This window comes from Arthrobacter sorbitolis (assembly GCF_054510995.1).
In genome coordinates, this window is record NZ_JBTNDM010000001.1 from 510144 (window position 1) to 567814 (window position 57671).

48 protein-coding genes and 1 pseudogene (2 of these 49 cut by a window edge) are annotated in these 57671 nt (G+C 67.6%); 15 read left to right on the forward strand and 34 right to left on the reverse strand.

Annotation, left to right across the window (positions count from 1 at the left end; all coding sequences use genetic code 11):
- A protein-coding gene (locus ACX80K_RS02505; RefSeq protein ID WP_459270286.1) for a Na+/H+ antiporter crosses the window boundary here: on the reverse strand, nucleotides 1–1281 show its 5' portion. The gene continues 381 nt to the left of window position 1, outside the view; the window shows 1281 of its 1662 coding nt (coding positions 1–1281); it begins with the start codon at nucleotides 1279–1281; its stop codon lies beyond the left edge, outside the window.
- A gap of 78 nt (nucleotides 1282–1359) precedes the next feature.
- Nucleotides 1360–1755: a nuclear transport factor 2 family protein gene (locus ACX80K_RS02510; RefSeq protein WP_459270287.1), complete on the reverse strand. Its 396-nt coding sequence runs from the start codon at nucleotides 1753–1755 to the stop codon at nucleotides 1360–1362.
- 288 nt (nucleotides 1756–2043) lie between these two features.
- Between ACX80K_RS02510 and ACX80K_RS02515 the strand changes: the two genes are divergently transcribed.
- The 3 genes from ACX80K_RS02515 (at nucleotide 2044) to ACX80K_RS02525 (ending at nucleotide 4559) form a co-directional block, all read left to right on the forward strand.
- The gene (locus tag ACX80K_RS02515) at nucleotides 2044–2928 is read left to right on the forward strand and encodes an aldo/keto reductase (protein WP_459270288.1); all 885 of its coding nucleotides are present in this window, start codon (nucleotides 2044–2046) and stop codon (nucleotides 2926–2928) included.
- A 42-nt stretch (nucleotides 2929–2970) separates the two neighbouring features.
- Nucleotides 2971–3987, forward strand: coding sequence for an aldo/keto reductase (locus ACX80K_RS02520; RefSeq protein WP_459270289.1), 1017 nt, complete (start codon nucleotides 2971–2973; stop codon nucleotides 3985–3987).
- 119 nt (nucleotides 3988–4106) lie between these two features.
- A complete protein-coding gene (locus ACX80K_RS02525; RefSeq protein ID WP_459270290.1) occupies nucleotides 4107–4559 on the forward strand; it encodes a hypothetical protein in 453 nt (150 codons plus the stop codon).
- 239 nt (nucleotides 4560–4798) lie between these two features.
- On the opposite strand, the gene ACX80K_RS02530 is transcribed toward ACX80K_RS02525, so the two are convergent.
- Nucleotides 4799–6013 carry an FHA domain-containing protein gene (locus ACX80K_RS02530; protein ID WP_459270291.1) on the reverse strand — a complete coding sequence of 405 codons (1215 nt, stop codon included), beginning with the start codon at nucleotides 6011–6013 and terminating at the stop codon, nucleotides 4799–4801.
- A gap of 379 nt (nucleotides 6014–6392) precedes the next feature.
- Between ACX80K_RS02530 and ACX80K_RS02535 the strand changes: the two genes are divergently transcribed.
- From ACX80K_RS02535 to ACX80K_RS02560, 6 genes are all read left to right on the forward strand, one after another.
- A complete protein-coding gene (locus ACX80K_RS02535; protein WP_459270292.1) occupies nucleotides 6393–8132 on the forward strand; it encodes a GDSL-type esterase/lipase family protein in 1740 nt (579 codons plus the stop codon).
- A gap of 52 nt (nucleotides 8133–8184) precedes the next feature.
- A complete protein-coding gene (locus ACX80K_RS02540) occupies nucleotides 8185–8451 on the forward strand; it encodes a hypothetical protein (RefSeq protein ID WP_459270293.1) in 267 nt (88 codons plus the stop codon).
- Nucleotides 8452–8619: 168 nt separating this feature from the next.
- Entirely contained in the window at nucleotides 8620–9942 is a 1323-nt protein-coding gene (locus tag ACX80K_RS02545) for a hypothetical protein (protein ID WP_459270294.1), read from the forward strand.
- 6 nt (nucleotides 9943–9948) lie between these two features.
- Complete coding sequence (locus tag ACX80K_RS02550) at nucleotides 9949–11391, forward strand: hypothetical protein (protein ID WP_459270295.1); 1443 nt, start codon at nucleotides 9949–9951, stop codon at nucleotides 11389–11391.
- Nucleotides 11388–12707 carry a CHAT domain-containing protein gene (locus tag ACX80K_RS02555; RefSeq protein WP_459270296.1) on the forward strand — a complete coding sequence of 440 codons (1320 nt, stop codon included), beginning with the start codon at nucleotides 11388–11390 and terminating at the stop codon, nucleotides 12705–12707. Before ACX80K_RS02550 ends, ACX80K_RS02555 begins: the two co-directional genes overlap by 4 nt.
- The gene (locus tag ACX80K_RS02560; RefSeq protein WP_459270297.1) at nucleotides 12704–14119 is read left to right on the forward strand and encodes a hypothetical protein; all 1416 of its coding nucleotides are present in this window, start codon (nucleotides 12704–12706) and stop codon (nucleotides 14117–14119) included. The genes ACX80K_RS02555 and ACX80K_RS02560 overlap by 4 nt, the downstream gene beginning before the upstream one ends.
- An 84-nt stretch (nucleotides 14120–14203) precedes the next feature.
- Here the strand turns inward: ACX80K_RS02560 and ACX80K_RS02565 are convergent, their stop codons facing one another.
- The 12 genes and pseudogenes from ACX80K_RS02565 to ACX80K_RS02620 all read right to left on the reverse strand — a co-directional run bounded on the left by ACX80K_RS02565 (nucleotide 14204) and on the right by ACX80K_RS02620 (nucleotide 25146).
- On the reverse strand, nucleotides 14204–14665 hold the full coding sequence (locus ACX80K_RS02565; protein WP_459270298.1) for a DUF4913 domain-containing protein: 462 nt from the start codon (nucleotides 14663–14665) through the stop codon (nucleotides 14204–14206).
- A complete protein-coding gene (locus ACX80K_RS02570; RefSeq protein ID WP_459270299.1) occupies nucleotides 14616–16469 on the reverse strand; it encodes a type IV secretory system conjugative DNA transfer family protein in 1854 nt (617 codons plus the stop codon). The genes ACX80K_RS02565 and ACX80K_RS02570 overlap by 50 nt, the downstream gene beginning before the upstream one ends.
- Nucleotides 16466–16753 (reverse strand): hypothetical protein, encoded by a 288-nt coding sequence (locus ACX80K_RS02575; RefSeq protein ID WP_459270300.1) that lies wholly within the window; start codon nucleotides 16751–16753, stop codon nucleotides 16466–16468. The genes ACX80K_RS02570 and ACX80K_RS02575 overlap by 4 nt, the downstream gene beginning before the upstream one ends.
- Before the next feature lie 51 nt (nucleotides 16754–16804).
- Entirely contained in the window at nucleotides 16805–16975 is a 171-nt protein-coding gene (locus ACX80K_RS02580) for a hypothetical protein (protein WP_459270301.1), read from the reverse strand.
- Between the two features lie 100 nt (nucleotides 16976–17075).
- Entirely contained in the window at nucleotides 17076–17471 is a 396-nt protein-coding gene (locus ACX80K_RS02585) for a DUF4913 domain-containing protein (protein WP_459270302.1), read from the reverse strand.
- The gene (locus tag ACX80K_RS02590) at nucleotides 17468–19156 is read right to left on the reverse strand and encodes a type IV secretory system conjugative DNA transfer family protein (protein ID WP_459270303.1); all 1689 of its coding nucleotides are present in this window, start codon (nucleotides 19154–19156) and stop codon (nucleotides 17468–17470) included. Before ACX80K_RS02590 ends, ACX80K_RS02585 begins: the two co-directional genes overlap by 4 nt.
- Entirely contained in the window at nucleotides 19153–20694 is a 1542-nt protein-coding gene (locus ACX80K_RS02595; RefSeq protein ID WP_459270304.1) for a hypothetical protein, read from the reverse strand. Before ACX80K_RS02595 ends, ACX80K_RS02590 begins: the two co-directional genes overlap by 4 nt.
- Nucleotides 20694–20909 carry a hypothetical protein gene (locus tag ACX80K_RS02600; protein WP_459270305.1) on the reverse strand — a complete coding sequence of 72 codons (216 nt, stop codon included), beginning with the start codon at nucleotides 20907–20909 and terminating at the stop codon, nucleotides 20694–20696. Before ACX80K_RS02600 ends, ACX80K_RS02595 begins: the two co-directional genes overlap by 1 nt.
- A gap of 12 nt (nucleotides 20910–20921) precedes the next feature.
- Nucleotides 20922–22052 (reverse strand): annotated as a pseudogene (locus ACX80K_RS02605) (SCO6880 family protein).
- Nucleotides 22053–22325: 273 nt separating this feature from the next.
- Nucleotides 22326–22760, reverse strand: a complete 435-nt coding sequence (lepB, locus tag ACX80K_RS02610; protein WP_459270306.1) for a signal peptidase I — start codon at nucleotides 22758–22760, stop codon at nucleotides 22326–22328.
- A gap of 107 nt (nucleotides 22761–22867) precedes the next feature.
- Entirely contained in the window at nucleotides 22868–24478 is a 1611-nt protein-coding gene (locus tag ACX80K_RS02615) for a multicopper oxidase family protein (protein WP_459270307.1), read from the reverse strand.
- Nucleotides 24479–24603: 125 nt separating this feature from the next.
- Entirely contained in the window at nucleotides 24604–25146 is a 543-nt protein-coding gene (locus tag ACX80K_RS02620) for a hypothetical protein (RefSeq protein WP_459270308.1), read from the reverse strand.
- A 185-nt stretch (nucleotides 25147–25331) separates the two neighbouring features.
- Between ACX80K_RS02620 and ACX80K_RS02625 the strand changes: the two genes are divergently transcribed.
- Nucleotides 25332–27620, forward strand: coding sequence for a fibronectin type III domain-containing protein (locus tag ACX80K_RS02625; protein ID WP_459270309.1), 2289 nt, complete (start codon nucleotides 25332–25334; stop codon nucleotides 27618–27620).
- 699 nt (nucleotides 27621–28319) lie between these two features.
- Here ACX80K_RS02625 and ACX80K_RS02630 read toward each other — a convergent pair.
- The 3 genes from ACX80K_RS02630 to ACX80K_RS02640 form a co-directional block, all read right to left on the reverse strand.
- Nucleotides 28320–29753 carry a sensor histidine kinase gene (locus ACX80K_RS02630; RefSeq protein WP_459270310.1) on the reverse strand — a complete coding sequence of 478 codons (1434 nt, stop codon included), beginning with the start codon at nucleotides 29751–29753 and terminating at the stop codon, nucleotides 28320–28322.
- A 14-nt stretch (nucleotides 29754–29767) separates the two neighbouring features.
- The gene (locus ACX80K_RS02635) at nucleotides 29768–31189 is read right to left on the reverse strand and encodes a BTAD domain-containing putative transcriptional regulator (RefSeq protein ID WP_459270311.1); all 1422 of its coding nucleotides are present in this window, start codon (nucleotides 31187–31189) and stop codon (nucleotides 29768–29770) included.
- Between the two features lie 243 nt (nucleotides 31190–31432).
- Nucleotides 31433–33820 (reverse strand): ATP-binding cassette domain-containing protein, encoded by a 2388-nt coding sequence (locus tag ACX80K_RS02640; protein ID WP_459270312.1) that lies wholly within the window; start codon nucleotides 33818–33820, stop codon nucleotides 31433–31435.
- Nucleotides 33821–33985: 165 nt separating this feature from the next.
- On the opposite strand from ACX80K_RS02640, the gene ACX80K_RS02645 reads away from it, so the two are divergent.
- A complete protein-coding gene (locus tag ACX80K_RS02645) occupies nucleotides 33986–34642 on the forward strand; it encodes a peptide deformylase (protein WP_459270313.1) in 657 nt (218 codons plus the stop codon).
- Between the two features lie 24 nt (nucleotides 34643–34666).
- On the opposite strand, the gene ACX80K_RS02650 is transcribed toward ACX80K_RS02645, so the two are convergent.
- Nucleotides 34667–36709, reverse strand: coding sequence for a S9 family peptidase (locus ACX80K_RS02650; RefSeq protein ID WP_459270314.1), 2043 nt, complete (start codon nucleotides 36707–36709; stop codon nucleotides 34667–34669).
- Nucleotides 36710–36778: 69 nt separating this feature from the next.
- Between ACX80K_RS02650 and ACX80K_RS02655 the strand changes: the two genes are divergently transcribed.
- The 4 genes from ACX80K_RS02655 to ACX80K_RS02670 all read left to right on the forward strand — a co-directional run bounded on the left by ACX80K_RS02655 (nucleotide 36779) and on the right by ACX80K_RS02670 (nucleotide 39926).
- Complete coding sequence (locus ACX80K_RS02655; protein WP_459270315.1) at nucleotides 36779–37678, forward strand: putative RNA methyltransferase; 900 nt, start codon at nucleotides 36779–36781, stop codon at nucleotides 37676–37678.
- 104 nt (nucleotides 37679–37782) lie between these two features.
- The gene (locus tag ACX80K_RS02660; protein WP_459270316.1) at nucleotides 37783–38268 is read left to right on the forward strand and encodes an NfeD family protein; all 486 of its coding nucleotides are present in this window, start codon (nucleotides 37783–37785) and stop codon (nucleotides 38266–38268) included.
- Between the two features lie 76 nt (nucleotides 38269–38344).
- Nucleotides 38345–39277: an SPFH domain-containing protein gene (locus ACX80K_RS02665; RefSeq protein ID WP_459270317.1), complete on the forward strand. Its 933-nt coding sequence runs from the start codon at nucleotides 38345–38347 to the stop codon at nucleotides 39275–39277.
- Between the two features lie 301 nt (nucleotides 39278–39578).
- Nucleotides 39579–39926, forward strand: coding sequence for an RNA polymerase-binding protein RbpA (locus ACX80K_RS02670; RefSeq protein WP_104179673.1), 348 nt, complete (start codon nucleotides 39579–39581; stop codon nucleotides 39924–39926).
- A 100-nt stretch (nucleotides 39927–40026) separates the two neighbouring features.
- On the opposite strand, the gene ACX80K_RS02675 is transcribed toward ACX80K_RS02670, so the two are convergent.
- The 15 genes from ACX80K_RS02675 to arc form a co-directional block, all read right to left on the reverse strand.
- The gene (locus ACX80K_RS02675) at nucleotides 40027–40752 is read right to left on the reverse strand and encodes a polyprenol monophosphomannose synthase (RefSeq protein ID WP_459270318.1); all 726 of its coding nucleotides are present in this window, start codon (nucleotides 40750–40752) and stop codon (nucleotides 40027–40029) included.
- 388 nt (nucleotides 40753–41140) lie between these two features.
- Nucleotides 41141–42838, reverse strand: coding sequence for an amidohydrolase (locus ACX80K_RS02680; RefSeq protein WP_459270319.1), 1698 nt, complete (start codon nucleotides 42836–42838; stop codon nucleotides 41141–41143).
- Between the two features lie 48 nt (nucleotides 42839–42886).
- Nucleotides 42887–45709 (reverse strand): DEAD/DEAH box helicase, encoded by a 2823-nt coding sequence (locus tag ACX80K_RS02685; protein ID WP_459270320.1) that lies wholly within the window; start codon nucleotides 45707–45709, stop codon nucleotides 42887–42889.
- Nucleotides 45710–45833: 124 nt separating this feature from the next.
- Nucleotides 45834–46619 (reverse strand): twin-arginine translocase subunit TatC, encoded by a 786-nt coding sequence (gene tatC, locus ACX80K_RS02690; RefSeq protein WP_459270671.1) that lies wholly within the window; start codon nucleotides 46617–46619, stop codon nucleotides 45834–45836.
- A 68-nt stretch (nucleotides 46620–46687) separates the two neighbouring features.
- Nucleotides 46688–47077: a Sec-independent protein translocase subunit TatA gene (gene tatA / locus ACX80K_RS02695; RefSeq protein ID WP_459270321.1), complete on the reverse strand. Its 390-nt coding sequence runs from the start codon at nucleotides 47075–47077 to the stop codon at nucleotides 46688–46690.
- 37 nt (nucleotides 47078–47114) lie between these two features.
- Nucleotides 47115–47465, reverse strand: coding sequence for a hypothetical protein (locus ACX80K_RS02700; protein ID WP_459270322.1), 351 nt, complete (start codon nucleotides 47463–47465; stop codon nucleotides 47115–47117).
- Between the two features lie 9 nt (nucleotides 47466–47474).
- Nucleotides 47475–49463 (reverse strand): helix-turn-helix transcriptional regulator, encoded by a 1989-nt coding sequence (locus tag ACX80K_RS02705; protein ID WP_459270323.1) that lies wholly within the window; start codon nucleotides 49461–49463, stop codon nucleotides 47475–47477.
- A 97-nt stretch (nucleotides 49464–49560) separates the two neighbouring features.
- The gene (locus tag ACX80K_RS02710) at nucleotides 49561–49956 is read right to left on the reverse strand and encodes an FKBP-type peptidyl-prolyl cis-trans isomerase (protein ID WP_459270324.1); all 396 of its coding nucleotides are present in this window, start codon (nucleotides 49954–49956) and stop codon (nucleotides 49561–49563) included.
- Nucleotides 49957–50009: 53 nt separating this feature from the next.
- On the reverse strand, nucleotides 50010–50972 hold the full coding sequence (locus ACX80K_RS02715) for an FKBP-type peptidyl-prolyl cis-trans isomerase (RefSeq protein ID WP_459270325.1): 963 nt from the start codon (nucleotides 50970–50972) through the stop codon (nucleotides 50010–50012).
- Between the two features lie 166 nt (nucleotides 50973–51138).
- Nucleotides 51139–52500, reverse strand: a complete 1362-nt coding sequence (gene pafA, locus ACX80K_RS02720) for a Pup--protein ligase (protein ID WP_459270326.1) — start codon at nucleotides 52498–52500, stop codon at nucleotides 51139–51141.
- Nucleotides 52500–53249: a proteasome subunit alpha gene (gene prcA / locus ACX80K_RS02725; RefSeq protein ID WP_459270327.1), complete on the reverse strand. Its 750-nt coding sequence runs from the start codon at nucleotides 53247–53249 to the stop codon at nucleotides 52500–52502. The genes pafA and prcA overlap by 1 nt, the downstream gene beginning before the upstream one ends.
- A gap of 3 nt (nucleotides 53250–53252) precedes the next feature.
- Nucleotides 53253–54080 carry a proteasome subunit beta gene (prcB, locus tag ACX80K_RS02730; protein WP_459270328.1) on the reverse strand — a complete coding sequence of 276 codons (828 nt, stop codon included), beginning with the start codon at nucleotides 54078–54080 and terminating at the stop codon, nucleotides 53253–53255.
- Between the two features lie 3 nt (nucleotides 54081–54083).
- Nucleotides 54084–54287, reverse strand: coding sequence for a ubiquitin-like protein Pup (locus ACX80K_RS02735; RefSeq protein ID WP_459270329.1), 204 nt, complete (start codon nucleotides 54285–54287; stop codon nucleotides 54084–54086).
- A gap of 44 nt (nucleotides 54288–54331) precedes the next feature.
- On the reverse strand, nucleotides 54332–55897 hold the full coding sequence (dop, locus tag ACX80K_RS02740) for a depupylase/deamidase Dop (protein ID WP_459270672.1): 1566 nt from the start codon (nucleotides 55895–55897) through the stop codon (nucleotides 54332–54334).
- 77 nt (nucleotides 55898–55974) lie between these two features.
- A protein-coding gene (arc, locus tag ACX80K_RS02745) for a proteasome ATPase (RefSeq protein WP_459270330.1) crosses the window boundary here: on the reverse strand, nucleotides 55975–57671 show its 3' portion. 61 nt of this gene lie beyond the right edge of the window; the window shows 1697 of its 1758 coding nt (coding positions 62–1758); the start codon falls outside the window, past its right edge; the stop codon is at nucleotides 55975–55977.

Here is a 57671-nt window from a genome sequence, read left to right on the forward strand (position 1 = left end):
GGACAGGGCTGCTTCGTTGAGCGCCTTTTCGGTCAGCCGCACCTCGTCCTCCGAGGTGTCGGCCGGCAGGTGAGCCCAGCGGACGATCCTCGGCAACAACGGACCCTGCACGAGCAGAGTCAGGACGATCACCCCTGCGGTGATGAACACGATGTCCTCACGGCCGGGCAGAGCCTGCCCGTTGTCGGCAGTTAGTGGGACGGACAGGGCGATCGCCAGGGACACGGCCCCGCGGAACCCTGCGACGGCGCTGACGACGCGCGCCCGGTAGCTCATTCGCCGGGTCTGCTGTGAGGGGCGACGGTCCAGGGCCCTGATGATCGCGACCATGAGGGACTGGAAGGTGAAGCGGACGACGAGCAGGGTCAGCCACACGGCGACCGTCGTGAGCAGGAGCCTGCCGATCTCACCGGCGTCAATGTCATGGGCGACGGCCTGGACCTGCAATCCAATGAGGACGAACAGCGCCCCATTGAGCAGGAATGAGCCCAGTGGCCACGTCGACTCGGTCTGCCGCCGGGATGCCGCAGTACTCACACGTGCCGAGGCGAACGAGACGATCAGACCGGCGACGACGACAGCGAGGACCCCCGAGGCGTGGATCACCTCCGCGGCCAGGAACGCAGCGAACGGGGTGATCAGCAGGGCGACGTTCGTCAGGAGAGCATCGTTGAGTCGGCGCATCACCAGATAGGCGATGCCCGCCACGACGGCGCCTGCTACCGCTCCCCCGACGTAGGACTGGAGCACGAGTCCCGTGATGGCCAGCGGGGTGTAGCTTCCTCCGACACTGATGCCGACCGCGATCCCGTACAGGACCAGGGCGGTGCCGTCGTTGGTGAGGCTTTCGGCCTTGAGCAGCATGAAGTTGCGGTGTGGGAGCATCCGGCCGAGGGCTGCGACCGCTGTGGCGTCCGGTGGGGCGAGGGCCGCGCCGAGGATGAGGGCCGCGTTCCACGGGAGACCGAGCAGGTGGGCGATACCCGCGACACCGAACGCGGTGGCCACGACCATCAGCGTGCTCATCAGCACGATGCCCCGGAAGTCCCGGCGGACAGAGCGCAGCGACGTGGTGAGGCTCTCCCAGAACAGCATCACCGGCAGGAAGATCAGCAGCACCGTCTCAGGGGGCAGCTCGATCTCCTGGAGTTCCGGCTCGAAACCGAGGATCAGGCCGAACACGAGCAGCAGCAGAGGCGTCGCGACGCGCAACCGTGGCGCCAGGACGGCGCCGGCAAGGATCGCGACGCCGAGCAGGACGACGATTTCAAGGCCGTGCATCAGGTGCTCCTTCGGGTCCGGATTCATGCCTGCCTGCAGGCCTGTATCTGAGGGTGTGGTTGTGGCGGCTGCGGACGGTCACCATGTGGACGCAACTGTCCGGGAGAACACCCAGTCGTCGCCGGAGGGCTCGAACCAGCTGCGCAGCTGCAGCCGCCAGGTGCCCCGCCCACCCCAGATAGTGGCGTCGGTCAGGGTGCGCGCCGTCAGAACAGGAGCTCCGTTCTGGTCGTCCGCCGGGGTGTCGATATCGAGCTCCACGGTGACGATGTCGTGGTAGCGCATCTGCCCTGTGCTGATGTCGTCCAGCCATTCGGTCTTGGGTTGGAGGTACCCGGTCATGTGCGTCAGGGAGTAGTCCCCTGCCAGGAGCTCCCCGAGCTGGTGGCTGTCCTGGCCCATCATGGCCTCACACATATCGTTATGCAGGCGACGGACAATCCGGTTCAGGGATTCCGGGTCGGTGGTGGGCACAGCAACTCCTAGGCAGTCACGACGCCGCGGGGATGAGCGTCCTTCACCTACAGCGTGAAGGAATCAGCAGGTGACAGAAAGATCCCGTTGAACCCGGTATTGCCAGTACCCCTGACCGCGCAGATGCGCCTCCCCCGAACGTTCGACCCCGATCACATCGCCGGCCGCGACACCGGTATGTGTTCATGGTCTGCCGCTCTGCCTTTATGGAAGCCGACGGGGGCACTGCCGAGACAGGACCTGATAGTGCCTGTTTGTCGCCCGGCGCCGCACGTAGCGTCGAGTGACATGAGCATCTCATCACTGACCCTGAATAACGGAACCGAGCTCCCGGCCCTGGGTTTCGGTGTCTTTCAGTCACCACCCGAGGAGACGGCCGCGGCCGTCACCGAAGCCCTGAAGGTCGGCTACCGCCACATCGACACCGCTGCCGCTTACGGAAATGAGCGCGAAGTCGGTGAAGCCATCTGTGCGTCCGGTCTCGGCCGCGACGAGCTGTTCATCGAGACGAAGGTCTGGATCAGCGACTACGGCTACGAGGAGACGCTGCACGCCTTCGACAAGTCGGCCGGCAAGCTCGGAGTGGACCAGCTGGACCTGTTCATCCTGCACCAGCCGCTCCCCACCGAGTTCCGGAAGACCCTCGCCGCATACAAAGCCCTTGAGAAGCTCTACGCCGACGGGCGGGTCCGTGCGATCGGGGTCAGCAACTTCATGCCGGAGCACCTTCAGCATCTGCTGAATGTCGCCGACATCGTTCCGGCCGTGAATCAGATCGAATTGCACCCCTACTTCCAGCAGCAGGACCTGCAGAACCTTGGAGCCGAGCACGGGATTGTCAGCCAGGCCTGGTCCCCGATCGGTGGCATCACGTTCTACTACGAGGGCGAGGGCGGCAGCACCCTCGAGGACCGCACCATTGTGGGCATCGCCGAAACCCACGGGAAAACGCCAGCGCAGGTCATGCTGCGCTGGCATGTCCAGGAGGGCAGGTCCGCGATCCCGAAGTCCGTGAAGCCGCACCGCATCGCGGAGAACTTCGACATCTTCGACTTCGAGCTCACAACCGATGACATCGCAGGACTCCGCGCGCTCGACAAGGGTGTGCGTCGCGGACCCGAACCGGTGACCCTCACCCTCGAGTCCTACGGTTTCCCCATCCCCGAAGCATGAATCAGTCGCTCTTTTCCCCCTGCCAGATAAGGAGCACCAATCATGGAGTACCGCACGCTAGGACGCACCGGAGTATCCGTCAGCCCTCTCTGCCTGGGCACGATGATGTTCGGTCCCTGGGGCAACGCCGACGAGGAGGACTCGATCCGCATCATCCACAGGGCTTTGGACGCAGGCATCAACTTCGTCGACACCGCCGACGTCTATTCCGAGGGCGAATCCGAACGCATCGTCGGGAAGGCCCTGAAAGGCCGGCGCGACGACGTCGTGCTCGCCACCAAGTTCTTCATGCCCATGGGCGAGGACCTCAACCACCGCGGTGGATCCCGCCGATGGATCATGCAGGAGGTCGAGGCGTCCCTGCGCCGGCTGCAGACCGACCACATCGACCTGTACCAGGTGCACCGGCCCAGCCCCGACATGGACGTCGAGGAAACTCTCGGCGCGCTCAGCGACCTCGTCCACCAGGGCAAGATCCGCTACATCGGCTCGTCGTCCTACTCGGCGAGCAAGATCGTCGAGGCGCAGTGGACTGCCCGCGAACGCAACCTCCAGCGATTCGTCACCGAACAGCCCCCGTATTCGATTCTCGTGCGTGGCATCGAGGAGGACGTCCTTCCCACGATCCAGCGGCACGGCATGGGCAGCCTCACCTACAGCCCACTCTCCGGTGGATGGCTCTCGGGTCGGTGGCGAAAGGGCGAGGATTCCTCCCCCACCTCCAGTGCCCGCCCGAGCGCCCGGTTCGATATGACGAGCCCAGCGAACCAGCGCAAACTTGACGCCGTCGAGAACCTGATCACGCTGGCCGACGAGGCGGACCTGACACTGATCGAACTGGCCCTCGCGTTCGTCATCCGGCACCCGGGCGTCACGTCGGCAATTGTCGGGCCACGCACCATGGAACAGCTCGAGTCCCAATTGCCTGCCGCTTCCGCGACTCTGACCAGCGACATCCTCGACCGGATCGACGAGATCGTGCCGCCGGGAGTGACCATCAACCCCGCCGACAACAGCTACGGCGCCGCCGAGCTCGCCGTCACCGCACGCCGGCGGTAATGCCACCGCCTCTGCTCTAGAGCTGCGGTCAGGTGCTGGGTGGGCAAAGCCCCGTCCTTTCTCCCAGCACCTGACCACAACAGCCCTGACTCATCCCCTACCTATCAGGAGACCGACACATGCCGTCGAAGAAGGTCTTGCGCGGAGCAGGTACGGTCCTCATCGCACTGAGCGTCAGCGCCTGCTCCCCCGCAACCCAAACCACTGACACGACATCACCCGCCGAGCCAACACCAAGGGCTCCCGACGCCTCGGCGTCACCACCAGCTACTGCCGCCACAGAATTCCGTGACGGCGAGTACACCGCAACCGGCTGGTACGGGTCAGCTCCCTCGCACCACGACGTCACGCTCACCATTGACGACAACACCATCACCGCCGTGGAAACCACCACGCCTGCCGAGAACGAAACGTCCCTCGGCTACCAGCAACGCTTCGCCGCAGCCCTACCCGGCGTCGTGATCGGCCGGAACATCGCCGACCTCACCGTCGACCGGGTCGCCGGATCAAGCGGATGCTCCGAAGGTTTCACCGACGCCCTCAACCAGATCAGGGAACAAGCGGCCCTATAGCCAATCCTTCGCGCATACCATCAGGTTGTCTGACGGACGGCAAACACCGGCTCCTCTGCAGCTCGAGTAGTGGCAACCGAACAGTGGTATGGCGACAACCCCAGATATAACCGCCCACATTCGATGGGTCATCCACCTGTGAGCGGGTGGAGCCCGAAGGACAGAACTCAAAGCCGTCCGCTTATGGATAAACCGCCCGTCGGGCACTTATTCGCGACGGCTGCGGACGTAATCGGAGGTTATCGGTGATTGGAGGTGCTGCCCGTGGGCGAGGCGGCCAACGACTTCAGCGGAATGTCCGGAACCGTGATCGATCCTGGTCCGTCGAAGCCCATGACGAAGACGTGAATGAAGTTGAGAGACACAGTCGTTGCGCTTTGCGGCAGTTGGTTCTCGAAATTAATGGTTCCCTTGCGGACTCCCGCGGGAGGAATTTCGGGCTGCCAGCTGCTGCGGGAAGGATCGGCTTCGAAGGTGGTCCCATCCGGGGCGGTGAGTGTGGTGTTGTGGAACAGGTGAAGGGCTATCGGGCTGCTGGTGCCGTTGTCTACACGTATCTCCACTCGCGTGTAGTGAGGCGTGCTCTTCACGCCAAGGACTGTCACTTTCACTCCTTGTACCTCCGTAACCACCTGGCTTTCCAACCGCTGGACGCCATCTTCGTTTCCGGAAAAATAGCCGACGGCGTTGCTCACCGCGGCGGTGACCAACCAGCCACCGCCGCCGAGGAGAAGCGAAGTGACCAGGAGGGTGACGGCCAGCGGCCTGCGTGGTGCCGGCGGGCGGTGCGGGTGGTCCTGCCGACTGGTCGGTTGTAAATTGCCGCCTTTGCGGTAATAGCCCATCGTTTCTGTCACAAGCGCAACCACCAGGGTTACGACGGGAGTGACGAACCACGCCCAGGTTGGAGTAAGCTGTGTCAGGAACGTCGTCAACGTGTTGCCGAGAAGACCTATAAGGTTAATGCCGGTGGCGAACAACAGTGTTGTTCCAAGACGTTCTTTAGGACGTACGGTTGGCAGGGCGGGCTTCTGCCCGCCGCCCTCCCCGCCCCTGACAGATCTCTTGGAAGAACCAGCGGAGCCCTGTCCTCCTGACGTATATCCCGCCGAGAACTGTCCACTCGGCTTGAATTCACCATCGGCGTTCCGTGCCAGGAAGCGTAGCCGGACCTCACCAAACTGCACCAGGTCACCGCCCGCCAGCTCCATGGGCGAAGTGACCGGGCGCCCGTTGACCCAGCTTCCGTTGCGCGATGCCCGATCGGCAAGAATCGTACGCCCATCAAGCGATGTCACCTCGGCGTGACTGCGGCTCACCCCGGGAGCAGCCAGCCGGATGCCAGCGCCTTCTTCACTACCAATCGTGGCCTTGCCATGTGGGATGACAATCCGTGTCCCCAGTGCGTCGCCGTTCACGACGACGAATTCATTCCCGTAAATCGGTTCGCTCATGACTTCCCCGCCCACGTGCTAAGGAGCCGCTGGCCCCAACCGGAGAGCACCCGTTCGGCCTGCAACTGCCCCGCCGGTAGTCAAGGATGAACGTACGGCCAGTCTCCTCTCGTCAAAGCCGCCGGACAAGGCTAGATGCGGGGATCACATGCTCCCGGGATTCCCTTCGGTTCCCGGAGGATCAGCTCGTGCGCCGGTGCGTGTGATTCTGGGCGCCCACTCGGTGGCGAATTTGGGGTCCGTGAGGGAAACCCGGGCTGTCTGCCAGTGCGTTGACCGTGAGCGTAAGCCGTCCATCGACGTCGCCCCCATGAATCCTTGACCCCACATGTCAACAGGAGGATAGTTCACACATCTAGATGATCCTCAGACTGACATCATGAAGGTTTCTAAGGACATTGTTATGGCAAGAGATGCTGTGTTCTCAATATCCACCCCTTCGCGGCATCCTGCCGATGCTGATGGTTACGATTCAAGCAGACATCGATACCGCCCTGAATACGTGAACCCTGACTCGTGGAAATTACTCCTTCATGCGTGGCCGTCCGGAACACAGGAGAACCCCCAGAGCGAAGAACTGACCTTTCCCCCAGACCTCCTCTGGTTGGAATGGAGAATAAGAGAAAGGGGTGGACCATTTACCACCTCGACCAGATCCGATGCGCCAAACATTCATCCACGGGTGACGCTGAACGTACCTCATCCTGGAAATTATGAAATCACGTTATTGCTGGGCACTGTAGGTAATAAAACCTCGAATACTACCCGAAACTTCGACCTTCGCGACTTCCTGATTATTTCGGTTGGCGATTCATTCGCGTCAGGAGAAGGCAATCCTGATATCTCCCGTATTGCGTCCAACAGTGAGCAGGTGATGTGCAAAGCCACCACACTTGCGATCGTGCGACAGAAATTCGGGGAAAAGGCAGGGGAGATAGTTAGGAAAATTGCCTCACTTGGAGAAGATGGTCTCGAAGCCGTTCCCCTGATTGGCACGGCCCTAGCTGGGGTGGCTTCGGGAGCCGCTAGCGCACTCGGATACGTGCAGTCGACATTTTCCCAAATCCAAGGATCGGGAAGAGTGGTCCTGGATGCGCTATCAGAGGGCGCGGAAGAGGTCGTTGGATGGCTCGGATGGGGCGACGGGGGCGAGAGCGCGAGACCAGCTGCTTGGCAGGAACCAAGCGCCCATCGATCATATCGATCCGCTGTCTCGCTTGCGGCCCGCCAACTGGAAGCCCAGGATGGGGCAGGAGCCACGCGAATCACTTTTCTCAACTTCGCTCGATCGGGTGCCGACCTACGTCACGGCGTATTGGACGAACGAATTTTCAACCCCGACTCGGATCGCATACATCTCGACCGCTGGATTGGAAGTCGAGGACAGATTCAAGAGGCAAAAGAGACCGTTGGGGATCGGCAGGTCGATGCAGTCATCGTAACAGCAGGAATAAATGACCTACAATTTAGTTCACAAGTAACTGATGCGATTCTATATGAAAGTGGAGAAAAACGAACTGCGAGGATCGCAAAAGCCACAAGAATTGTGGAAACGGAGCTCCCAAAAGATTTTGCTCGCCTGCGTGAAGCTATCAGGCGAGAGATAAATCCACGAATGGTTTTTGTAACCGAGTATCCTGTAGGGGTTTTCGATGAACTTAAAAATGGAAATCCCTGTGGGATATTGGGCAGCGAAGTCGGCTTCAATCTTGACAGAGATGAAGCTAATGCCATGGGAGTACTTGGACGTAACCTAAACAGTACACTTCGAAAGCTTGCGGACGAATCGGGCTGGATTTTTATTTCCGGAATTGAGGAGGGTTTTCAGAACCACGGGTACTGTGGAAAAGAATCATATTTCATCGGCGCTGAAGAGTCTTGTTTGAAGCAGGGTGACTTTGAAGGAACGCTGCATCCAAACGCGAAAGGCCATGCTGTAGCACGCGATTGTATTATCTCATCGGTGAAGCAGATTTTGACCACTAGGCCTGTCGTCGGAATGGACGCCGTGCTGCACGTCATGCTGCAGCCAAAAGCTTCGTCGCCACAATGGCTCGAGTCCGTGCTACATGTCATGAGCACCTCTCCGGCTATGCCTACACGCGAGGGTGCCATCTAACTTCATTATCACAATCTCTTTGGGGATCAAGTCAAAAGGAGTGAATGTCAAAATGGCTACTAAACTCAGCGGATTCATCATTGCAATTAGAGTTGACAGGGTTGGTGTCGCTATCGCGCTTGATAACGATGCAACTATCGGCCCGCTCAATAATGAATTTAGGCTCTTGCCTGATCACTCCCAATACAATGCAATTTATTCGATGGCATTGCTGGCTGCGGCCAATCACCGCGGTGTCTTAATTCGCATTGGGGGGGACGGGCAAATCGATCCTACACTAGAAGCTACCATAAAAATGCTTAGTTGTGATTTTAGGTGAACCATAGGCCGTCTCAGTGATCAATGAGAACTTCTGGGGAACTGGATGTGTATTGGGCGCGGCCTCCTCTAAGAGTTCGCCTGATCGGTAGCGCAACGATGGGGCCGCAGTCCCCTAGCGGCCGGTCCTCTGGCAGCCGGTCCTCTGGCAGCGCGAAAGCGAGACACAATGATTGGTCCAGTCGTTCAAATTGCCGCTGGGCGCGGGATATCCCTCGACCTTTATCTCTTGAGGTTCGGAAAGGATGGAAGGCTCGAAAGCCCGCGGACTGCGGATCTAGCTATCGAAGCCGCGCGCGCAGCGACTGATGTCTTCGTATTCTCCCATGGGTGGAACAACGCATACGGGGACGCACTTCGAAACTACACCCGCTTCGCGGAGGGCTTTATCGCCCAGCGCGCGGATCTTCACCTGAAGATGCCGGAGGACTACCGTCCGGTGTTGATAGGAATAGTCTGGCCATCCACGTGGTTCGTGCTTCAGGCCGAGAAGGGCCCGGACATTGCAAGTGCCAATGGTGGGGATCCCGGTGAGATCGAGGCGATGATCTCCGAGGTGACGGACGAGTGGGATTCCGAGATGCGCGCGCAACTGCTCGAATTGGTCGACGGGGTTGAAAGCCTGAACCAGGCTGATGCTCGCGAGGTTGCGGCGATCATCCTGGCAAAGTGGCCCGGAGATGAGGACGGCCTGTCCAAGCGGCCGGACATAAACAACATGATCGACGCGTGGAAGGAAATGGACGGCAGCGCGGAAGCCGTTGAGGATGACGATGAAGAAGAAATTGGCGTTATCGGCGGTAGCGAACAATCTGACGATTCCGTGGATGCGGCGGGGGGGTTCTCGCTTAACCCCCGGGGGCTCCTTCGAATTGCGAGCGTATGGAAGATGAAGAGCCGTGCTGGCGACGTCGGCAAGCTAGGCGTTGGTCCGCTTCTCACGCGGATTAGTAAAACAGGAATACGCATCCATCTCATTGGGCACTCGTTTGGGGCGAGGGTCATGCTTTCGGCGGTGGCGCATTCTCCAGTGTTCGACGATATCCCGATCCAGAGTATCCTGCTCCTGCAGCCCGCAGTCAACCGCTGGTGCTTCGCGCAAGACGTGGCCAGATTAGGGAAGGCAGCCGGTTATGCGAAGGTACCGAACCGAGTCGTGCGCCCGATTGTCGCGACGCGGTCGAACTTCGACCAACCGCTCCACGAAGTCTTCCACCACGCTCTCCGCGGAGACAATTTTGCGGAGCTCAACGCCGCCGCGGCGGGAGACACGGATCGCTACGGTGCCCTCGGCGGGTATCCCCCGCAGGGAATTCGCTTCGTGGATGAGGAGGCAAAGCCGGCCGGGACTAGGTACAACTTAGATGTTGGCGAGCGTGTAATTTCGGTCGACGGCTCGAGGTTGATTGACGGTAGGCCCGCGATCAATGATCACGGTGATGTGAATTCGCCCGTGACATGGTGGACCCTGCATAATCTCGCCGAGGAGTGACCGAACATGTCGGGTGCGATCATCCGTCGCTGGAAGCTCGCGGTCCTCCGCGTGAGCTTGGATCTGCGCGGGCGCGCTCCTGTGGTGCGGTCGCGACTCGATGGTTTCCCTAACGGTCACAAGGTTTCCTACTGGGAGCGTTCGGACCCGCTCGCGAAGTTCGGGCTTTCACTATCCGGTGAAATTCCGCAAGCGGTGCGGGTTCCTCGCGAGCTTGAGGGCGCCATAGAACGGTCCATGCGCACAGATCTTCCCTTGGAGTCTGCCCTGTGGCTCCGGCTCGAGCCGCCCTACGGCTACCTCGGGGCGGCGCCCTGGGAGGCTCTTGCCAATCGCATTCTCGTGCCCGTGCTGCGCGTGCCCGATCGGTTGCCCGTCGCCGCGTCCCTTGGGGACACCTGGCGAGTGACGATGGTCGTCAGCACGCCCAGCCGAGCGACGTGGGGCGCGATGCACGTTCGCGCCTTCACTGATGCACTCGCACGGTCAGCCGATATGGGCGAGATCGAAAGATTCGAAATCGATGTGTTCCCGAATCTGACGGTGTACCGCCAGCTGGCCGACGACGACAATGATTTGCCGCACGTTCGGCTCCACGATCCGCGGGAATTTGTGCGCCAACCTCGCACGTGGCCAGCACCAAACCTGGTCGGCGGCACGCGCCTGATCGACTCCAATGACGACCCTCGCCTGCTCTGGGCGGAGTGGATTACCAACCGGCTTGGATCACGGGCATCCAGCGCCCTTCACGTTGCGGCGCTAGGAATGGCAAGTGAAGACCGATCGATGCTTAAGGCGTCCATCAATCCCGCCTCCTCGCAATCGTCGCACAGAGCAGCGACAGCGGATGCAAACGACCTTTGGTCGCTCGCGGACGCCATCGGGGCGTCCCTAGTGTCGATAGCTGCCCCTGACCACCCCCGGCGCGACATCGGTGCACGTATGGTCGCGGATCGCCTTGGGCAACTCCGGCCCGGCCCAACAATTTTTAGCTCAATGGAGCTTGACACTGACTGCCGAGCCCTTGCTCAAATCTATTCATTTCTTGCGATGCAACGGGATAACGAACTGCCGAATGACCCCTCTTGGTTTGGTTACATCCAGCCCGAGTCGATCCGGCATGCATTCGACCAACCACTCCTGGCGCGCCACACCAATCAGGTCACGCCGCCGCCTTCGCTACGGCGGGGCCCGTGGGGCGACACTTCGCCCCACGGTGAATCCAATGCACCAACCGCACCACTGTCGGACCCTTTCGTCGGCGAGAGCGAGGTGCCTCGTTGGGTAGCGGCGTCTTCGCGGTTCCTTGAGACCCGCCAGGCCAGCCTCTCCAACGCGATCGGAAGTGGAGCGCGAAGTGGCGGTTCCGACTCTGCGTACGAGAAGGGCGCATCGGAAGCGCTAGCGGACATCCAAAGCCTCATCCAGCGTCATTTGGGGGAAGCATGAGAACAATCGTTGCGTTCGAGGCGCTGGGAGCCAAGACGGTGATGACCCTTTATAAGGCACCAGTCTCGGTCCTTGGCCAAAACGAGTGGCGCAGCGTCCGTATTGCACCCCTTAACGGCGTGGACGCTAAGGAACGCGGCGAAGAGCTGGCCAACCTGCTGAAGCGACACGCACCAGTAAAACTGGCAATGAACATCGCGCTCTCGCAACTGCCCTCGGCTCCCCCGGTGCCAATCTACTTCCGCGTAGCGAGTAGTGGTGCCGACTCCCTGCCGTGGGAGCAGCTTTTCTTCGTCCCGCAGGGGTTCCTGGCACTCGACGCCCGCTGGCCGATCGCACGAATCGCTAAGCGGGTGCATGATGTGCGGCAGCGCTCCTTCGAGGTGCCGTTCCGCATCGTCGCGGTGCTTTCGGCCGCCGGAGAGATTGGGAACGGCAAGTCCCAACTCGAAACCCTCATTCGTTCAGTGAGCACAGCGCGTAAAAGGGGATTGGAGATTGTCCTTAAGGTCATCTCAGGTGATGCGGAGATCATTGACGCGGTGGCCGAACGTGCCGACTCGGCCGTCACGGCCGACTGGATTGCCTCGACACCGACAGGAATTACTCGGCAGATCTATGACGCCCGACCTCACGTACTCCATGTGCTTTGCCACGGCGGCTACGCGGCGCCCGGCGTTCCCGGCCTCAACTTCGCCACAGACTTGGACTTCGAGGGTGGGGCCGAAACGGGCAGTCTCGTCGTGTCGATTTCTTCGCTCGGCGGATCGCTCAGCGACTCGACCTGGCTGGTGGTGCTGGCCGCCTGCGAAAGTGCTGCGACGGAGGACCGGGCTATATTGTCGCCGGCTAGCGGTTCATCAGCCGCGCACTTGCTCGTCGATGCAGGCATCCCGGCCGTAATCGGGATGCGTGAAATCGTCGATCTTACCGCGATGAACCGATTCTGCAAGGTGGTGTATCCGGAGCTCCTCGCAATCGTCATCCGCGCTGCAACCGCAGACGGTTCGTTTGAGCACATCGTGGAGTGGGCACCAGCCCTGACCGCACCACGGCTCGCGAGCGCGGGCGTCGATCCGGTGAGCGACGCGGCCTGGTCGGATCCGGTGCTTTACGTTCAGCAGGAGAATCTGCGGGTGGACACCCGTACCGGCGGCCCCCTAACGGGCGACGAGCTCAAGACCCTGCGTGGCCGGCTCGCTGAGTTCCTCAGCTTCGAGCAACGACTCGAGCCTAAAGCCACTCCGGCTGGTGTACTCAAGGAGGTTCAGGCGGAGATCGCGCGCCTCCGCGAGACCATTAGAGCGACACCATGACCGGCGATGACACGTCGCTGCCAGCGTCGGTGCAGATCGACGCATGGGCGGGGGAATGCGCAACCTCCACACTCGCCCAACACGCGCGACGGTGGGGAGCGAAACCCGGTCTGTCGACGCAGGACCCCCTGAAGTTCGATTCTATTTCTGACCCGACCAACTGGATGTCTGACGAGGTCGGGTACGGCGTCCTTGTTCCCGATACACCTGTAGTCCCCGAAGGGCACGAATATGTGTGGACGAAGGAGAAGGCGACCGGGAGCGCGCTTCCGAAGCCGATCCGTCGCCTCCTCAGAGCGCGCCCGAAGACGGTGCTACTGTACTGGAACCCTCTGCACGGGACCCGCTCGGTGCGGCGCTACTTCGACAGCGATCCTCCACACACTAGCGACCTGCGCATCGGTTTATCACAGTTCGGGACTGCCCGTAAGCAGTTGCCACGATTCGTGCTCATCGCGGCTAGCCCAACGTCGATTCCGTGGGAAGTTCAATATGCGTTCGCGCTGCGCCACGCGGTCGGGCGCCTCCCGTTCGACGACGATCAGGGAGACTCCTACATCTCGGCGATGCTCGACGGTAGCGGCTGGGCTACATCGCCACCGACGTCATCGAGCGTCACCATTTGGACGGTCAATCACGGAACGCGCGACATCAGCCATCTCATGCAGAATGTGCTAACCAAGCCGCTGATCGAGAAGTGTCAAGGCAGCATAGAGACACTCACCGTGGTCGACGGCGTCGACGCCACAACCGCGGGGCTCGTGACTGCGCTAGCGTCAAAGCCGACTCTTCTGGTTACCTCGAGCCACGGGGCGACGCCCCTTGACGAGCGGGAGCTCGTCCGCGAGCTCGGGTTACCTGTCGCCCGCGATCGCACCACGGTCAACATCGACGCGCTGGTGGAGTCGGTGCCGGGCGGCGCAATCTGGTTCGCGCAAGCGTGCTGTTCTGCGGGCTCGTCGAGTAGGAGCAACTACACGGCACTCCTAGAGGAAGGAACAATGGCACGGCTCATCGTCGATACGGTCGCCGGGCTCGCTTCGTCCGTCTCACCCGCTTCGCTCGCTCTGCTTACGCGGGACCCCCCTGTGCGCGCAATATTTGGCCACGTCGAGCCAACCTTTGACTGGACACTGAGGGACCCCGAGACGAAGCAACGTTTCGGCCACGACATCATCAGCGCGCTGACCAGCCAACTTCACTCTGGCAAACCGCTGGGGCTGATACTAGAGAGCTACTACGCTGGCGTCAGTTCACTCGTCAGCGCGTGGGCGACACGATCCGACGACTTCAAGGACTCCCACGACCGCTCCATTCTCGTGGAAATGACTCGTCTCCGGCTGACGGCGTGGGATCGACAATCACTGGTCCTTCTCGGCGATCCGACGGTCCGAATCCCCAAAATCATCTAGTTCGCAAGCGGCAGTGCATCCGGTCTAGGCGATTGACTTTAAGTATCGCCATAACCATTACTGCGCCAACCGATGGCGTACTTGTCATCGACTTTGCGAGGGGGAGTACAAGCCCTCCGGTGCTGGGACCACGGGTAGTGGTTTGTTCGTCGGCTTGTGCTCTGCCGCTGTGCAGCCCTGGAAGGGCCCGGTGGAGGAGAACAGGGCCGCCATGGTGGGATCTGCGTAGTTGTTCCACCAGTTGGCCAGCCCGGTGGTGGGGTCGAGGCGGAGCGCTTCCCATGCGCGCCAGAGTGCGTTGAGCCTATTCACGGCCTCTTTGTGGCGCCACCAGCTGGCGCACCAGGTGAATTCCGCACGCCCGTAGGACTCCACGGGCCGCTGGTACTGGTGAACCAGGAACTCGGTCACGAACTCCTCGAGGTTGCCGAAGACCATCCCGGGCGCGGGCCGTGCCGACCCCGGGGCCTGAGATGCGCTGTCCGTGTCCGGTTCCTTACCGGGATACCCATCGTCCTCGAGGCCGAACGGTGCCTGAAGGTCCACTCCCCTCCTCCTTCACTATGGCCGACCAGCGGTTACCGCCCGCAGCAGGAGCATGCTCCGCAACAGGAAGGGCGCCGGCTGCGCCATGGGAACCGGTGTGGGCGGCTTCCGAAGCCTGCACCTTGTTAGCGTAGGGACGGTCGCTGATCGGCACGGTGCGGAGCAGGACGGCCCTTGATCCGGAGCCGAGCATGATGGCCCTGCCCTTCGGCATCGCGGCAGGGTCCGCGACGGAGAGGATGTCGTCGGTGGAGTCCTGGCGACTCGTGGACCGGCTGTCCTTCTGCCTCGAGGTGGACACCGAGGTGTACCGGTACTGGCCCACCAGTCCGGAGAGCATCTTCAGGAACCCTTCCTCCTTCACGTTGCCGCCGTAGGTGACGACATTCGCGGTGGAGAACAGCTTTTTCATACCGGACTCTCCCCACACGTCGACACCCTGGGACCAGGACTGAAGGAACGTCGAGACGACGATGCCCCGGGATCCGTAGTGGCTGTAGAGGTCGGGCAGGTTTTCCCACCGGCACACGTTCGCGGCCTCATCGAGGACGCAGACCATCGGGACCGCCAGGCGACCACCTGATTGGGTGGCCGCGTATTCTTCGGCAGCAGTTGCCGTGGCCACGGTCAGGGACGTCACCAGCGGACCTGCGGTGCCGGCGCCTTCCTTGGACAGCGCGTAGAGGGTGTTCTTGCCACGGATGAAATCCTCGGGCGTGAACTGCGGCCGCGGATCATTCGGTCCGCTGGGGTTCACCCACGGGGCGATCTTCCCGTTCTTCAGGCACGTGGCCATCTGCCGTGCGGTGCCGTAGACGCCTTCGCGCTGCTTGTCTGGCAGCGACATGGTGCTGCCCATCGAGTCGGCTTCCTTCCGCCATCCGGCGTCGAACAGAAGACCGGCGGCTTCCTGGTTCTCGGAGTGAGAGAGCCAGCTATGGATCTGACTGATCGGGCGGTCACTGACCGCGGCAGCGAGCAGGTACCCGGCGAGCAAGTCCTTGCCTGCGTTATCAAAGTAGGCGTCGCCGCCCTTAGCCCCGACGGGCCGGGAGCCCAGTGCGAAGTTGTTCGCCATCTCCGCGGCGCGCTCTGCGTCGACCACGTAGCTGAGCGGGTTCCACCACCAGGTGGGCTTCTCGTTCGCAACGCCCTGCGGGTCGAAGATCCACACGTCACCGTTCTCGGCGCGGATGTCACGGGTCAAATCCGACAGGTCCCGCTTATTCGACGTCGCGATCACCGGACCCGGCGCCTCGATGATCGACGGCGCGGCCTGCGTCGTGGTCTTACCGGTGCGGGTGCCCCAGATGTGCAGGAGCGTGTCCTCCCACGACGCGTACAGGGTGTTCCCGCCGCGCACCATGCGCCCGATCATCACGCCCGGTGACTGCTCGGCGGTCAGCCCGAAGCGGGCGGCTTTGGCTTTCACCTGCTTCTCGGTGAAGGGTGCGACGTCTTTCAGGGACGCCATTTTCACTGCGGCCCGGTCGTGCTTGACGATCTTTTTGCCCTTGCGGATGCTCATCACCACGTACAGCACGAACAGTCCCAGGAGCACGACCCCGGCGATGATTGCCAGCGTGATTTCCGTGGAGCGCCACGGCATGATGCCGGTGAAGTTCCCCAGGGACCGCGGCCAGAACCCGGTCGGGATGCCGTCGGGCCGGGGTGCGAGCTGGTGCCCGAGGGTATTCAACCCGTACAGGGCGCCGGGCACACCAACGAGGGCGACGATGAGGACGACCAGCAGCGCGGCCTCCCCGCCGAGGCCGGCTGTGTGCTTGCGGTCCAGGGAGCTCACAGCTCGCCTCTCTCCTCTGCAGCGGCTCTCTTGGCCTTGTGCCATTTCTTTTCGGTGTCGTGCACACGCGACCGGCGCTCGGTGGGGGTGAACTCCATCGAGAACGGGATGCCGGCCCGGGAGCCGACCTTGATGAAGAACTTGCCCTGCCCCGGTGGGGGCTGGGTGGTCCGGTCGTCGTTGTACCAGGCGGCGTTGTCGTCGTCCTCGAGCCACGCAGCCAGCTCATCATCCGTGAACGACTGATCGGTCCGCCGGAACACGTCGTCGTTGGTGTACCGCATCGCGTCGTCGCCCGCCCGGTTCCAGGCGGGCGGGTCCTGCCATGCGGCGAGCTATTCCTGCTCCCGATTGCTCAACGGCACGGACTGGATGAGCAGCGGCATCTCGGACCGGGCGAGACCACCGAGGATCTTGATGCCGCAGCGGTCCATGATGCCCTGGGCCTTGTGCCGGTCCGCTTCGTCCTTGACCGCTTTGAGGTCCGACGGGGTGTGGGAGGCCATGATCTGACCCACGCCCCTCTCACGGTTCAGACGGGTGTGGGTATGACAGCCGACCAAGCATTACTGCACGCCGCTCTGCAGAGCAGGAGCTATTGGTACCTCACCATTCCCACCGAAGGGGCGGTTGCTCGGTGGCGAGGATGCGACGGGCAGTCTTGTGCACATGAGCGGTTCCGCATTCGCCGAAGGGTCCCCGCTTGGCGAAGAGGATGCTGGCGTGGCGGTCGAAGTGGTCGATCCACCATGACGACATGCCGCCGTTTGCCTGTGCTTCGAGCCACTGCTCATACAGTCCTCGGAACCGGTCAATGGCTTCGGGGTGGTTCCACCACTGGGCGCACCAGTACTGGTTCTGGGACCGGTCCACTGACTCGAGCATCGCGGCCAGGCCCTCCACCCAGTCCACCAACTCCTCAGGGGTGAACGCGAAGTCCTCTCCCCCGTCGTAACCGTTAGGTCCAGTGCCGGGTAAGCCATCGTCGAGAGAATCGATCATGAAAGGTGTCCTGCCTTCGCTGCCCTGATGCGTTTGACGGTGTTTCCGATGCGGGCGCTGATCGCTTTGTCGCGGAACCAGGGGATCGTGCGGACGATGGTTCCGCCACCGGTCGAGGTTTTCACCCACGCCCTGTTGGCAGGGAGTTCGGAAAGCTGGGCGACGGACAGGATGTCCCGTCGCTGGGTCTGCACGGAGCGGGAGGACCCGTTCCTCGAGGTCGAGGAGCTGCGGACCTTCGCGTCGTACTGGCCGATGGTCTTGGAGAGTGTTTCCAGGAACGCGGTGTCGTCGGAGCCGCCGCCGTAGACCTTGATCGCGGCCGCCGACCAGAGGGTGTCCCACCCGGTCCGCTCGAGCATCGCCACACCCTGGCCGCGGGTCTGGAAGTACGCGCTGACGACGATGCCCATCGACCCGAAGAACGAATACCACTCGGGCAGCTGCTTGAGCTTGACGACGTTTCCAACCTCGTCCAGGTCCGCGACGAGGGGCACCGGCAGGCGGCCTCCCGCCCTGCGCGCGGCCTGCTGCGCGGCGGTGAAAACCGCATGAACCAGGGTGGACACGAACGCGGCGCCGGAGCCGGCTGCATCCTGCGCGAGCAGGATCAGGGTGTCCTTGCTGGTCACGAACCGGGCCGGGTCGAACACCGGGACGCCCGGCGTCGGGGTGGACCATGCCACGAGCTCGTCGTGCACGAGAGCGGAGGCCATGCGCTGCGCGCTGGCGGCCACGGACCCGCGGGTGTCCTCCGGCTGGGCGCCCATGCCCTTCAACGCGGATGCCGGGCCGGCGTGCCCGGCCCGCTCCAGCAGTTCGGCCGGTTCCATGAAATCCGCCGAGGACACCCACCGCAGCACCTCCCTCATCGTTCCGTCACTCTTGGCGGCGGCGAGGAGGCACCAGGACAAAAAATCTCGTCCCTGCGAGTCGAACTGCGCGTCCCCCTTGCCCTGGCCCGCGTTCGGTGCGGACGAGGTTTCGAAGATCGATGCGACCTCCCCGGCGCTCACGGTATCGGTGACGACCGTGAGTGGATTAAAGATCATCGCGGGCCGGTGGCTGTCCCGCCAGATCCGCTGCGGATCAAACAGCCACACCGTCCCGGTCTCCGAGCGGGCAGCCAGGACCTCCGCGACGCCGTCGACCTTATTGCTGGTCATGATGTACGCGCCGGGAGCCTCCATGGCATGCCGGACGACCTGCGTTGTCGTCTTGCCCCGCCCGGTCCCCCACACATGGGTTGAGCACTCACGCCAGCCTTGGATGACTGCCTTGGCCCCGGCGTCACCGGCGTACCCGATTGTCAGGCCCGGGCCGATACCTTCGGCGGTCGGGTGGAGGCGGGCGGCTTCGGTGAGGCGGGCATCGAGCATCGCTGGGCGCATCTTCCCGCCCGGGCTCATCCGTCGGGACGCCTTGGCGGTCCTGGACACCGGGCGGGTGCTCCACCACGCAAAGGCGGCAATGACCACGACCGCTTCGACGCCGAGCAACCAGTTCGCGGCCGCCGGCCACGGATCCCCGGTAGCAAGGCCGATGGCGAGGGTGATCGGGTTCCATGACAGGTCGGTGGGAACCGGTGTGAAGGCTTCGGCGAGGTGGATCAGGGCGACGGCAGCGAACGCGGCCAGGGCCACGCTCGAGAACGCGATGACGGGGCCGTTCTCCTCGGTCTTCATCGGTTCACCTTTGCCTGCGCGGCAGCCCATGCCTGGTTCGTGTTGTGGGCCCTGAGTTCGCCGGCGGTGAGGTTCACCCGGAACGGCACCCCGGGTTCGGACCCCGTTTTCAGCATGAACCGGCCACGTCCTGGGGGCAGTGAGACCTGATTGGTGTTCGGGTTCATCGACCCTTCGGCCGACCAGCCGACCAACATCGCCTTTTCCCGCTCCGAGACGGGGAACACCGTTTCGAGCAGGGCCATCTCGTTCTGCGCGAGTCCGCCGAGGATCTTCACCGAAGAGCGTTCCACGAAGCCGGTGGCGATTTTCGTCAGCTCGTCCGTGGACAGCTGCAGGTCCTTCATGGAGTGCGTGATCATCAGCTGACCCAGTCCCTTGGTCCGGTTCAGGCGGGTGATGGAGTCGATCTGATGCACCAGCAGCTCAGAAGCGCGCAGGGACTGCCGCAGCTCGTCCATGATCATCAGGTGATGGCGTTCCTCCATCAAACCGGCGTCGGCCAGGGTCTTTGCGGCCGAGATGCCGGCCTGCCCGTAGGACCAGCACACCGTCTGCACCGCGGCGCGGAGCGTCAGCTGGGACTCGTCGATGAGGGAAATGTCGAAGTCCACGGAGGTGTCGATCTTCATTTCCTTACTTGTCTGCTGGCAGAACACGTCCCCGAACGGTCCATGCTCGCCGAGGGCGTTCAGACCCGCCAGGAGATTCTTGACCTGCGGCAGGTACTCAGCGGACTCCTCGATGAGCAGCGCCGACTGGATCTGGGGTGGCGCGGACTTGATGGCGGCGACGACGTCGCTGACCAGCGGCTGCCGGTCCTCGCCTTCTGCCTTTTCGGCTGCCATGGCGATTGCCATGGACAGCACCGTCTGTTCCTGCTTCTTCGCATCCAGCGGTTCCTTGAACACCAGTTCGATGAGCCCGGTGAGGGTCATCAGGCGCCGGGCGTGGATTTCGGCGCGCATCTGGCGCTGCATCGGGGCTGGCAGGCGTTCGAGTTCTCGCCAGAGCGGGCCTGCGTCGAGGGGGTTGATCGCCCCGACGCCGGGGGCGACCTGCACGACCTGCCCATTGGTTTCCAGGACGACGCCGGCGAAGTCCGGTTTGAGGTCCCCCGCCACGAGGATCAGGAACCCCTGATCGATCAGCGCCAACGCCATGCGGACGGCGACCGAGGACTTCCCCCGCCCGTTCAGGCCCAGGATGAACCCGGACGGCGAGGAGATGATGCCGTGCAGGAACAGGCTGATCGGATCCCCGCACACCACCGAGCTGTTGAGCAGGTTCCGGCCTAGGACCGCACCGACCAGCGGCGAGGAGGTACCGACGCAGAACGGCCACAGGCCGGCGGTCTGGTTCGACGTGGCCGTGAACTCCGGTGGCGGTTCGACCCACGTCACCATGCCGCCCTCGCGGACCCGCATGCCCTTCTCCGTGAGTTGCGGGAACGATGCAGCTGTGACGGCGGCTGCCGTCTCGGAGCGGCCCAGGAACCGATCCATGACCTTATCGACGATTCCGTCGAAGGCGGACATTAGAGGGCCTTCCTGACGTCGGAGGAGATGGTGGCCAGGTGCTCTGGCACGAGGCCGAGCCCCAGGTTGAAGGAGAACGCGGCGTCGTCGTTGTAGTCGCAGGACCGCATGCGGATCTGGATGCCGGTGGCGGCGTTCCGCATGATCTTCGCTTCCACAGCCTGCAGCTGCTCAGGGCTCTCGACCGTCGCGGTGACACCGATGGCTAAGCGCACCAGCGCGGCCCCTTAGGCTTGCTTCCGCTCGGCCTTGCGTGCCTTCTCGAGGGCGATGATCTGCGAGCTGGTCGGGCGTCGGCCCTTCTGGTTCGTGGCGAACTGCGCATTGGTGAGCGCCTGCGCGACCTGCTGCGCTGACTTCTCCGGCGGTTGAGGGCGGTAGAACACGGTGACGCGTTTCTGGAGCATGCTCGCATCGGGGCCCAGTAGGGCCACCAAGGCGTTTTCGCGGAACGTCCCGGCCGGCGGCCGGAACATCTGCCACGACTTGCTCGTCACCCCGGCGTGGTCGTACCGGCCCGGGTATCCGATGGTCCGGGCCGCGAAGGGGCCGACTTCGTGCCAGGTGAGGCCGGTTCCGTCGCCGGAGCGGCGGGCGCGTTCGACGGCGGCCGCGGCGTGCGGGTTGAACGCGACATAGGTCTGGTCGGTGAGGTCGGCGGCCCGCATCAGTGACACGCTGCCGGCGCCGACGTCCTCGAGTTCTTCCTTGAACCCCTGCAGGAGGGACTTCACATCGGCCACCAGCTCCTCGGCGGAGCGTTCCGGTGCCCTGTCCCCGTCATTGGCCTTGCCGCTGAACGTTAGCGCCACCCACTGCTCGAGCTAGGGCACATCGAGGTTGAGGTTGTCCACCACGTCATCCATCACCCGGCGGGCAAAGGCGGGCACCTCGTGGGAGCCTGCCTGCTGCCGTGCCACCGCAATAGCGTCCGGTAGGCGTTCACCCGGATCGAACGTCGACTGCGTCGTCACCGAAATCTGCTCGACCCGTGCGTTGCAACCGGCGACGCGCTGGAACGCGGCCCGTGACCCAACGAGCCGATTCACGCGGTCCTGATCCAGCAGGCCCAGCCCCGAGGAGTTGGTGGAGAAGAAGACGGTTCCTGTCCTCAGTTTCGGGTGCCACAGCATGACACCCTCGTTGCCGAAATGGTCCTGAAAGTCGATCAGCTCCGTCGCGGCCAGCAGGCCCGGCGCCCGGAACGACCCGTCCGGGATCTGCGAGACCGGACCGAACTTGTAGACGGTCTTCCTGGCCTTGGCGTGCATGCTGCGGGCCAGCCACCGCTCAGGCTTGGACCGACCGTGACGGTCCTTCGAGCCGGGGATCGTGGCTGCGGCAACCCCGTCGACCACACGTTGTCGCCCCGGTTCACCCCGGGTCGCCGGACGTCGGCAAGCTCATCATCGGGCTCGGTCGTCCTGCACGACGACCGGCGGAACACAGGGCAATGCCTCGCTGACCCGTGGAGCCACGACAAGGAAATCCTGTTCCGAGCACCCCGTCGGACCGAGCACCGCCCGGTCCGGGACGACCCCGTCCGGCGGGAACGGAATCCCGGGTCGGCCCGTACTCCGAACTCGCCGCACACCAGTTATGTCGTGCTGACCCCGTGGGTCGTCGTGGCGTCACCGGACCAAGGTGCCCTGGACCGCCGTCAGCGGCACGGCCCCGTAGTCCCTGGAGTCGATGGACACGCCGCGATTGTCGCCCAGCACGAACACGGTGCCGGGCGGTACCGTCACGGGCCCGAAGTAGGTCGCGTCGATACGGCTGTGGTCGATCGATGGTTCCGGGACGGCGACGTCGTCGACGTAGAGTTCCGCGTCGCGGATGGCGACGGTCTGCCCCTCCCCCGCCACGACGCGCTTGATGGCCGTCCGGCGATCGGTGGGATCGGTGAAGGCGATCACGTCGCCGTTGCGGATCGGCCGGATTGCAGCACCGGGCTTGAACAGGAGCACGACGGCGCCCGACCGGATGGCCGGCTCCATGCTGTCCGAGGAGACCGTGAGGGGCTCGACGACCCACGCCCGGACCGAGACGAGGACCAGGGCGAACATGAGGGCCCCGGCGAGGAGACGCCGTCGGCGTCGTGCGGTAGGGCGTTCCTGCGACGACGGCACCGGGGCGCGCCGGCGGCGACCGCCGCGCGCCCCCCGGTCCGTCGTCAGCCCTCGTCGTCGTCCCACTCGGCTCGGGCCGCCGTCATGGGGTCGTTCGGGTCCAGGTCGCTGGGCTTCAGGCCGACCCGGAACTGGGCCATCATGTCGTGGTCCTCGTGCGGCAGGTTGTGGCAGTGCATCATGTACACCCCGGCGTGGGGGGTGAACTTCATCAGCAGCCGGACGGTCTCGCCCTCCCCCACGTACACCACGTCCTTCGGACCCCGCTCGTAGGCGAACGGTGCCTTGCCGTTACGGCTGAGGACCTGGAAGTCCACGAGGTGGATGTGCAGCGGGTGGAACCACCCGCCCGACTTGTTCTCGATCTCCCAGATCTCCACGGAATTGAGCGCGGGATCGGCGACGACCTTTCGGTAGCCGCTGGCGATGACGTCCTGCCAGCTGTCGTCGTTGATGGTCCACAGATTGGTCCTGTCGTTGCGCTTCACCCGGAACGACCGGGTCTTCACCGACTGCTTCGACACCAGCGACATGGCCTCGCTGCCGACCAGCGTCGTCGGGATCCGGTTCCAGGTGGGGTCGGTGGTGTCCACCGGCTCGTCGGTGACGTCGAAGGCCATGATCCGGTTCGTGAAGTCGTAGTCGACGTTGTTCTTGTTCGACAGGTTCCGGAGCTCGATCCGCTGGCCCGTCCTGTACTTCCTGAAGTCGATGAGGACCTCGTACCGTTCCGCCCCCGCGTGCCGGTAGTTCGCGACGCTCTGTGCCGCCGGCATGAGGCCACCGTCCGTCCCCACGATGACCAGGGGGTCACCGGTGCTGAGCGTCGGCCGCAGGGAGCGGGAGATGGAGGCGTTCAGGATCCGGAAGCGATAGACGCGCTTCTGCACCTTCATCACCGGCCACGGCTTGCCGTTGACCAGGATCACGTCGCCCCAGAGCCCCGAGTGACTGTTGTCGTCGTAGCCCAGGGCCCCGTTCTGCGCGAACATCGCGTCGCTGATGGTCACCGCGACGTCGTAGCGGCCCTGCGGCAGCAGCTGCCGTTCGATCGGGTCGTGCATGTGGTACTGGGCGGCCAGGCCGGAGTACGCATTCAGGGCCGTGTAGTGCACCCCGTGGTCGTGGTACCACAGTGTGCGGGCCGGCTGGAAGTTGGGGTAGTAGTAATCCTTGTAGAACCCGGGGTGCGTGATGTCGCTGGCGTATCCGTCGTACTGGGGCAGCGACGCGGACCCGTGCAGGTGGGTCGACGTCGACAGGGCGTGTCCGTCCAGCGAGTGCTGGGCCGGCAGCTGGTTGCGCATCCTGATGACGGCCTTCGTGCCCTGGTCCAGACTGATGGTCGGCCCCGGGAACAGCCCGTTGTAGCCGAGGATGGGCGTGGTCAGCCGCGGGAGGATGCTGGCCATGGCCGCCTTCTGCGTCAGCCGGTAGTGGTTGACGGGCCGCCCGTCCGCGGGGTCGATCCCGGTGCTGTACGGCTGGAGGATCGGCGCCTGAACGAAGGGGACCTGGAACGGCCGCGGCATCTCCCGCTCGCTGAGCCGGCTGGCGGACTTCGCCTCCACCGTCCGGGTCGGGATCATCGCGCCACTGACTCCGAGGGTGCCGAGTCCACCGATCAGCAGAACCTGACGACGTGATATTGACATGTTGGTCTCCTTTGTTCAGTACACCGACTGTGCCGAAGCGGGCTTGGGAATTCCCTGCGCCCGAACCGCCTGTTCTTGGGAATTCCCTGTAGGCCGCCGTGCAGGCCCGGGAACAGGGGTGCGGGTCAGTCACTGTCCCGGTGGTGCCCGGCCCCGAGCGACAGGCCGGCTCCCCCGGGCACGTCGAGCGTCAGGTCGATGGCCTGGTCCGGGAGCTCGAACACGAGCACGGCATCGATGGTCTCCCCCTGGCGCGCCTGCGTGGGAGCAGGAGCCGACCACACCGCCTTCCACGTCCCGCCGCCGAGGGCCGAGACCGTGTACTCGGCCGGGTCGAAGGACAGGCCGTTCTCCTCCATGGCCGTCAGTTCCACCAGGATGCGGACCCGGTGGAGGCCGGCGCCGGACGGGTCCGCGAGCGCAGCGGGTCCGGGAGGCGCCCACCCGTCGGTCTCGGTCGGCAGGACTCCCTGGATGCGGGCAAGTCCGCCGGAGACGTCGGCGGACGCCCCCAGAAGGGTCGGCGGCGTGCGGGGGGCCGCCAGGAGGACGTTCACGACCACGGCGCCGACGAGGGCGAGCAGGATGATCGGGACGAGGAACCTCCAGCGCCGGGGCGTTGCCGGCGCGATCGGTACGGGGGGATGCGTGGGTGTTGTGGTCTCCATGCCGGCTACTGTCGCCCGGGCTCCTAGGGAATCCCTAGGGATCGGTACGGGGAAGGTGCGGCGTCGGAGTCCGCGCGCAGCGGTCCTGCCCGAGCCGGGACGTGCGACAGCGTTTCCGCAAGGTGGCCGCCCTAGCTTGTGGCCATGCGTGAACCCCTCACGCACCGAGGATCAGTGAGGATGTCATGAAATCTGCACTACACGAACCGGGGCAATCGAGGTCCCGCGTCCAGGGCTACGGACGGACCGCGATCGTCGTGACGGTGTCCGCCGTCCTCGGCGCGACGTCCCTCCTGGCCGTTCCCGCGGCCAATGCGGCAGTGCCTGCTTTCCCCGACAACCTGGTCGTCTTCCCCGATCGCGACTTCGTCACCATCGAGGGTTACCAGGACAGGCAAGGCCAGACAGCCACCGTCGAGGTCCGTCGGCCGGGAGCCGGCGTGGTCGGCTCCGCCCAGGGCGTCGTCGGGACCGGCGACGTGGCTTTCGAGATCAACCACCCGGGCGGTGTCTGCTGGGGCGCCGGGACGGGCCTGAACGTCACCCCCGACATCCGACCCGGCGACACCGTGTCCATCAAGTTCGGCGGGACCGAGGCGGGAGCCACGACCGTCCAGGACACGTACGTCACCGCCCCCTCCGTCCTGAACGGCAACACCGTGACCGTCAAGGGCCATGTGGCGGACGGGGTCAACACCGACCAGATGGAACAACGCATCGTCGAGCCCGCCCTGAAGGACACCAGCGTGGGGCGGCGCGACGCCCGTGCGATCTCCGGACCGCTCGCAACGGAGGACGGCTACCAGTCACGGCTCGAATTCGGCCTTGACGGGCCGAACACCTTCACTGCCACCTACATCTTCGACGATCCCGCCGCCGCCGGGATCGCCGCGAGCGCCGGCGGCGCACGCGCGATGGCCTGGCAGGAACGGGATGCCGACGACAACCGGCAGGGCCTGACCATCGCCGAATTCGGCGAGCTCGGTGGACCCGGCATGGGCGGGTGCCCGAACGGGCCCCTGCAGTCGGGCCCCGCAGGCCCCACCGACATCTCCGCCGCCGAGGTCGCCGGCGAGGTGAAGGTGCACTGGACGCCGGCCCAGGCCATCCCCGGAACGCCGCCGATCACCGGTTACCGCGTCACGGCCGTCGCCCAGACCGTCTCCGGGACGGAGCAGGTGGAATCCGGTGTGCGGATCAGCAACCCGAACGCCTCGAGCACGACCATCAAGGGCCTGGACGCCGAGGAGGAGTACGACATCTACGTCACCTCCGTCAGCAGCGTCGGTGAGACCTTCCCCGCCGTGCATGCCATCGCCGTCACCGACACGACCGCCCCGACCGTGTCGGCCTCCCCCGGCGGCGGGACCTTCTCCGTCGCGCAGAAGCTGACGCTGAGTGCGAGCGAAGCCGGCAGCGACATCTACTACACGCTGGACGGGACGGACCCCGTGTCCGGTGACGCCAGCGCCCCGGGCTCCACCCTCTACACCGGACCGGTCGACGTCGCCGAGACCAGCACGTTCACCTTCGCCGCCATCGATCCCTCGGGCAATGTGTCCGGCAACGGCAGCGTCGCCTTCGTCATCACCAACGACCCCGTGCCCGCCGCCCCGGCATTCGCCGCGGCACCCCGGGCCGGGCAGGGGACGGCCGAAGTGTCCTGGGCTGCGCCCGACCCCGGTGCACCCGGACTGACCATCACGGGCTACACGGTTCAGGCCTACACCGCCGACGGCGCAGCCTTCGGAGCTCCGAAGACGGTGGCCGGGACGGTGAACACGCTGCTGTACGACGGCCTGAACGGCGACACCACCTATCAGTTCACCGTCAGGGCCAGCAACACCAACGGGGCGGGGCCCGAATCCCCCAAGAGCGACCCCGTCACCGTCCGCGGTGCCGTCGTCGCGATCGCAGGGCCGGACCAGGCGGTTGCCCGCCAGACGACCGCCAGGACCGTCCTCCTGGACGGCACGGGCTCCTCGACCGCCGGCGCCACCTATCGGTGGGAGCAGGTCCTCACCGGACCTGCAGATCCCGACAAGGTCACCCTCACCGGCGGCACGGCACTGAAGCCGACATTCAGCCTGCCGGTCTACAAGTCGCCGATGACCAACAACCCGCTCACCTTCCGTCTCACGGTCACCGTCGGCACGACGGTGAGGACGGATGAGGTCAAGGTGACACCCGTCCCGGACAAGGTCACGATCGGTTCGGCGCAGTGGAGGAGCGGCGACCTGAGGGTCAGTGGCACCAGCAACGTCATCGGCGGCATCGTCACGATCCGCGTCGGCGGTCCGACGGGCCGCGTGCTGGGCCAGGTGAACGTCACCGCGGCTGCCGCCCCCGCTACCGGCGGCGCCTATTCCCTGCGGCTACGCAATGCAGCCGCGGGCACGACCAACCCGGGCAATCTCTGGATCGAATCCACACTGGGAGGCATTGCCGGCCCGGTGGCCACCGTGAACAGATAGGTAGAGAGTCCCACCGCAGCCCGGTGGTTCCCGGCATCATCCCGGGAGCCACCGGGCTGCTTCGCGTCCCGCCACCGGCCGTCCGCCGCCCGTCGGGCCACGCGTACCGGAAGCGCTCCTTCCGAAGCACCCGCCCTGGACCGGACACTTCCGTCGCCGCGGGGGTCGCAGCGTCCACGCCACCGCGCCCGCGGGCCGGGCCGCGGGCCGGGCCGCGAGCCGGGCCGCGGACCGACCGCTTCCCGGACGGAGCGGCCGGAAGCCAGCGGGCACCTCGGACCGCGCGCCTCGGACCCAGCACCTAAGCCAGCACCTCGGACCAAGCACCATAAACCCAGCACCTCGGACCGTGCGTCTGCAACGGAAGCCATGGACGGTGCGCGGCGGACCGGGCGACCGGCTCCCGGCGGAGGCCTGTCGATGGGCGATCGGCCCACGCGAGAAGCGCGGGTCCGGTCAGGCGCAACCTGGCGCGCCCCAGCTCGGGGGCTGAGGGGCGAGGGGGCGAGGGGGCTCAGGGGCGAGGTCAGGCGCGCACACGGGGGCCTGCGGTGGCTGCGCCCGGACGGAGGGATACTGTGCGCCCACTAGGGCAGGTCACCGATCCGAGCGGGGACGGCGGAGGCTCTTCGAACTGCTCGGGCTGCCACCGGGAGCGGCCCCGAAGGTCCCCGCCGCGGATGGCTCGACCAGGGCCGTTCACGACCTCCAGGCCAGGAACATCAGACGGGCTCGGGCTACCGAGAGGCCCGGGAGCGACCACGCAGCAGTCCGCACGTCGGCGCCGGGCGCAGGTGCGGTCCCGCCGAAGGTGGCGACGACCGCGGTGCCGGTCCCCGGCGCGGAGCGTACGTCGAACGCACCGCCGGCCTGCCGGATGGTGTCGCCGAGGATCCGCAGGCCGAGGTGGCCCTCCGTGCGGGGTTCGGCCGGGTCGAAGCCCACCCCGTCGTCGGAGACGGAGATCTCGGTGAGCTGCCCGGCCTGCCGGATCCGGATGGCGGCGGATCGCGCCGAGGAATGCTTGCTGACATTCACGAGAGCCTCCCGTGCCACGCGGAAGAGCAGAGCTGCCCGGTCCCGGTCCAGCACGAGCTTCTCCGGGATCTCGACGGTCAGACCGATGCCGCGCTCGACCAGGGGTGCCTCCAGCCGCCTGAGGGACGCCTCCAGACCGAGCTGCTCGAGATCGGGGGGATAGAGCTCGCTGGTCATGGCCCGCAGGGTGCGGATGTTGGTCTGCAGCATCGTCCTGGCGTTGATGAAGACGTCCTGCAGCGCGGGCGGTCCTCGGCGCTCCTCGGACTCCAGGGCATAGGCGAGTCCGGACAGGTCCTGGATCACCTCGTCGTGGAGCTCTCCGGCGATCTGACGGCGCTCCTGGTCGGACGACTCGATCGCACACCGCAGCAGGGCGGTACGTGCGGCCTGGTGGACCTGGATCCGCCGCGCCAGGCGGACCGCCGGGACCAGTTGCGTCAGCTGGAGGGCCGCCAGTGACAGAAGGAGCGGCGGGACCACGCCCATCAGGACCGCGTGCTGCTCGCGGCGGACTCCCTCGCCGGACGAATAGGTCTCGAAGATCATCGGAGCCCCACTCTGTGCAGCGGAGCGGACGTAGACCTCCACGAGCTCGCCGGAACCCGCTTCGTACTCGTTCTCCTCCGCCGTCTGGGATTCGAGCGTGGCCGTGGCCGGCCCACCCGCGAGCAGCAGCCGCGCCCATTCCTCCTGCTCGAAATCCTGGCCGATGAGGGAGTCGACGTCCGAGTAGATCACGCGGCCGTCCTCGTCCCACACCTTGATCCTCGTCATGCCGCTCTCGGCGAGCCAGGGTGCGAGCCTCTGCTCGAGAAGTTCCAGGGCGGCTGCGTCGTGGGCGAGGACCTCATCGGTGATGAGCGGTCCGACGACGCTGTCGGCGAGTCGCTGGGTGATGTCCCGTGCATTGGCCAGCGCGTGGCGCTCCGCCTCCGCCCGCACCCAGAAGACGATGGGGATCGCCACCAGGATGAGGGCCATGAAGCCGGCGGTGAGGAACCGCGCCACAGCCGCCCTCACCTCGCGCCGTTCGACGACGCCCCGGGTGATGTCGGTGGCCTGCAGGGGCTCCCCCGGCTGGGATCCGCGCACCGGAGGCCCGCCGGTCACTGTCCCGCGGGGCCTGGCGCGGACGGGGCGCTGCGCCCCCACCTCTCCACCAGGGACGGGTTCACGATCATCCCGCCGACGTGGGCGTGCCTCAGCGTGTCCAGCATCACTCCCAGCGCGCCGTCCTTCGGGAGGAAGCCGCAGATGCCCATGCGGGCCGCTTCGCTCAGCGCCTGCTGGGAGGGGTTGCCGGTCAGCATGACGATCCGGGTGCCCGGGGCCTCAGCGAGGATCCGCGCCGCGGCGCTGAGGCCGGAGCCGTCGGAGAGGTACAGGTCCATGATGACGACGTCGGGGCGGAGGTCCCGGAACATCGTCACCGCGGACGCCACGGATTTCGCCGCTCCTACGCTTTTCAGGTCCGGCTCGCGGTCCAGCGCCCCCGCCAACAGGTCGGAGAACGTGGTGTGGTCATCGACGATCAGGATCCGCAGGCGCTTCGCTTCCGGCCTGCTGGTCGGGGCGGCGGAGCGCGCCGTGTCCTCGGGACGGGGCCCGGGGCCGTTCGATGGCCCGGCGGTCGTCGCCGTGCTCACCAGGAGCCGGGCGTGGGCGTCCTTCAGCACCAGTCCCGGCGTGCAACCGAGTTCACGATCGATGATCCTGCGGCAGCGGTCGAAGGTCCGCAGCGCTTCGGTGTTCTCGCCGTTCTGCTCGAGACCGAGGATCAGGGCCGTCCAGGCCCGCTCGTTGAGGGGATCCTCCTTGGCGGCCGCTCCCGCGAAGGCGATCGCCGTACCCGCCTCCCCCACGGACAGCGCTGCCTCCGCAGCCAGGACGCGCACCAGGCCGACCCGGGCTGCGTGTGCGGCGCGTTCCTCCTCGGCCCACGCCGGCAGCAACTCGTCGCCCAGCAGCGGAGCGGCCGCCAGGTCGAGTGCCTCCGTCAGCAGTGCCAGTGCCCGCGCGGGTTGCGCCTGGCCCGCCAGCCGGGTCAGGGTCTCGAACCGGTCCAGGTCCAGGTCCACGAGGGTCCTGTCGATGGCGTAGCCGCCCGTGACCGTCCGCAGGGGCCCCGTCCGTCCGTTCCCGGGCTGCAGGTGGCGCCGGAGGACGCTGACGTAGCTCTCGAGGGTGGGGAGCGCGACGGCCGGATGGTTGCCACCCCACAGCAGGTCCATGATGCGGGTCTTGGACACCGCCGAGCCGAAGTTCATGAGGAGGATCTCGAGGACCTGGCGGGGCTTGGGTCCCCCGAGGTCGTTGGCGCCCAGCAGTGCGTCGCCGCGGCGGATCGTCAAGGGCCCGAAGACGGAGACCTGCAGCCTGTGCGTCGGCGGCGCCGCCGGCGGGACGTAGACTGCATGGCCGGTGGTGTTCGCCAGTTCCAGAGTGATCACGAGGTGTCCCCTAAATTCTTCGGGTGGTGCGTGGTTCTCATTGAAGGGGCGCGTGTTCACGTCGACAACAGTGGTCACTACTTGCTTGGTGACGCACATCACTCGCTTCCGTCCCTTCAACCCCGTGCGCATGACGGTCCGGGGACGGCGCCGACCGCGGACAGGCACGACGGAGGCCCGGGCGACACGGGCCGCGGCACGCACCGGGACACGGGGACGGCCGGACGAGGTGCATGACGGACACCCCCGGGGTGGACCGCGGCCGGGCCTACTCCGTGGCCACTGGTCCGCGCACGCAGGTCCCCTCAGGGACGGCGGGGGTCAGGCGCCCACGTACTCCGCGAGGTGCCGGCCCGTCAGGGTCGACCGGGAGGCGACGAGGTCCGCCGGCGTCCCCTCGAAGACGACCTTGCCGCCGTCGTGCCCGGCGCCAGGTCCGATGTCGATGATCCAGTCCGCGTGCGCCATGACCGCCTGGTGGTGCTCGATGACGAGCACCGACTTTCCGGCGTCGACGAGGCGGTCGAGCAGTCCGAGCAGGTTCTCGACGTCGGCCAGGTGCAGGCCTGCGGTGGGCTCGTCGAGGACCAGGATGCCGCCCTTCTCGCCCATGTGCGTGGCGAGCTTGAGGCGCTGGCGCTCGCCGCCGGACAGGGTCGTCAGGGGCTGTCCGAGGCTCACGTAGCCGAGGCCGACGTCGGAGAGCCGGCCGAGGATCGCATGGGCGGCGGGCACCCTGGCCTCGCCGGCCCGGAAGAATTCGGCGGCCTCCGTGACGGGCATCGCCAGGACCTCGCTGATGTCCTTCCCGCCGAACTCGTACTCCAGCACCTCCGCCATGAACCGCTTGCCGCCGCAGACCTCGCAGGTCGTCGCGACGCCCGCCATCATGGCGAGGTCCGTGAAGATGACGCCGGCGCCGTTGCAGGTGGGGCACGCCCCCTCGGAGTTCGCACTGAACAGGGCGGGCTTGACGCCGTTGGCCTTCGCGAACGCCTTCCGGATGGGTTCGAGCATGCCGGTGTAGGTGGCGGGATTGCTGCGGCGCGAGCCCTTGATGGCCGTCTGGTCCACCGCGACCACACCCTCCCGGCCGGACACGGCGCCGTGGATCAGGGAGCTCTTGCCCGATCCGGCGACACCGGTGATCACGCACAGCACCCCGAGGGGGATGTCCACGTCGACGTCGCGCACGTTGTGGGAGGTCGCCCCCCTGATCTCGAGCTCCCCCCGGCGCGGGCGCACCTCGGCCTTCAGTGCCGCCCTGTCGTCGAGGTGCCGGCCGGTGAGCGTGCCGCTGCGGCGCAGGCCGTCCACGGACCCTTCGAAGCACACCGTCCCGCCCGCGGTCCCCGCGCCCGGGCCGAGGTCGACGACGTGGTCGGCGATCGCGATCATCTCGGGTTTGTGCTCGACCACGAGGACGGTGTTGCCCTTGTCCCGCAGGCGCAGGAGCAGGTCGTTCATGCGCTGGATGTCGTGCGGGTGGAGGCCGATCGTCGGTTCGTCGAAGACGTAGGTGATGTCGGTCAGGGACGACCCGAGGTGCCGGATCATCTTGGTCCGCTGGGACTCGCCCCCCGACAGGGTGCCGGACGGGCGGTCGAGGCTGAGGTAGCCGAGGCCGATCTCCACGAAGGAGTCCAGGGTCTCCCCCAGTGCGGTCAGCAGCGGGGCCACGGAGGGTTCGGTGAGCCCCCGGACCCACACCGCGAGGTCGCTGATCTGCAGGGCGCAGGCGTCGGCGATGCTGACGCCGTCGATCCTCGAGGACCTCGCCGCTTCGCTGAGGCGCGTCCCGTCGCAGTCGGGGCACGTGGTGAACGTGACCGCCCGGTCGACGAAGGCCCGGATGTGCGGCTGCATGGCCTCGCGGTCCTTGGACAGCATCGACTTCTGGATCTTGGGGATCAGGCCCTCGTAGGTGATGTTGATGCCGTCGACCTTGATCTTCGTCGGCTCCTTGTACAGCAGGTCCTGCAGTTCCCGCTTCGTGAAGTCGCGGATCGGCTTGTCCGCGTCGAAGAAGCCCGTGGCGCTGTAGATCCGCCCGTACCAGCCCTCCATGCTGTAGCCGGGGATGGTCAGCGCCCCCGCGTTCAGCGACCGGGTGTCGTCGTAGAGCTGGGTGAGGTCCATGTCCGTGACGGAGCCCATGCCCTCGCATCGCGGGCACATGCCGCCGGTGACCGTGAAGCTGCGGCGCTCCTTGACCGTGGTGCCTCCGCGTTCGATCGTGACGGCACCGGCACCGCTGATCGACGCGACGTTGAAGGAGAACGCCTGCGGGGACCCGATCTGCGGCTGACCCAGGCGCGAGAAGACGATCCTCAGCATCGCGTTCACGTCGGTCGCCGTCCCGACCGTGGAGCGCGGATTGGCGCCCATGCGTTCCTGGTCCACGATGATCGCCGTGGTCAGCCCCTCGAGGACGTCCACCTCGGGCCGGGCGAGCGTGGGCATGAAGCCCTGCACGAAGGCGCTGTACGTCTCGTTGATCATGCGCTGGGACTCCGCCGCGATGGTGTCGAAGACGAGGGAGCTCTTGCCCGAGCCGGAGACGCCGGTGAAGACCGACAGCCGCCGCTTCGGGATGTCGATCGTGATGTCCCTGAGGTTGTTCTCCCGCGCGCCCTGCACGCGGATGAGCTCGTGGCTGTCCGCCGCATGTGCCGCTGCCCGCTGGGCGTCCGTCGTGGCCGTGGTCATCGTGTCTCCATCCTGCGGCCCGCCGCCTTCGCGACCAGCCGGTGTCCGTGCGGGGAGCCGCCGCGGGACGACCCCCGGGCAGCACGTCTGATTCTCCGTGGTCACCCCGGAACCGGCAATGGGGTGCTCCCCCGTTCCTGTCCGGGATTGTGCTTTGCTGGAGGGATGACTGCAGATGCTCCAGGCAACGATAGCCGCGCGATGCTGCCGGCCCGGGCCCTCGTGGAGCAGGTCGAGGCCCTCCTGGCCCAGGACCTGCCCGCGATCGTCCGCGCGGGCCACCCCGTCCTGCGCCGTCCTGCGCAGGACTTCGACGGCCAGCTCGACGACGGGATGCTGGCCCGCCTGATCGCCACGATGCGGCGCGTCATGCACGAGGCCCCGGGCGTGGGTCTCGCCGCCCCGCAGATCGGCATCCCGCTGAGGATCGCCGTCCTCGAGGACCCGGGGGTCCGGGACCCGCTGGTCGCCGAGGCCCGCGCCCGCACTCCCCTGCCCTTCACCGTGATCATCAATCCCCGCTACGAGCCGGCGGACGGGACCCGGGCCGCGTTCTACGAGGGCTGCCTCTCCGTGCCCGGCTACCAGGCCGTCGTCGAACGCCCGGCCCGTATCACGGCCACCTACACGCAGCCCGACGGCATCACCGTCACCGCCGGCTTCGAGGGATGGGCGGCCCGGATCGTGCAGCACGAGACCGACCACCTCGACGGGCAGCTGTACCTGGACCGGGCCGTCCTGAGGTCCCTCAGCGCCGACCAGGAGCACCGACGGTGGGCCCAGCCGACCGTCGACGAGGCGCGGCGCGGCCTGGGCTTCTGAGACCCCCCACTGCGCGCCGGGCCTTCAGCCTGCCGGGGAGTCGGCCGGGTTCGCAGCCGTGGGCAGGTACCGCGACCACCACCGCAGGATGTGCTCGAAGCGCTGGCGGCGGTGCCACGGGGAGCCCGACCTCGACAGTTCGTGGGTCTCCCCGGGGAACACGAGCAGCTCGGTGTCGACGCCCTGCTTCTTCAGGGCGGTGTAGTACCGCTGGGCCTGCTCGATGGGGCAGCGCAGGTCGTCCTCCGAATGGATGACGAACGCCGGTGTCCGCACGTCCCCGATCTTGGCGAACGGGTTCTGCTCCGCCACGTGCGCCGGGTCCGTCCCGGTGTACTGCTCCGAGAAGAACCAGCCGATGTCCGAGGACCCGACGAACGACGGCGGATCGAGGTACCCCCGCTCGACGATCGCTGCCTCGAAGCGGTGGTCGTGGGCGATCGTCCACGCGGTCAGGTAGCCCCCGTACGAGCCACCCATGACCCCGAGCCGCCCGCCGTCCATGGCGTCGTACTCGGCGAGCGCACCGTCGAGGAAGGCGAGGACGTCGTCGAGGTCCACCGTGCCCATCGCCTCCTTGATGACGCGGCCGTGGGCCTGACCGTAGCCGGCCGCCCCGCGGGGGTTGCACAGCAGCACCGCGTAGCCCGCCGCGGCATACACCTGGGCCTCGTCGAAGTACCCCCACCCGTACTGGGCGAACGGGCCGCCGTGGATGACGAGCAGCACCGGGTGTGGTCCCTCGCCCTCGGGCAGGACGGCCCAGCCGTGCACGGGCGTCCCGTCGGGAGCGGGGTACGACCGCTCCTGGGGGTCCGCCACGCGCGTCCCGCCCCGCAGGGCGGCCGAGAAGTCCGAGACGGGACGCAGGGCGCCCCCCTCCAGGACGGCGACCTCGCCCGACGTCGCCGGGTCCGTGTAGGACACGACGACGGCGCCTCCCGCCGCGGCGGCTCCCGTCACCACCGTGGGTCCCGCGACGAGGGTCTCGCTCTCCCCCGTCGCGGAGACCCGGAGCAGCTCGCCGCTGCCGCGCGAGCGGTTGAAGACGAGGACGGACCCGGGCCCGTCCGCGACGATCTCCTGCACGTCCCCGAGATCGACGGTCTCGGGGTCGGTGAGCCGCCGGACGTCCCGGGGGTCGGCGGCCGGGAGGACGTACAACGCCGTGTTGCGGGCCACGAAGTCCAGCCCGGACGGTGAGAGGTCCGATGCGAGGAAGAACAGCCAGTCACCGTCCGTGCTCGGGCGGGGCGCGCTGCACCCGAGGCGGGTGTCGCCGCCCAGGTTCGTCAGCTGCCGGCGGTCGCCGCCGTCGAGCGCGATCGAGTGGAGGTCGGACACGAGCGTCGAGTCCGCGTCCTCGGCGAGCGCCGCCGTGAAGAGGATGCGCCGCCCGTCGGAGGAGAAGGCGGGCTCGAGATGGTCGGCGTCCGCCGTCGTGACCTGCGTCGCGGCCGGCACGGCGCCCTGCTCCTCGAGTGCGCCCGGCCCGTCCGCGTGCTTCCTCCCGAGCCGGCCGACCGCGGCGATGTAGGGCTCCGCGTCGAGGCTCGGCACCGCGACGGTGAACAGCTGCGAGCGCTTGTCCGTCGTGTAGCCCAGGCCGTTCATCCGGTACTTGTACCCGGTGATCAGCCGAGGATCCTCCAGGCCCGCGCCCACGCCGTCGACGGTGCCGTAGCGCCCGTGCTCGGGCACGCGCGCGGCGAACACGATGGTCGTGCCGTCCGGGGAGACGTCGAAGTGCGCGACGCCGAGGGGCTGGTCGGTGAGCTGGACGGGCTCGCCGCCGGAGGCGTGCACCACGAACAGCTGGGGCTTGCCGGCGGGTGCGGCCCGGAGGAAGGCGAGCAGCCGGCCGTCGCGGGAGTAGCGCGGTGCGGTGTCGCGGAAGCCCCGGGTCAGCCGACGGCGCTCGCCGGAGAGGGTGATCTCCCACAGCTGACCGACGTAGGCGTCGGCTCGGAGGTCGGGGCGGGTCGCGGCGACCACCAGACGGGAGCCGTCCGGGTGGAGTGTCGGGGAGCCCGTGGTGGTCAGGAGTTCGATCTGGTCTGGTTTCACCCTCCCGATCACACCCGAAATAGTGGCCTGAGTCAACGGTGCACGGGGTCGTCTCCCTAGGATGGGACGGTGTCCGCCGTTCCCCGCCCCCTCCTGGTCTGTCCCGTCTGCGCCTCCCCGCTGGAGGAGGCGGGACACTCCCTGGCCTGTGAGCGCGGCCACCGCTTCGATGCCGCCCGCCAGGGCTACTTCAACCTCCTCACCGGCAAGGGGTCGCCGTTCGAGGGCGACTCGGTCGAGATGGTGGACGCGCGCGAGCGGTTCCTCGGATCGGGCGCCTATGCCCCCCTGCGCCGCGCCGTCGTCGACGCTGTGCTGGGGCACGCAGGATCACCGGGCGTGGTCCTCGACGCCGGCGCCGGGACGGGGTACTACCTGGAGGGGCTGGTGGGCGGGGCCCCCGGCTGCTTCCCCGTGGCGCTCGACATCTCCAAGATCGCCCTGCGGCGCGCCGCCCGGAGGCTGCCCGGCGGCATCAGCATCGTCTGGGACGTCTGGCGTCCGCTCCCGCTCGCGGACGGGTCGGTGGACGTGCTCCTCAACGTGTTCGCGCCGAGGAATGCCGAGGAGTTCGTGCGCGTGCTCGCACCGGGTGGCTGCCTGGTCGTCGTCACACCGAGGCCCGGACACCTCTCCGGGCTGGAGTCGGTCGGCCCGCTCCTGTCCGTGCCCGCGCACAAGGCCGACGACGTCCTCGCCTCGTTCGGCGGGGCGCTGGTGGAGACCGGACGCGAGGACCTCGACTACGTCCTGTCCCTGCCGCGGGACCTCGCCCGTTCCGCGCTCGTCATGGGTCCCGCGGCGCGGCACGCGCCGGCGGAGGGGCGGTCCCAGGGGCGGCCCGGGGCACGAGCCGGGGGCGAGGCGGCCGGGCCGGGCGCGCCGCTGGAGGTCACGGCGCGCTTCACCGTGCAGGTCCTCGCACGGGGCGGCAGGCCTATCGGGCGCTCGCACGGCACGGAAGGGTAACAACTGGGCCCCGCCGGCGCCGACACCCTAGGTAATGTCGGACCCGTTTGCCAGAATGGGACCGACGGCCGCTCTCCTGCGGCACGCACACGAGGGGATGCTCCATGGAGTGGTTGCTCGACAACGGCTGGGTCCTGTGGCTGGTCCTGTTCCTCGGACTGGCGGCCGTCGAGACCCTGACCCTCGACCTGCTGTTCATCATGCTCTCGGTCGGAGCGCTGGCCGCCCTCATCGCGACCTTCGCCGGAGCAGGACTCGTCCTCCAGGTCGTCGTGTTCGCGGTCGTCTCGCTCCTCATGATCCTGCTCGTCCGGCCCGTGGCGGTACGCCACCTCAAGAGGGGTCCGGCGGACCAGCTGAACAACATCGACCGCCTCGTCGGTGCCTCCGCCCTCGCACTCGAGCCCGTCACGGCGCATTCGGGCACCGTCAAGATCGGCGGTGACACGTGGACCGCCCGCTCGGCCGACGGCGCCCCGCTGCCCGCCGGCACCCGCCTGTCCGTCGCGAGGATCGACGGCGCCACCGCCGTCGTCCAGCCGGCAGCGGCCCGCGACGCCGACCGTCCCCCGCCTCCCGCCGACGCCTAGCGCGGACCGCCCGCTTCTCCGCTCCCAGGCCGCGATCCGGTCCACCGGGATGCGACACCACCAACAAAGGGGATTCATGAACGGCTCCGCCGGAACGATCGCGCTCACAGTAGTCCTGATCGTCCTCATCATTTTCGTCCTGGTCATCCTGGTGAAGTCGGTCAGGATCATCCCGCAGGCACGCGCGGGCGTCGTCGAGAGGCTCGGGAAGTACCAGCGGACGCTGAACCCGGGACTGACCATCCTGATCCCGTTCGTCGACCGGCTGCTGCCGCTGCTCGACCTCCGCGAGCAGGTCGTCTCCTTCCCGCCCCAGCCCGTCATCACCGAGGACAACCTCGTCGTGTCGATCGACACCGTCGTCTACTTCCAGGTCACGGACCCGCGCGCGGCGACCTACGAGATCGCCAACTACATCCAGGCCGTGGAGCAGCTGACCACGACCACGCTGAGGAACGTCGTCGGTGGCCTCAATCTCGAGGAGGCCCTGACCTCGCGCGACCAGATCAACGGCCAGCTCCGCGGCGTCCTCGACGAGGCGACGGGCCGCTGGGGCATCCGGGTGGGACGGGTGGAGCTCAAGGCGATCGACCCGCCCCACTCCATCCAGGACTCCATGGAGAAGCAGATGCGGGCAGAGCGCGACCGCCGCGCCGCGATCCTCACCGCCGAGGGCACCAAGCAGTCCCAGATCCTCACGGCTGAAGGCCAGCGCCAGGCCGCGATCCTCGCCGCCGAGGGCGACGCGAAGGCCGCGATCCTGCGCGCCGACGGCGAGGCACAGGCCATCCACAAGGTGTTCGATGCCATCCACAAGGGCAACCCGACGCAGAAGCTCCTCGCGTACCAGTACCTGCAGACCCTCCCCAAACTCGCCGAGGGGTCGGCGAACAAGCTCTGGATCATCCCCAGCGAGGTCGGCGAGGCCCTCAAGGGCATCGGCACCATGCTGGGCACCACCACCCCGGACTCCCCCTCGGACGGCCCGGAGATGGTGACGCGTACCTGAGATCCCGGACGGCCCACGGCCGGCGTCGACCAGTGGCGGCCGGCGCCGGACCCCACCGCCCGGCTCGCGCCGGCCGCCGGCCTGGCCGGGATCGGGCAGGAGCGCTCCAGCCGCGCCCTGTATACTTAGGTGTTTATCCGTCAGCCCGCGGGAACATCCCTGCGGCGGGCGGTGTTGTACAGAAGGCTTCCCTTCCGTCTGCGGGCGGAAGCGGTACCGGGCGGCGGCACGGCCCTTTCGGCAAGGAACAGCGGCAACGGCCCCTCCATAGACGGGGAGCCACGGGAACTAGGAGATAATCATGAGCGATCGCAGCCTGCGCGGCATGCGCCTCGGAGCGCAATCGATGGAGACCGAATCCGGCGTCGAGCCCGCTCCCCGGCAGCGGGTCGAGTACCGGTGCGAGGACGGCGAGCGGGTCTTCGTCACGTTCTCCTCGGAAGCGGACATCCCGGCGACCTGGGTCTCCAAGACCGGCAAGGAAGCCCTCCTCGTGAACGGCGAGAAGCCCGACACCTCGAACGACAAGCCCGTCCGCACCCACTGGGACATGCTCCTCGAGCGCCGGTCGGTGGAGGAACTCGAGCAGATCCTGCAGGACCGCCTGACGATCCTGCGCGAGCGCCGCGGCGAGCGCCGCTCGGCCTGACCGCGGCTCCCCCACCGGAGCGCCAGGAACCAGGAAAGGCACCCGCCACACGGTGGGTGCCTTTCCTGTCGGTGGTCGTCCGCCGTCCTCGGCGGTGCGGCTACGAGCGCCCGGTGAGCCTGTCCCAGCGAGCCTCGAGCCCCCACCGCGTCACGTTGGCGATGGCCTCGAACACGATGTTCCCGCTCATCTTGGAGGCACCGAGCTCGCGCTCCACGAAGGAGATCGGGACCTCCACGATGGTGAGCCCCAGCCGGGCGACCCGGAACGTCATGTCGACCTGGAAGCCGTAGCCCACGGACTCCACGGCGGACAGGTCGAGGGCCTCGAGGGTCGAGCGCCGGAACGCGCGGAACCCGGCGGTGATGTCACGCACCGGCAGTCCCAGCAGGAGGCGCGAGTAGGTGCTGCCCCCGCGTGAGAGGAGCTTGCGGTGCATCGGCCAGTTCACCACGTTGCCGCCCCGGACCCAGCGGCTGCCGATCACGAGGTCGGCCCGGTCCACGGCGTCGAGGAGGTCCTGCAGCTGCTCGGGCCGGTGGGAGCCGTCCGCGTCCATCTCCACGAGGACGTCGTAGTCCCGGTCCAGCCCCCAGCGGAACCCCGCGATGTAGGCGGCGCCCAGGCCCTCCTTGCCGGCGCGGTGCATCACATGCACCTGGTCGTCCGCAGCCGCCGCACGGTCGGCGAGGTCGCCGGTGCCGTCGGGGCTGTTGTCGTCGACGATCAGCACGTCCGAGGCGGGCACTGCTGCACGCAGGCGGGCCAGGGTCAGCGGGAGCGACTCGATCTCGTTGTAGGTGGGAATGATCGTGACGACTCGCACGCAGCTAGGGCCTTTCCATCGGGATGCGCATCGCGCAGGGACCGCTCCGCCCGTAGCGGAGCCAGTGTGCAAGTATAGGCGACTGTTCCCGCGGCCCAGGGGACGCCCACGCCGACCGCGACGGCCGGGGGCGGGCAGATCCACGTACCTTCGTACCGGCGTCGGCACGGAGGACGACGCCGTTTTCTACTGACACGTGGACCTGCCCTTGAGTGCCAGCTCCGCCTAGATGGGCAACACGCGCCGTTCAGAGGCCGATGCATTGCGCTCAGGAGACCAGCCAGGTTCCCTCCCGCAGGAGGTCGTCTAACCCGTACCGCTAGAGCTTACGTGCTGTGGAGTACAAGTCAACAGAGCCCTGACCTGCGACGATGTGCTTCGGTGCAGGTCAGGGCGCTGTCGGAGCGACTCCTGCGCGTCCGGGCGCGGACACGCCGGGCCCCTCCTGGGCGGCCGCGAACCCGTCCTCGGCGTAGAGGCGCCGCCCGTGGTGCACGGTCTCGAGGCAGAGCGGGGCGTTCTCGGTGTCGAGGGCCGGCAGCAGGGGCGTCCCGGCACGCGGGTCGGTGCTCCAGGACTGCACGCGGTTGTCCGGCGTCTGCACCATCAGCTCGTCGACCTTCCACACCGCGAAGGACGCCGGCGTCCCCGGAGCGAGCTGCCCCATCAGAGGGCTGCGGCCCGCGAGGCGCCAGCCCGCCCGCGTGTGGGCGATGAAGGCGGCCCGGGCGGAGATGTTCTCGGCGGGGCTGCTATGCCGGAGGCACGCGCGGACGGAGGCCCACGGGTCCAGGGGCGTCACCGGGCTGTCCGAGCCGAGTGCCACGAGGACGCCGGCGGCGAGGAGCGACGCGAAGCGGTTCATCCCGACGCTGCGCGTTCCCAGCCGCTGCCCGTACAGTCCGCCGTCGACGCCCCACAGGGCGTCGAACGCGGGCTGGCCGCTCACGGCCACGCCGTAGTGCACCAGGGCCGCGATGGCGGCGTCGTCGGCGAGCTCCACGTGTTCGAGACGGTGGCGCGCCCGGCGCACCTCGTCCACGCCCAGGTCGCGGGCCGCAGCCTCGAGGCCCTGCAGGACCACGTCGAGCCCGGCGTCCCCGATGACGTGGAACCCGGCCTGGACGGCCTCGGCGGTGGTGGCGAGCAGGTGGGCGCCGACGGCGTCCCCGTCGAGGTAGAGCGTGCCGCGGTTGCCGGGGTCGTCGCTGTAGGGCTCGCGGAGCGCCGCGGTCCGCGAGCCGATCGAGCCGTCGACGTTCAGGTCCCCGGCGAGTCCTGCCAGCCGACCGCCGAAGCCCTGCATCAGTTCACGCACCTCCTCGCGGGACGACGTCAGTTGCGCCCAGTAGGGGATGACCTCGGGCAGGGGCACGTCGTGTCCCGGGCCGTCGATGGACAGGAGCGTCTCGAGGTCCTCCCGCGGCGCGATGTGCGGCGCGGCCATCTCCGTGACCGCGACGTACCCGCGGCTCGCCGCGTGGAGCAGCGCGGCGCGCTGGTAGGTCCTGCGCTGGTCACGCGTGAGGCTGCGGGTGGCCTTGCGGGCGGCCTCGTGGGCCGCGCGGACCACGAAGCCGTCGTCCCAGCCATCGAGGCCTGCGAGTCCCAGCCCCGCCGCGAGCGTGCCGGAGACGACCGCCGAGTGGATGTCGGCCCGCACGAGGTAGACGAGGGCGCCCCCGCCGGCCCGGTCGAGCTCGGACGCCGTCGGCACGCGCTTCCCGGGCCACTGCGACTCGTCCCAGCCGAAGCCCAGGATCGTCCCGGCCCCGGCTGCCGCGGCAGCGGACACCGCGTCGAGGAGCCCTGCGAGTGAGCGGCACGTGGTCAGGTCGATCGAGCCCAGAGCCACGCCCGTCTCCGTGGTGTGCGTGTGGGCGTCGACGAAGCCGGGGGTGACCAGCGCACCGTCCAGGTCGACGGTGCGCACGTCCGGCCCCGCCAGGTTCGCGGCGGCGTGCTCGGTCCCCACCCAGGCCACCGTCCCGCCGTCGACGAGCATGGCGGTGGCGAAGGGGTCGGCGGGGCTGTAGACGGAACCGTTGCGGTAGAGGACGGGGGTGCGGCGTTCAGGGCTGGGCATGGGGGTGCTGCGCGGCTTTCTGTGGTCGGTAGGTGTCCCTGAGCGGGACTACTCGCTGATGTTCGAGTATGCCACCACGCCCCGGCGGACCAGCCGGATGGCGCGGACGCACGTCTGCTGCAGATGGCCCGGCAGGTCGGGTACCTTGGCGACCTGGTCCAGGAGGTCAATGACCTGCTTGGACCAGCGCACGAAGTCCCCGGCCGCGAGTTCCGTACCGCTCAGGGCGGACTGCAGGGACCGGCCCTGCGCCCACTTGAACATCGGCCAGACGAGCGACAGCTCCGGCTCGCTGGTGACGGGCAGCCGGTGCTGCTCCTCGACGTCGTTCAGCTGCGACCACTGGCGGATGATCGTCTCCACCGACCCCTCCAGTGCGACGCTCGGCATGACGGGCCGCACCCCCCGCTCCTCGCGCTTCGCCTGGTACACGAGCACCGTGGTGAGCGCGGCGAGTTCGGCGGCGTCGAGGTCGCTGAACGCGCCCTCCTCGATGCACAGGGCGATCAGGAGGTCCTTCTCCCCGTAGATGCGGCGGAGCTTCTGGCCCGAGGCGCTGACCGAGACGCCGCCGTCGGTGTACTCGAGGTAGCCGTAGTGGCCGAGCACCTCCGAGACTCGGTCGAAGGTCTTGGCGATCGTGTTCGTGCGGCCGCGGATCTGCCCCGCGAGGTTGTCGGTCTCCCGGCGCAGCTTCCACCACCGTTCCGCCCAACGCGCGTGCTGCTCCCGTTCGCTGCACCCGTGGCAGGGGTGGGCGCGGAGGCGCCGTCGGAGCTCGGTGATGGCGCGTTCCTCGGCGGCCGCCGACGCGGAGTGGCCGGCCGAGACGCGGTCCGCCCCCCTGCGCGGTGGGCGGTTCTCCTCCAGCGCGTTCCGCAGCGACGAGGTCAGGTCGCGGCGGTCCTTCGGGCTGCGCGCACTGAAGTGCTTCGGGATGCGGACGCGGGAGAGCACCTCGACGGGCCCGTCGAGGTCGGAGACGCCGACGCGGCGGATCTGCGTCTCGAGCGTGAGGACCGTGGGCCGGGGTTCCCTGGACGTGTCGCTGTCGAGGACGACGGCGTACCCCTGGCTCCGTCCGCCGGGGACGTCGATCACGTCGCCGGGTCGCAGGGCCTCCAGCGAGGTCTCGGCGGCGGACCTCAGGGTCCGGGAGCGGTCCCGCGATGCCCTCGACTCGAGTTCGGACAGTTCGCGCCGGAGGTTCGCGTACTCCCGGAAGTCGCCGAGATGGCAGGTCATCGACGTCTCGTAGCCCTTGAGCGACTCCTCGCGGCTGCGCACCTGCTTGGCCAGGCCGACGACGGAGCGGTCGGCCTGGAACTGGGCGAAGGACGTCTCGAGGATCTCGCGGGAGCGCTCCTGGCCGAACTGGGCCATGAGGTTGATGCTCATGTTGTAGGTCGGCCGGAAGCTCGAGTTCAGCGGGTAGGTGCGGCGTGAGGCGAGGCCCGCCACGGCCCCCGGGTCGGTGCCGGGCTGCCACAGCACGACGGCGTGGCCCTCCACGTCGATCCCGCGGCGGCCGGCGCGGCCGGTGAGCTGGGTGTACTCACCCGCCGTGACGGCCACGTGCGCCTCGCCGTTGAACTTGTCGAGCTTCTCGAGCACCACCGTCCGGGCGGGCATGTTCACGCCGAGCGCCAGCGTCTCGGTGGCGAACACCGCCTTGACCAGACCCGCGGCGAACAGGCGCTCGACGATCTCCTTGAAGGTCGGCAGCATCCCGGCGTGGTGTGCCGTGAAACCGCGGATGAGGCCTTCCCGCCAGGTCCAGAAGCCGAGGATCTCGAGGTCGTCGCGCGGGATGTCCAGCGTGGCCTGGTCGATCGTCTCGCTGATCTCGTCGCGTTCGTCCTCCGTGGTCAGCCACAGCCCGGCGTTCAGGCACTGGGTCACGGCGCCCTCGCAGCCGGCCCGGGAGAAGATGAAGGTGATGGCGGGCAGCAGGTCCGTGCGGTCCAGGGCGCTGATCACCTGGGGCCGCGTGGCGCGCCGCACCGCGCTCACCTGCGGAGGGCCGCCGCGGCCGTTGCGCTGCCTGCCGCGCCTGCCGCCGCCGCCCCAGTTCGCGCGCTGGTTGAGCCGGATCTCGTTGCTCGCCAGTTCCAGCAGCTCGGGGTTGACGTCGTACTGGTCCCGCGCACCGGTCGCCGCGCCGGCGGGCGCCGCCTCGTCGAACGCGATGTCGCCGGCGAACAGGTCCATCAGGTTCTGCCCCACCATCACGTGCTGCCACAGCGGGACGGGACGGTGTTCGGACACGACGACGTCGGTGTCGCCGCGGACGGTGTCCAGCCAGGCGCCGAACTCCTCCGCATTGGACACGGTGGCGCTCAGGGAGACCAGCTTCACCTCGGTGGGCAGGTGGATGATCACTTCCTCCCACACCGCTCCGCGGAAGCGGTCGGCGAGGTAGTGCACCTCGTCCATCACCACGTAGCCGAGGTTGTCGAGGGCGTCGGAGTTCGCGTAGAGCATGTTCCGCAGCACCTCGGTGGTCATCACGATCACGTCGGCATCGCCGTTGATGCTCGTGTCACCCGTGAGCAGTCCCACGCGGTCGGCGCCGTGCACCGCCGCCAGTTCCGAGTACTTCTGATTGCTGAGGGCCTTGATGGGGGTGGTGTAGAAGGCCTTCAGGCCCTGCTGCAGCGCCATGAACACGGCGAACTCGCCCACCACGGTCTTGCCGGCCCCCGTCGGCGCCGCGACGAGTACTCCTCTGCCCGCCTCGAGGGCCGTGCACGCCTCCTGCTGGAACGGATCGAGCTCGAAGCCCAGCGTCTGCGCGAACCGGAACAGCTGGGTCCGTGAGCGTTCCGTACGGGCCTTTGCAGCGGCGTATCTCTCCGCGGGGGTGGTCATCTTTCCACCCTAGACGGTCGGCCCGGGGCAGGCACGCCGCGCCTGCCCTCCCCCGGTGGGTGCCGGTCGTGCTTGCGGGCCCGGCCGGGAGGGTGTCGGGAGGCACCGGCCGACAGGTGCCCGCCTACAGGGCGTCGAGGGGGGAGGCGGTGTCGGCGGTGGCCTCGACGGCTGCTTCGCGGGCTGCGGTGCGGCGGGCGCGGCGCCGGTCGTTGAGCAGGCACAGCCCGATGGCGACGAAGAACAGCAGCAGCAGGGGCACCGCGAGGTAGAACATGCTCAGCGCGTCCCCGCCCGGGGCGGCCATCGCCGCGAAGAGGCACACGAGGAACACCGTGATCCGCCACGCCTTGAGGATCTGCCTGCCGGAGACCAGCCCCACCATGTTCAAGCCCACCAGGACGACGGGCAGCAGGAACGCGATGCCGAACGCGAGCATGAGCCGCAGCACGAACGTGAAGTACACCGAGACGCTGATGTAGTTGGAGAAGTCCTCCGGGGTGAACTCGGTGAGGACCCGGACCGCGTTGGGCAGGATCAGCCAGGCCAGGGCGATGCCGCCGAGGAACAGGGGGAACGCGACGGCGATGAACGCCAGGGCGATCCGGCGTTCCTTCCGCTTCAGTCCGGGCGTGATGAACGCCCACAACTGGTACAGCCAGACGGGACTGGAGATCACCAGGCCCAGGAACACCGAGACCTGGATGAGCAGGTCGAAGGGAGACGCGGCGCTGTCGAAGTTCAGCGACGCCGTCCTGCCCTCCTGGGTGTTGATCGCGATGATCGGTGCGGCCAGGGCGCGCAGGACGGGTTCGTAGACGAAGAACCCGGCGACCGTCCCGAGGATGACCGCGATCGCCGACTTGAACAGCCGGTTGCGTGCTTCACGCAGGTGCTCCTTGAGGGCCATCCGCCCCTCGGGGTTGGCCTTCCTGCCACGCTGGCGGGCCTTTGCTGGTGACACCGGGGCGTCCCGGGCTACTGGCTGGCGGAGGGGGAACTGCCGTGCTGCGATGGGCCCGCCTGGGTGCCGTCGGCGCGGACGTCACCCTGGTAGTGCGGTGCCGGCCGGCCGTCCTGCTGGCCGTACTGCTGGCCGGGCTGCCCCGGGTGCTGGACCGGCGACTGGTAGGTGGGCGCATAGGTCTGCGCATTGGCCTGCGGCGCGGGGTCGGTGACCACGCGGCCCTCGACGGGGTCCGTCCCGGCGTCGGGCGTGTTGTTCTCGTCCTTCATCTGCTTCACCTCGGACTTGAAGATCCGCAGGGACTGGCCGACACTGCGGGCCAGGCCCGGCAGCTTCGGTGCCCCGAACAGAACGATCGCAAGAACGATGATGATGACGATGTGCCAGCCTTCGAGCCTCATGCCCAGTTCCTCTCGTTGATCCCCCCACCAGTTTAGGTCACAGGTGGGGCATGTCCTGCAGGAGTTGCGGCTGCCCGCGGCCGGCACGCTTGACGATCCGGCGGCTGCGCCGGTCGTCGGCGCGGCGCGTCTGGGCGAGCCGGCGTGCGGTCCGGACGTCCTCCGGCCGGGAGAACACGGCGGGTACGGGGATCCCGGGCACCCCGGCATGGTGGGGCGCGAGGCCGTCGTCGGCAGGCACGTTCACCTCGAGGCGGTCCATCGCTTCCCCGAATTCACCGAGAGTTCGCATCCCGCGGCGGAACACGCGGAACCCGATGACGGTCAGGAAGATGACACTGACGGCCACCACCGCCACCCACAGCACGATCCACATCCACCACAGCATGGGTTCAGTCTAGGCCAGGGCCTGATGGGCACGGGCTGCCTCGAGCCAGCGGAGGGTCTCCTCGCGCAGACGGTCCGGGCCGACGACGGCGGCGGACCCGCCGAGTCCCGCCACGAGGCCGGGGATCCAGGCGCTCGACGCCACCCTGAGCCGCGCGACGAGCCGGTCCTCGCCGAGCTCCTCCATGGCGTCCGCGTTGTACTGCGCCGCGATCCAGCGCGCCCGCGGCTCCAGCAGGAGCGTGACGGCCTGGTCCGCGTCCCCGGACCGGTACGGCAGGGTGGCGCGCCGGTCCCGGGCGAGGGACTCCTCGTCCACCAGGGCTGTGGCGGGCTGGTCGGTGAGCGCGGCGCTCTGGATGCGGTCCAGCCTGAAGTTGCGCAGCCCCTCGGAGTCGACGCTCCACGCCTCGAGGTACCAGGTGTCCTGGTGCAGGAAGATCCGGATCGGCTCGAGGAGGCGATGCGTGATCTCGTCGCGCGTCGGCACGAAGTAGTCCACGGCCACGCGCACCCGGGAGTGCAGGGCGGCCTGCAGCACCTCCAGCGTGGGATCGATGTCGTCCTCGGTCAGCTTCGTCGCCACCGCCGTGCCGATGCGCGCGGCGTCGCCGGCGGCGGCGGTGAGCTTCGTCTGGGCGCTGACGATCGCCTCGTTGTTCCTCATCCCGGGCAGTTCGCGGAGCGCCTGGAGGCCGACGATCAGCGAGCAGGCCTCGTCCATGCTCAGCTTCACGGGCTCCGCGAGGTCACGCGCGTTGGTGAGGTAGATCCGGCCGTCCTCGATGTTGACGTCCATCAGACCGTCGGGGTAGTGCCGCGGCCCGCTGACGAACAGGAGGTCGAGGTCCTTGGTGAGCTGGCTCTCGCTGACGTCGAACCTGCGTGCCGTCTCCCCCACTTCCGCTCCCGGGTTCGCCAGGAGGTAGGGGACGAGGTCGAGCAGGCGGAGCAGGTGGTCCTGCGCGGAGGACTTGCGCCGGGGTGCCGGCCGCACGCCGCCGGTGATCTCGAGGCCGCGTGGTGCTGACCTGGCGGCCTGGTAGGCGCCGTCGAGCAGACGCCCGACCTCCACGGCGAGCTCCTGGGGTTCCTGCACCCTGGCATTGACGCCCAGCCCTGCGACGGTCGCCGCCATGGGGCTCGACGCCGCGTACGGCACGCGCAGGACGTCCCACTCCTCCCCCGTGCGGAGGACCTCCGCGTCCTTGCGGACCCTCAGCACCTGGCAGGAACCCGGCCGGACGGCGACGAGGGCGATGCGGTCGGGTTCACGCCGCGAGAGCGAGGACAGCGTCTGGTTCATGTCGAAGGACGCCGGGACGTCGAAGGTCCCGGGCAGCACGACCGGCTCCCCCGTCATGCGGGACAGTCGGAAGAAGCGCTCGGCGCCGCGGGTGGTGTCGAAGCCGACGACGTACCAGTGCCCGAACCGGGCGCCCATGCCCCACGGGTGGATGGTGCGGATCTCCTCGCGCCCGGTGCTGGCCGCACGGTAGGGGAAGCGCAGGGGCGCCCGGGAGGTCAGCGCCTGCCAGACGACGTCCCAGTGGGGTGCGTCGGTGGTGATGCGGGGCTGGATGAGGGGCGTCAGTTCGACCCCTCCGTCGGAGCTGCGGGAGCTCAGCTTCCGGAGGGCCCTCGACGCCGCCGAGTCGAGGGACCCCTGGTCCCACACCCCCGCTGCCAGGTTGAGGACCGCGTACTCGTCGGGCTGGAAGGTGACACCGCCGAGGCGGTAGTCCTCGGCGTCGATGCGGTAGCGCTGCACCGTGTTGTCGTGGTCGAACAGCGTGTCCTCGCTGAAGGACTCGAGCGGGATGCCCTGTTCGCGGAGGGCCGCCTTGTCCCGGTCGAAGAGCTTCTCCCGCGCGGCCACGGACGTCGCCTCGCGGTACAGGTCGATCTCCTCGAAGAGTTCCTCCTTCGTGAACCCGCGGCGGCTCGACAGGAGCATGATCACGAGGGTGAGGAGGCGTTCGGTACGTTTTGCGGACACGGTGAAACCCTACCTTTCCTCGACGCGGCAGGAGGGACGCAGGTCGACCGGCGTCGACCTGCGTCCCTCCCGGGCCGCAGTGATGTATGTGCCGGGTCTACCGGACGGCGAGCAGGTCCACCACGAAGATCAGCGCCTCGTTCGGGCCGATTGCGGAGCCCGCGCCGCTCGGGCCGTAGGCGAGGTGGGACGGGATCTCGAGGCGGCGACGCCCGCCGACCTTCATGCCGAGGAGCCCCTGGTCCCAGCCCTGGATGACCTGGCCGACACCGACGCGGAAGTCGAGCGGCGCGCCGCGGTTCCAGGACGCGTCGAACTCCTCGCCCGTGGAGAAGGCCACGCCCACGTAGTGCGTGGACACGGTGTTCCCGGCCTTGGCCTCGTCGCCGGTGCCCTCCACGATGTCCTCGATGACGAGGTCGGTGGGGGCGTCGTGGGCCGGGAAGTCGATCTCGGGCTTCTGCCGGTCGAACTTGCGCTGTCCGAAGGACATGGTTTCCTCTCGTAAGGGGGCGGGGTACTGCCGGTCAGGCCGCGGGGGCCGGACTACTGGGCGGCGTCCTTGCTGACGATCTCGACGAAGAACACGAGCGTGCCGGAGGGCTGGCCCTCGCCGGCGGTGGGGTAGGCCCACGGCTCGGGGATGACGAGCATCACCTTGGAGCCGACCTTCTGGCCGGTGAGGCCCTTCGTCCAGCCGGTGATGACGCCGTTCAGCGGGAAGCTGGCCGGCTCGCCGCGGTCGAAGCTCGAGTCGAACTTCTGACCGTCGGCGTAGGTCCAGCCGGTGTAGTTCGCGGTGATGGTGTCGGTCTCGGCGAGGACCTCGCCGTCGCCTTCCTCGAGCACCTTCACGACGAGGTCCTCGGAGGGGTCGTTCTCGGGGATCGTGACCTCGGGGGCGCCCTTGTCACCGAACGTGAAGGTGGGCAGCCGGCCCTCGTCGTCGAGCTTCTGCACGTCCTCGGGGGACAGCACCTCGGGCTCGGGCGGGGGCTGCTCGGACGAGATGACCTTGAGGACCAGGATCTGGTTCGGGGTCTCGGGTGCTCCCTCCGCCGCAGCGGGCGGGGGCGTGGCGAAGGCGACCTGCGAGCCGACCTTCGAACCGATGAGGACGTCGAAGAGTTCGGGGAACTCGCCCTTGAACGTGTCGTCGAGGGGAAGGACCTGGGGCTCGCCCTGGCTGTAGGTCTCTCCGAGCACCGAGCCGTCCTCGGCGTTCAGGGCCACGAGCTGCACGCTGATCTGCTCGCCCTCCTTGATCTCGTTCCCCTCACCCTCCGCCACGGTCTTCGCGGCGGCGGCGCTGGTGTCCAGGGGCGACTCGAACTCGACGGTCGGTGCTTCCTCGTCGGACCCGCCGGTCACCTTGACGGTGTCGAAGATCTCGGCGGCTCCCGCCGACTTCCCCGATGACTCCCCCGTCAGGTTGTCCGTCGTCGGTCCGCCGCAGGCCGTCAGCAACAGCAGCAGCAGCGGGAGAAGGATTGCTAGTACTTTTCGCACAGAACCACTTTCAGATTGGTGTCCAGGTCGGGCTGCCCGCGGATCAAAGGGCCCCGACAAGCCTAACGGCTCGGGCCCCACGGTTTCTCCTCGGGGCGGGCCGTTGACGGACGCACGGGGGCCCGCAGGACCGGTGCGCGGCCGGTATCGAGCCGGTGTGCCCGCGTCACAGCTGCTGCAGCAGCGCCTCCACGCGTTCGTCGACGGACGTGAACGGGTCCTTGCAGAGGATGGTCTGCTGCGCCCGGTCGTTGAGCTTGAGGTGCACCCAGTCGACCGTGTAGTCGCGGTTCGCCTCCTTCGCGCGGCGCACGAACTCCCCGCGCAGCCGGGCGCGCGTGGTGTGCGGCGGGATGTCCACCGCCTCCTTCACCGCGGTGTCGTCGACGACGCGCGCTGCTTCACCCCGGGCCTGCAGCAGGAAGAACAGTCCGCGCGACCGCGAGATGTCGTGGTAGGTGAGGTCGAGCTGGGCGGCCCGGGCCGAGTCCAGGTCCCCGCCGGACCGGGCGAGGTAGCGGTCGATCAGCTTCTTCTTGATCGCCCAGTCCACCTCCGTGTCGATGCCGGCGGTGTTCCCGGTCTCGACGGCGTCGAGCACGCGCTCCCACAGGTCGAGGATGGCCGGGACGTGGTCGTTGTGCGCGCCGTGGCGGTCCACGAACGCCGTCACCCGGGCGAGGTACTCGCGCTGCATCTCGAGGGCGGTCATGTGCCGGCCGTTCGCGAGTTTGAGGACGTGCCGGCCCGTGAGGTCGTGCGAGATCTCCCGGATGCTGCGGATGGGGTTCTCGAGACGGAAGTCCCGCATCACCTCGCCGGCCTCGACCATGCGCAGCAGCAGGTCCACCGACCCGATCTTCAGCAGCATCGTCGTCTCGGACATGTTGGAGTCACCGGCGATCACGTGCAGCCGTCGGTAGTGCTCCGCGTCGGCGTGGGGCTCGTCGCGCGTGTTGATGATGGGCCGGGAGCGGGTCGTGGCCGAGGAGATGCCTTCCCACAGGTGGTCCGCGCGCTGCGAGAACGCGTAGATGGAGCCGGTCTGCGTCTTGAGGACCTTGCCTGCGCCGACGAGGAGCTGCCGCGTCACGAGGAACGGGATGAGGATGTCGGCGAGCCGCGCGAACTCGAGTTTCCGGGGGATGAGGTAGTTCTCGTGGCTGCCGTAGGAGTTCCCGGCGGAGTCGGTGTTGTTCTTGAACAGGTAGATCTTGCCGTCGTAGCCCTCCTGCGCCAGCTTGCGCTGCGCCTCCGAGACGAGGTCCTCGAGGATCAGCTCGCCCGCGCGGTCGTGGGCGACGAGCTGGGCGAGGTCGTCGCACTCGGCAGTGGCGTACTCGGGGTGCGAACCGACGTCGAGGTACAGGCGTGACCCGTTCGTCAGGAAGACGTTGGAGGACCTCCCCCAGCTGACGACCTTGCGGAACAGGTAGCGGGCCACCTCCTCGGGGGACAGCGGGCGCGAGTTCGGGCCCGAGTAGGAGATGCCGAACTCTGTCTCGACTCCGAAGATGCGCCGGTCCATCAGGTGTCCTGTTCGTCCTGCAGTATGGCCTCGAGCTCGGGGCCGCCGATACGGCGGAACGCGCGGCGGCTGCCCCGCAGCGTGTCGGGATCCCGTTCGAGGAAGGCGGCCTCGAGCACCGACGGATCGAGCGCGGGCCGATCGCCGTCCGCGGGGGCGCCGTTGGTCCCGCCGCTGGTCCCACCGCTCCGCAGGGCCCGGGCGGCGGCCCGGACCGCCTCGGGAAGGCCGAGATCCGAGGACCACGCGCCCTGCAGCGCGTCGACGACGACGTCGGCGGCACCGCCCATGACGACGAAGCCCGACTCGTCGGCGATCGAGCCGTCGAACGTGAGGCGGTACAGGTGGTCGGCGTCCTGACTGCGGCCCACCTCGGCCACCACGAGCTCGACCTCGAACGGCTTGCTCTCCGCGGTGAACACGGCACCCAGGCTCTGCGCGTAGACGCTGGCCAGCCCCCGGGCGGTGACGTCCTCCCGGGCGTAGGAGTAGCCGCGCACGTCCGCGTAGCGCACGCCTGCCTGCCGGAGGCTCTCGAACTCGTTGTACTTCCCGACGGCGGCGAACGCGATGCGGTCGTAGATCTCGCCCAGCTTGTGCAGGGAGGGTGAGGGGTTCTCGGCGACGAGGGCGATCCCGTCGCGGCAGCTCATCACCACGACCGACCTCCCGCGGCCGATGCCCTTCCGCGCGAAGTCCGCGCGGTCCTTCATGAGCTGCTCCGGGGAGACGTAGAACTGCTGGGTCATGGCCTAGGCCTCCCTGCCCGCCGCGGAGCGGGCGTCGATGATGGCGTGCGCCACGGCTTCGAGGTCACGCTCGGGGACGCGCCGCGCACCGGCCGCGTCCACGACGTAGACCACCGGCCACAGCGACCGGACGGCATCCGGCCCGCCCGTCGCCGAGTCGTCGTCGGCCGCGTCGTACAGGGCTTCCACCGCGACACGCACGGCGGAGGATTCGTCCAGGCGCGGGTTCCACAGTTTCTTCAGCGACCCGCGGGCGAACACCGAGCCGGATCCGACCGAGTGGTGCTCGTGCTCCTCGTACCGCCCTCCCGTGACGTCGAAGGAGAACAGCCGCCCGACGTGGCGGTCGGTGTCGAACCCTGCGAAGAGCGGCACGACGGCGAGGCCCTGCATCGCCATGGGGAGGTTCTGGCGGACCATCGCCGCGAGGCGGTTGGCCTTGCCGTCGAGGCTCATCATCGTGGCCTCGATCTTCTCGTAGTGCTCCAGCTCCACCTGGAAGAGCCGGGTCAGGTCCAGCCCGATCCCGGCGCTGCCCGCGATACCGAGGACCGAGGAGCGGTCGGCCGGGAAGACCTTCTCGATGTGGCGGCTCGCGATGACGTTGCCCATGGTCGCCCGCCGGTCGCCCGCCATCAGGACGCCGCCGGGGAAGGTCAGGGAGACGATCGTGGTGGCGTGCGGGGCGAGGTGCGAGGCGTCCACGGAGCCGGTGTTCGGCCCGAGCGTGCGGTTGGACGGCAGCAGTCCGGGATGGTGCGCGCCGAGGTAGTCGGCGAAGGAGGTCGAGGCGGCCCGGGGGACCGCCGCTGCTGCATCGTCCGGGAGCATCCGCTACTGGCCGCCCTTCTGCACGAATCCGCGGACGAACTCTTCCGCGTTGGATTCCAGGACACCGTCGATCTCGTCGAGGAGATCGTCCACGCCCTGGGTCTCCGCGGAGTCCTGGGCGGCGGGAGCAGCGGGGGCGGGGCCGGGGGTCTCCTCCTCGGCCTCGGTTGCCGATCCGCTCGTGGTCCTGCGGTCCTGCGTCGCCATGATGGCTCCCTTCCGTGTCCGTGATCCGTTCTCGGATCGCAATCCTATGGTGCCACGCGGCGATCGGGGCCGCTCAACAATCGGGCGAGGAAATCCTCGGCGTCGGCAGCCACCTCGAACAACTCCGCGGTCAGGGCCGCAGTTCCCCGGAGGGGCTCACGGGTCTGGACGCGCTGCAGCCTCCGCTCCCCCGCGAGCTCGAAGATCAGCGAGTCCCAGCTCGCGCCCACCACCTCCGCGGGGTACTCGGCGATGCACCGGCCGCGGAAGTAGGCGCGCGTGTCCCGCGGCGGTTCGACGGCGGCCCGCGCCACCTCCGCGGGCGTCACGAGCAGGTCGACGTCGTTCCGGCGTGCGAGCCGCTGGTAGATGCCCTTCTCGGGCCGCAGGTCCGCGTACTGCAGGTCGATCAGCGCCAGCCGTGGATCGGTCCAGGCGAGCCCGTCCCGCGCCCGGTACGCCTCCAGGACCTTCAGCTTCGCGATCCAGTCCACCTGCCGGGCGGCGTCCATGGGCTCCCGGCGCAGCGTCGCGAGGAGCGACTGCCAGCGGTCGACGACGTCGCGGGTCTGCTCGTCCGCGTCCGCGGGGAGCGCGGCGAGCACCGCGTCGCAGTACAGGCCCTGGAGGTCGAGCCCGGTGACGCTCCGGCCGTCCGTGAGGCGCACCGTGGCCCGCAGCGAGGGGTCGTGGCTGATGGTGTGCAGTGCCGCGACCGGGTCCTCGAGCAGGGGCACCGGGGCGAGGCCCTGCTCGATGAGGGACAGGACGAGGGCGGTGGTGCCGACCTTGAGGTAGTTGGACACGTCGTTGAGGTTGGCGTCGCCGATGATGACGTGCAGCCGCCGGTACTTCTCGGCGACGGCGTGCGGCTCGTCCCTCGTGTTGATGATGGGCCGCCGGACGGTGGTCTCGAGGCCGATCTCGTTCTCGAAGAAGTCGGCACGCTGGCTGATCTGGAACCCCGGCTCCTGGTTGAGCGGCCCGAGGCCCACCCGCCCTGCGCCGCAGATGACCTGGCGGGAGACGAAGAAGGGGATCAGCGCCTCGGCCAGCCGGGAGAACGGGACGCCGCGGGGCACCAGGTAGTTCTCGTGGGACCCGTAGGAGACGCTCTTGTTGTCGGTGTTGTTCTTGTAGAGGATCACGGGCGAGAAGCCCGGCATGGCCCCGATCCGCTGCATGGCGGTGACGGCGACGTGGTCGCCCGCCCGGTCCCACAGGACGGCGTCGAGGGGGTTGGTCACCTCCGGCGACGAGTACTCGGGGTGGGCGTGGTCGACGTAGAGCCTCGCGCCGTTGTTGAGCACGAGGTTCATGAGGACGGCGGCCTCCGTGGGCTCGCCGCGTTCGAGCGCGATCTGTTCGGCGCTGAGTTCGGCGGGCTCGTCCGTGAGCTGGCTCGGGTGGGCGCTCGCGCGGTCCATGCGGAAGCCGCGGGCGTCGGTGAGGGGTGTCTCGTCCGTGTAGTCCCACCGCGTACCGGCCAGGTTGCCCAGTCCCTCGCGCAGGGTGGCGGCGTAGGCGTTGACCACCTGGGAGGACAGCAGGGTGGGATTCGCCGAGGGCAGGGCGGGCGCGATGATGCCGTACTCGGTCTCGGTGCCCATGACGCGGTGGACGGAGATCCCCTCACCGACCGCGGGGAGCGCCGTCCCCGGCGCGGTCCGTCGTCCGCCGGTTGCGATCACAGATACTGGCCGGTGTTGGCCGTCGTCTCGATCGACTTGCCGGGTTCCTGGCCCGCCTTGCCCTGCACGATGGTGCGGATGTACGTGATGCGCTCGCCCTTCTTGCCGGAGATGCGCGCCCAGTCGTCGGGGTTCGTGGTGTTCGGCATGTCCTCGTGCTCGCGGAACTCGTCCACCACGGCCCGCATGAGGTGCTCGATGCGCAGGCCCTTGCTGCCGTCGAGCAGGAGGTCCTTGATGGCGTACTTCTTGGCGCGGTCCACCACGTTCTGGATGACGGCGCCGGAGTTGAAGTCCTTGAAGTACAGCATCTCCGTGTCGCCGTTGGCGTAGGTCACCTCGAGGTACTCGTTCGACTTGTCCGTGGAGTACATCTGCTCCACGGTGCGGCGGATCATCTCGGCGATGGTCGTCCTCGGATCGTTGCCGTTCTCCGCGAGGTCGTCGGCGTGGAGCGGGAGGTCCGCGGTGATGTACTTCGCGAAGATCTCGGCGGCGCCCTCGGCGTCGGGCCGCTGGATCTTGATCTTCACGTCCAGCCGGCCGGGCCGCAGGATGGCCGGGTCGATCATGTCCTCCCGGTTGGAGGCGCCGATGACGATCACGTTCTCGAGCTTCTCGACGCCGTCGATCTCGCTCAGCAGCTGCGGCACGATGGTCGTCTCGACGTCGGAGGACACGCCGGTGCCGCGGGTGCGGAAGAGCGAGTCCATCTCGTCGAAGAACACGACGACGGGACTCCCGTCCGAGGCCTTCTCCCGGGCCCTGGCGAAGATCAGGCGTATGTGGCGCTCGGTCTCCCCCACGTACTTGTCGAGCAGTTCCGGCCCCTTGATGTTGAGGAAGTAGCTGCGGATCTGGTCGACGCCCGCCCGCTCCGCGGCGCGTGCCGCGAGCGAGTTGGCGACGGCCTTGGCGATGAGGGTCTTGCCGCAGCCCGGAGGCCCGTAGAGCAGGATCCCCTTGGGCGGCTTGAGGCCGTGCTCCCGGTAGAGGTCGGGGTGGAGGAACGGCAGTTCGACGGCGTCCCGGATCTGTTCGATCTGCGGCCCGAGCCCGCCGATGTCGCCGTACGCGATGTCCGGGACCTCCTCGAGCACGAGGTTCTCCACCTCGCTGCGGGGGACCTTCTCGAGCCCGTAGCCGGACTTGGTGTCCACGGCGAGGGCGTCGCCCACACGGATCCTCTCGGTGCGCAGCGGACCGCTCAGCCGGATGACGCGCTCGTCGTCCGTGCGCCCCACCACGAGGGCCCGGTCGACGCCGAGGAGCTCCTTGACGGTGACGATCTCGCCCGCGCGCTCGTAGCCGAGGGCGGCGACGATCGTGAGCGACTCGTTGAGCAGCACCTCCTGCCCCGGCGCGAGCTGGCGGACGCTGATGAGGGGGCTGACGGTGACACGGAGCTTCCGCCCGGACTGCAGGATGTCGGCGGTGTCCTGCACCGTCGCCTCGGTGGTCGTGCCGGGCTCGGACGGGCGCTTCGGGTTCACCTGCATCACGGTCGCGAAACTGAAGGGGGCGGCGCCCTCCTTCTCGAGGGCTGCCTTGAGCCGGACGATCTCCGTGCGGGCGGATTCGAGGGCGGCGACGAGCTTGCCGTTGTTCTGGGTGGCCGCGGCGAGCTGCCGGTCGATGTGCCGCAGCTTGTCCCGCAGTACGTTCAGCTGGCGCTGGGCCACCGAGTGGTCGA

Bases quoted from the DNA above. Each gene is read 5' to 3' on its own strand.
- ACX80K_RS02515 (WP_459270288.1), top strand. From the start codon at position 2,044: ATGAGCATCTCATCACTGACCCTGAATAACGGAACCGAGCTCCCGGCC.
- ACX80K_RS02520 (WP_459270289.1), top strand. From the start codon at position 2,971: ATGGAGTACCGCACGCTAGGACGCACCGGAGTATCCGTCAGCCCTCTC.
- ACX80K_RS02525 (WP_459270290.1), top strand. From the start codon at position 4,107: ATGCCGTCGAAGAAGGTCTTGCGCGGAGCAGGTACGGTCCTCATCGCA.
- ACX80K_RS02530 (WP_459270291.1), bottom strand. From the start codon at position 6,013: ATGAGCGAACCGATTTACGGGAATGAATTCGTCGTCGTGAACGGCGAC.
- ACX80K_RS02535 (WP_459270292.1), top strand. From the start codon at position 6,393: ATGAAGGTTTCTAAGGACATTGTTATGGCAAGAGATGCTGTGTTCTCA.
- ACX80K_RS02540 (WP_459270293.1), top strand. From the start codon at position 8,185: ATGGCTACTAAACTCAGCGGATTCATCATTGCAATTAGAGTTGACAGG.
- ACX80K_RS02545 (WP_459270294.1), top strand. From the start codon at position 8,620: ATGATTGGTCCAGTCGTTCAAATTGCCGCTGGGCGCGGGATATCCCTC.
- ACX80K_RS02550 (WP_459270295.1), top strand. From the start codon at position 9,949: ATGTCGGGTGCGATCATCCGTCGCTGGAAGCTCGCGGTCCTCCGCGTG.
- ACX80K_RS02555 (WP_459270296.1), top strand. From the start codon at position 11,388: ATGAGAACAATCGTTGCGTTCGAGGCGCTGGGAGCCAAGACGGTGATG.
- ACX80K_RS02560 (WP_459270297.1), top strand. From the start codon at position 12,704: ATGACCGGCGATGACACGTCGCTGCCAGCGTCGGTGCAGATCGACGCA.
- ACX80K_RS02575 (WP_459270300.1), bottom strand. From the start codon at position 16,753: ATGCGGTACACCAACGACGACGTGTTCCGGCGGACCGATCAGTCGTTC.
- ACX80K_RS02580 (WP_459270301.1), bottom strand. From the start codon at position 16,975: ATGGCCTCCCACACCCCGTCGGACCTCAAAGCGGTCAAGGACGAAGCG.
- ACX80K_RS02585 (WP_459270302.1), bottom strand. From the start codon at position 17,471: ATGATCGATTCTCTCGACGATGGCTTACCCGGCACTGGACCTAACGGT.
- ACX80K_RS02590 (WP_459270303.1), bottom strand. From the start codon at position 19,156: ATGAAGACCGAGGAGAACGGCCCCGTCATCGCGTTCTCGAGCGTGGCC.
- ACX80K_RS02595 (WP_459270304.1), bottom strand. From the start codon at position 20,694: ATGTCCGCCTTCGACGGAATCGTCGATAAGGTCATGGATCGGTTCCTG.
- lepB (WP_459270306.1), bottom strand. From the start codon at position 22,760: ATGTTCGCCCTGGTCCTCGTCTCGGTCCGGGCGTGGGTCGTCGAGCCC.
- ACX80K_RS02615 (WP_459270307.1), bottom strand. From the start codon at position 24,478: ATGTCAATATCACGTCGTCAGGTTCTGCTGATCGGTGGACTCGGCACC.
- ACX80K_RS02620 (WP_459270308.1), bottom strand. From the start codon at position 25,146: ATGGAGACCACAACACCCACGCATCCCCCCGTACCGATCGCGCCGGCA.
- ACX80K_RS02625 (WP_459270309.1), top strand. From the start codon at position 25,332: ATGAAATCTGCACTACACGAACCGGGGCAATCGAGGTCCCGCGTCCAG.
- ACX80K_RS02640 (WP_459270312.1), bottom strand. From the start codon at position 33,820: ATGACCACGGCCACGACGGACGCCCAGCGGGCAGCGGCACATGCGGCG.
- ACX80K_RS02645 (WP_459270313.1), top strand. From the start codon at position 33,986: ATGACTGCAGATGCTCCAGGCAACGATAGCCGCGCGATGCTGCCGGCC.
- ACX80K_RS02660 (WP_459270316.1), top strand. From the start codon at position 37,783: ATGGAGTGGTTGCTCGACAACGGCTGGGTCCTGTGGCTGGTCCTGTTC.
- ACX80K_RS02665 (WP_459270317.1), top strand. From the start codon at position 38,345: ATGAACGGCTCCGCCGGAACGATCGCGCTCACAGTAGTCCTGATCGTC.
- ACX80K_RS02670 (WP_104179673.1), top strand. From the start codon at position 39,579: ATGAGCGATCGCAGCCTGCGCGGCATGCGCCTCGGAGCGCAATCGATG.
- ACX80K_RS02680 (WP_459270319.1), bottom strand. From the start codon at position 42,838: ATGCCCAGCCCTGAACGCCGCACCCCCGTCCTCTACCGCAACGGTTCC.
- ACX80K_RS02685 (WP_459270320.1), bottom strand. From the start codon at position 45,709: ATGACCACCCCCGCGGAGAGATACGCCGCTGCAAAGGCCCGTACGGAA.
- tatC (WP_459270671.1), bottom strand. From the start codon at position 46,619: ATGGCCCTCAAGGAGCACCTGCGTGAAGCACGCAACCGGCTGTTCAAG.
- tatA (WP_459270321.1), bottom strand. From the start codon at position 47,077: ATGAGGCTCGAAGGCTGGCACATCGTCATCATCATCGTTCTTGCGATC.
- ACX80K_RS02700 (WP_459270322.1), bottom strand. From the start codon at position 47,465: ATGCTGTGGTGGATGTGGATCGTGCTGTGGGTGGCGGTGGTGGCCGTC.
- ACX80K_RS02710 (WP_459270324.1), bottom strand. From the start codon at position 49,956: ATGTCCTTCGGACAGCGCAAGTTCGACCGGCAGAAGCCCGAGATCGAC.
- pafA (WP_459270326.1), bottom strand. From the start codon at position 52,500: ATGGACCGGCGCATCTTCGGAGTCGAGACAGAGTTCGGCATCTCCTAC.
- prcA (WP_459270327.1), bottom strand. From the start codon at position 53,249: ATGACCCAGCAGTTCTACGTCTCCCCGGAGCAGCTCATGAAGGACCGC.
- prcB (WP_459270328.1), bottom strand. From the start codon at position 54,080: ATGCTCCCGGACGATGCAGCAGCGGCGGTCCCCCGGGCCGCCTCGACC.
- ACX80K_RS02735 (WP_459270329.1), bottom strand. From the start codon at position 54,287: ATGGCGACGCAGGACCGCAGGACCACGAGCGGATCGGCAACCGAGGCC.
- dop (WP_459270672.1), bottom strand. From the start codon at position 55,897: ATGGGCACCGAGACCGAGTACGGCATCATCGCGCCCGCCCTGCCCTCG.